Source organism: Rummeliibacillus sp. TYF005, from assembly GCF_003844195.1.
GTDB lineage: Bacteria > Bacillota > Bacilli > Bacillales_A > Planococcaceae > Rummeliibacillus.
Map to the genome: position 1 here is coordinate 1 of NZ_ML122553.1, position 57,671 is coordinate 57,671.

The window sequence follows — 57,671 nt, forward strand, 5'->3', positions numbered from 1 at the left end:
AGTATTTTCTTCAATGATTGGATCTAGTTTGACGGGAACAATCGTTAATTTGTTTGTTGGCATAAGTAAGCACCTCCTTAAATTAATACCTTTATAGTACCGGAGGTGCTGCTTTATTTATATGCGTTGTTTGAATACGGGTTTACGATTTAACGGAAAGTCGCCTGTTTTTTTGAAAACTGACTTATTCATTGTCCTAGCTTGTCCTGGACTTTAGAAAGATTATTTAGATGAGCTTTTGAATTGAGCTAATGCATCTTTTAAATCGTCATCTTTAATTTTTACGTCTGCATCTTTGATCAATTTGGATACTTTTGTTAGTAATTGAGATTGATCAGCTTCTTGAAGTTGTAATTTTTTCTTGATTTGAGCTTTATTGTCTTCGTAAGAACCTTCTACTTTTGCATCTCGTTCATCTTCTAATTTGATGATATGGTAACCGTAAGAAGATTTTACAGGTTCGCTAATTTCACCTTTTTTAAGCGCATATGCAGCTTTTGTGAATTCAGGAACCATTTTATCTGGACCAAACCAACCAAGTTCTCCACCTTGAGCTTGTGAACCTGTATCAGTAGAATATTTTTTAGCTAATTTAGCGAAATCTTCGCCTTTATCTAATTTAGCTTTCACTTCTTTAGCTGTTTTTTCATCAGCAACAAGAATATGACTAGCTTTTACTTCTTTTTTCATTTCTTCATAATAAGCTTTCATGTCAGCTTCAGATACTTTAACACCATCAGCTAATGCAGCTTCTTGTAACAGATTTAGTTTGACGCTACGTTTAAATGATTTTTCAGTCATATTTTGAGCTGCCAGAGCTTGTTTAAAGTCTTGTCCTTGGCTTTCCATTTGTTCTTTTTGCTTTTTGTATTCAGCACTTACTTCTTTATCAGATACTTTATATTTATCGCTTAATACTTTTTCGATGATGATTAATTGTAATGCGGAGTCACCGACTGAATCTTTCATTTCTTTGTAAAGTTGATCTTTTGTTACGTCTCCAACCTTTGAAGTAGCAACTTTTTCGTCACTCGCGTTACCGCAAGCTGACAATGCAAGTACGGATGCTGCAAGTGTTAATGATAAAACTGTTTTTTTCATCTTCCTTATCTCTCCCAACTTAAGTCACTTGAATATATGCAAATGTAACTATACCATAGAACGAAAAAAAATGGAAAAGGTTGCTGCAAAAAGCGCCTAGCAATGCTCTAAACAAATGCATAGGATAGGTAAGAAAGGGGGTGACAGACATGAGTGGAGGTTACCAAAATAACTACGGTTCTAACTCCTTTGCACTTGTGGTGGTACTATTCATCTTGTTGATCATTGTAGGTGCAGCATTTATGGGTTACGGAGGTTACTAATCAATAAAAGACCATTTACTAAATGTAAATGGTCTTTTCTATAGTTTTACAGGGCACGAGAAGCATCATGACCATGCGCAAGCCTATTCTATAAAGTAAACATCATTTCTAAGTAAAATGAAATTAATAAAATGGTAATAAGCACATTAATGGTGCGATAAATTTTAGGTTGCTTTTCCTCGGGAATTTCTTTCTGTGCGCACAAAGCGTACGTCATCCGATTAATTTGGAATAGATAGAACACCGAGAATAGGACGACAATGGCAATGATCAAGTCTTTTCCTCCCCTCTATATATACCCTTTTAGCATATCAAAAAAAAGACAGAAAATACAAGTTTGGTATCATTTAGTTATTTGTAGGCGAAATAAGGATTTCGAAGCCTTTATCTGTCTCTTCTATTAACGCTTGTTTGGGTGAACGTATTAAATGTTTTACATAAAGTAAATCCATTACACATAATCCACAGTGATAAGCTAATAAAATAGCAAAGTAATGTCTAAATGTAGGGAAAATAATTGCCCCAACTATGAGTATACTATTTAATACCATGAAAGGTACTATTAAAGCGACTATATAACGTGATTTCAAAATAGGCTCATGAATGCGCATAGCTAATACAGGAATAATTTTAAAGTGTTTTTCTATAGAAAAGCGTAATCTTGAACGATAACGCATCAATGGCAAAAAATGCAAAAGCTTATGAATAGGGTAGATCATTAAAAACACTAAAATGAATAGTGGAAATAATCGATCAGAGACTGGATTGTCTTTATAAGCCGTTATTGAAATGTAAAAAACAGAAAAGACCATCATAACAAATATTGCTGATATTAAGAAGATACGATGATGTCCATATTGTTTTTGTACATTAATGGTTTTCCAACAATGCAACTTGTAGCATCTCCAATTTTTTTATTTAATAAAATCATCGATACATAACATTAAAGGTTTTTAGAAGGAAAATCAAGCTTAATTTTTTTAAACAAGTTGCTATTTTTAAGAAGATACCATGTTAGATTGGCTTCTAATGCTGATTTGAATGAAATAAGTAGGTAGTTAAAGTTAGTATAAAAAAAACAACATCAAAATTTAAAGGAACCATTCATTGATGTTGGAACGATTATTTAATCTTCTATATTTTTTAAAGAATCTTCAAATATATCCATAAAGTCATCCCCATAAATGTTACGGATAAGGGCGACTAATTCTAAAAATTGCGGGAATTTACCGTACATTCCTTTTAAAGGAAGAGAACCTTCAATAATACTATGTCTAGAATGATTGAAGTTTTCGTATAGCTCTAAAAGCAATGATTGACCTTTTTCGGTGAGCTCAACATATGTATTTCTTTTATCATCATCACGTTTAGAGAATGATAGCAAGCCGCGTTCTTCTAAATTTTTTGAAAAATTAAAAGCTGTCGATACATGCATTACACCGAATTTAGCAATATCAGATATGGAAGCACCTTTCAAATTGTTAGCAATAAGTAACACATGGTGTTCATTAATATTCAAATCATAAGGTTTGATCCATGCTTGCCAATCTTTTTCTACGGCTTTCCAAAGGGCTTTTGATAATTGTGCAACACGTTGTGAGTAGAGCATGGCTTCTTTAGCCGTAAGTAATTCTTCAGACATAGCTATCACCACTTTCGTAATTTCTTAATATTATATCATTCTCTTACAAAAATATACAATAGAATAAAGAAATGTTATGCGAAGAAAATTTATCGTTATAATATTTTGTTTATTATTTAGCTAATTATTACTCTCTTTTTTGGCTTTTCTATTTTGAAACGCATTTATTTGCTGTTGAATTTCTTCAACAGAGCTTTGCAATGAAGAAATTTCTTGTTGAAGATGTTGTTGAATAGGAGCAGTTTCTTCTTGCCATACAGAAATAGATGATTTCGTATCCTCTAAAACAGCTGGAACAGCAACTTTTACTTCACTTTTAATATTATTAATGGAATTTTTGATATTCGTAACATGATGGCTTAAATCTTTTACTTGTTCATTTACAATATTTTTACCCGTTTTTAAAGTAGAGCGTAATTCTTTTCCGGATTGTGGTGTAGTTAGTAATACCGCTGCAGCACTACCCAATAGACCAGTTGTAAGTCCGAATAAAAAAGTTGAGGCTTTCATAAAATTCAGTCTCCTTTTTTCTTATAGTTATTTCCTCTTAATACTATATTAAAACAAGATATTAAAAAAATAAAATGGGGATAACTCGTGAGCTAAGTAAATACTTAAGAGTTATCCCATTTATCATATAAATAGAAGGAGTTGACCTATATAATACTGAAGGTCAACTCCTTCTTTTTGTTAGGCTTGATGTAAAGCTGTTGTAAATTTTGAACGTTTTACGAGATTCATAATAATTGGGTAAATTATTACGAAAGCTACAATATTAATAGCTACAGCGGGTAAGACCACTGTTAAGAATAGTGCTCCAAAAGGAATGTTAGCACCAGTAACTACAATTGCAGAACCTAAAAATACACTACCTGAGATAATTGTACCAATACCGGCAAGAATAGCTGATACAACAATTTTTTGAGCCATTTTTTTCAATAAAACAACAATGACATAAAAGATAAATGCTGTAACAAATTTGTCGATTATATTTGGTACAAATCCACCTGGGAATGTAGAAAATAGTCCTGAAATAATGCCGGTAGTCACAGCAAGAAGAAATACCTCTTTTACTCTAGGGAATAGTAGAATTCCGATGAACATCATTGTTAACATGAAGTCAGGTTTCATCCCACCATTAAACCCAGGAATAACAACATATAATGCTGCTCCCACACCAACGAGTAGTGCCATTAATACTAAATTTTTTGTATTCATTTCTCATCTCTCCTATTCAGTTGCCTAAGCTAAGCTAATGTTCTCCTTCCGTATCCTCTTGATCGAAAGCGAAAACTTATAATGATTTTACAATTTAATTGTTTGAAAGGCAATAGCGTATTCGGGTCATAAAGCAGAAAAAGCACAGAACAATTTCTGTGCTTTTAATACTCTCTATTCAATAGATAGAATTCTATTATTTGTTCAAGTTAGCTTTAATTTCTTCAGCTAGTTTTTGTAGGATTTCAGGAGTATATTCGTCTTCTTTTGTATTCCACGTAGGTTTAAAACCATCAGTTGCATCATATCTTGGTATAAAGTGTAAATGGAAGTGGAATACGCTTTGACCAGCGGGAGCACCATTATTATTTAATAGATTCATGCCAGCTGGCTTGAAAGTATCTTTAATCGCATTTGCGATACGAGGTGCAACCTTGAAAAGATTAGCAGCTGTTTCTTCGGACATTTCAAAAACGTTTGCCACATGCTCTTTTGGAATTAGTAAAGTATGTCCTTTTGTTAATGGACCGATATCCATAAACGCATAGACATACTCATCTTCATAGATTTTAGTACTTGGAATAGACCCATCGATAATTTTGCAAAATAAACAATCGCTCATGTAAAAACACACCTTTCACTATTTTGCTATTCATTTTACCACATAGGAACTGCTAGAAAGAGGAATTTTTGATAAACTGTAAATAAGAATGGGAGTGACTTTGAATGACGGTATTAGAATTACAATCTGTAACAGGTGGTTATACACGAAAACCTGTTATTCATGACTTATCTTTTTCTATTGAACCAGGGGAGCTGGTAGGATTAATCGGCTTAAATGGTGCTGGTAAAAGTACTACGATCAAACATATTATTGGAATAATGACACCACAAAAAGGAGAAATTTTGTTAAACGGTGTATCCATTAAAGACAATATGGATCAATATCGTTCTTCTTTCTCTTATATTCCAGAAACCCCGGTTCTTTACGATGAACTGACATTAAAAGAGCATCTTGAGTTGACTGCTATGGCTTATGGAATTGAATTAGAAACTATGGAAGAAAGAGTAGCACCCTTACTAAAAGAATTTAGAATGGAAAAAAGATTGAATTGGTTTCCTTCTCATTTTTCTAAAGGGATGCGCCAAAAAGTAATGATTATGTGTGCCTTTTTAGTCAATCCTTCTTTATATATTATTGATGAGCCATTTTTAGGTCTAGATCCATTAGCAATCCAATCATTATTAGACCAAATGGATGAAAAGAAAAAAGAAGGGGCATCTATTTTAATGTCAACGCATGTATTGGCTACCGCAGAAAAGCATTGCGATAAAATCCTATTATTGCATAACGGTCGTTTGCGTGCATTTGGTACAATGGATGACTTACGCCAAACATTCAATATGCCGAACGCAACATTAGATGATTTATATATCGCGATGACAAAGGAGCAAGATGATGAATAGCTTGCATGATGTTTGGCGTGCGCGGTTTACCCATTATATGGGGGAAGTTCAAAAGTATTTGCGATTCGTCTTTACTGGTCATTTAGCTATTGTTATTATGTTCGTTCTTGGAGCAGCGGGCTATAAATACAGTGAATGGCTAAAAACAGCATCCAGTGATTTTCCTTCAATATTATTAGCGACAGTAATTCTGGGAATTGTATTGGGAATTAGTAGACCTATTACGTTAATTCGAAAACCAGACGAGGTATATTTACTCCCTCTGGAGACAAAATTACCTCTATATTTTAGCAAGGCTTTAAGATATACATTTGGCTCACAAATTATCCTTGTTGCTCTTCTTTATATTGTGACATGGCCGATGCTTCGACAAGTTGCGGGTCTAGAACCGTTAACGATATTCATCGGATTAGTTGTAGCACTTCTATTGAAGTGGTGGAATATTTATAGTGAGTTCAGTTACAGATGGGCTTATAAGGGTCACAATGTTTGGATGGATCGGATTGTTCGGATGGTGTGCTCATTTGCCATGCTTTTCTCTGTTTTGAACGTTCAATTTATTCCGATGATTGTTCTGATCTTAATCATCGTATCTTATCCGATGTCATGGAAAAAGAAAGTTCAACAAACACCATTCCCATATGAACATTTTGTTAGATTAGAAGAAAATCGTATGATGGGGATTTACCGATTTGCAAATTATTTTACAGATGTACCTAATATACATGGAAGTATAAGACGTCGTGCATGGTTAGATGGAGTTTATAAACTTATACCATATGCAAAACAAAATACGCAGGAATATTTAATATTCCGTTCATTTATACGGACAGATGATCATTTCTTTTTATGGCTTCGTTTAACGGTGATTTCTGCATTAGCTGCAGCCTTTGTTAACATTCCTATTGCCATTGGCGTAGTCGTGGCAGCATTATCATTTGCAACTGCTATTCAGTTGAAACAAGCATTAATAACATCAAATGATTTCAGAATGGACATGTTGTATCCTTTACCAAAGAATGCGCGTGAAAAAGCAGCGGTTAAAATAGTGCGGTATACTATTATTGTACAAGCAATTGTTGTGTTACTTGCAGGATTAGGAATACCATATTTCTATGTACAAGGATTAATCGTACTAGTAGTTGGTGAACTTACACTTCGTTTAAGTAAATAACGAATTATAAAAGGGTGCCCTTAAGGAGTTTTTATTCTTTAAAGAGCATCCTTTTTTATGATTGTTCTCAAATGATATATATTGATTGTGAGAGATTAAAGTTTAACCTCATGAAAGGGGATTGAAATAAGTGACGAAAAAGCAAAAGAAATTAAAGGATATTGAGCTTTCTGTGTTAGATTTAGTATCTGTATTAAAAGATCATGATGCATCATATTCTTTCCAACATAGTTTGGAGTTAGCGCAAAATGTAGAAAAGTTAGGGTACAAACGTTATTGGTTTGCAGAACATCATAATAGTCCGAGTATCGCTAGTTCCGCAACATCATTGTTAATCGGTTATGTTGCACAAGGAACGAAAACAATTCGAGTGGGATCAGGAGGTATAATGCTTCCTAATCATGTCCCTTTAGTAATTGCAGAACAATTCGGTACGTTAGATGCATTATATCCAGACCGCATTGACTTAGGTCTAGGAAGAGCACCAGGTACAGATCCAATAACAGCTCAAGCACTTCGTAGGAATTTGCAAAGTTCGGGTGAAGATTTCCCAGAGAATGTACTAGAATTACAACGTTATTTAAGCAATAATCCAGATGGTCATGTACATGCATATCCTGGTGAAGGTTCAAACGTACCATTATATTTACTAGGATCAAGCCTTTTCAGTGCACGCCTTGCTGGAATGTTAGGATTGCCATATGCATTTGCTAGCCATTTTGCACCGACATATTTAATGGAAGCACTTCGAATGTATAGAGAATCATTCCAACCATCCGAGCAATTAAAAGAACCATACACGATTGCTTGTGTCAATGTAATTGCGGCCGATACAAATGAGGAAGCAAGAAAAATGTCGACGAGTCTATATTTGCATTTTTTGAACATTGTTCGTAATACAAAAAATAAATTACTACCACCAGTAGATGATATGGAAAATTATTGGTCAGAATCCGAAAAGAATATGGTTATGCAGTCATTGTATTATTCATTTATCGGAGACCAAGAAACGATTGAACATGATCTTGGAGCTTTTGTTGAAAGAACAGGCGTGGATGAAATAATGGCTGTTTCACATATTTATGATCCAGCCTCACGTATACGTTCATATGAAATATTAGCTTCGGCAGTAAAAGAGTAGAAATAACAATATCTATGGGTAAGTTGAGAGCCTCCTAACGTGAAGGAGGCTCTTTTCATCCGTATAAAGAGTGATTCAGTAGTGAAAATCAACCACAAATTCGGAGAAGATAAATTCCTTTTAGCCGAGCGAATCACTCAACTTTTAATGATTTATAGCTCCTCTTCATCAGGGCGCTTTGTCACATATATTTTTACATAAGGAGCACTTGTGAAAATATTTCCACGATCTACTCCATTTACATCTTCATGGGTTTCTTTATAGGAACTGGATGCCTTCCATGCTTCAAATGAATGTGGACCAGTCCATTCAGTAAGAGAAATATATGTTTCGTCATGCAAAGGTCTTAGTAAACGAAATGCGATTAAACCGGGTTCGTTTTCAATCGCTTTAATCGTGTCTAAGAAACGATCTTCAAATATTTTTCGACTTTCACTTTTAACAGGAATATGGTTCATAACAAAATAGCCATGTTCGTCTAAGGTATTGATATTACCTATAACTTCATAGCTTCTCGGGGTAGCAAACACACTTTTTTTATCAGATTCATGAAGTAGAACTGTATTTCCTTCACCATATAAAACAATCATATCTTCTTTCGAAAACTTCTTTTTTAGACTTTCCATAAATTCTGGTGTTCCAGAAGTTAAATATAAATACATAGAAATTCCACCTTTGTAAGCTAATTTGAATTCTTGCAACAGTACAAGAAAATTTAATACATTATATTAGAGAAGTATGAACGAGTAATCCTATCAAGAAAAATCAATGTCTATCTCGGAAATCATCCCTCTAAATCGACAAAAAATGGTATAAACATTATGAAAGAAAGTTAATAATAGTATATCCTTTAAATTAGAAAATATCATAAGTAGACACTTTGTCAAAAAGATGTCATCAATTTATACATTTTTTTGACAATCAGCTCGTTGAACTATACAACGCTTGAAGAAACGTCTATTATGAACAATGGATATGAATGTCGAATTAAATAATTACTGAATTGATGAAAGGACGGTTTACTGTTCATGGGAACATTTAATGATACGCTTTTACGCGCAGCACGAGGTGAAAGGACAGCCTATACACCAGTTTGGTACATGCGACAAGCAGGTCGTTCACAACCTGAATATCGCAAGATTAAAGAAAAATATTCACTAGAAGAAATAACGCACCAACCAGAATTATGTGCTTATGTAACGCACTTACCAGTACAAAATTATGATGTGGATGCAGCGATTTTATACAAAGACATCGTTACTCCTTTACCTGGTATGGGAATAGATGTGAAGATTAAAGGCGGAGTAGGCCCTGTTATTTCCAATCCTATTCGCTCGGCGCAAGATGTAAAGAATCTTAGAGAATTTAATCCTGAGGAGCATGTTCCGTTCGTCCTTGATACGATAAAGTTATTGACTAAAGAACAACTTAATGTACCTTTAATCGGCTTTGCCGGAGCACCATTTACATTGGCAAGTTATTTAATAGAAGGCGGTCCCTCTAAAAACTATGCGTTGACAAAATCATTTATGGTGTCACAACCAGAAGCATGGTTCCTTTTGATGGAGAAACTTGGAGATATGGTGATTACAGATTTAAAAGCACAGATTAAAGCAGGTGCTAAAGCATTCCAAATCTTCGACTCATGGGTGGGTGCTTTAAGTCATCGAGACTATAGCATTTTCATCAAACCGGTTATGGAACGTATTTTTAATGAGCTAAAAGGCGAAGGTGTACCGATGATCTTATTTGGTGTAGGTGCAAGTCACTTAGCACTAGATTGGCAAGATCTACCGTTAGATGTAGTTGGATTAGATTGGCGTTTACCTATTAGAGAAGCGCGTGAAATGGGTATTACAAAACCTGTTCAAGGAAATCTTGATCCAACATTATTATTAGCTGATTGGTCAATTCTTGAAGCTCGTACAAAAGAGATTATTGATCAAGGGTTAGAAGTGCCAGGTCATATCTTCAATTTGGGCCATGGAGTATTTCCATCAGTAAATCCAGATGTTTTAAAACGATTAACAACTTTAATACATGAATATAGTGCGCAAAAAATAAAAGCGCATTCATTATAATCTTGAGGTGATTAGAAATGAAAAAACAAATCGGACTATTAGTAATGGCTTATGGAACGCCAAAAAACGATGATGATTTAATTCCTTATTATACACATATTCGCCACGGACACCGTCCTAGTGATGAACATATTGAAGATTTACGCAGCCGTTATAAAGCAATCGGTGGAATTTCACCACTTGCTGAAACAACTGAAAAACAAGGAAAAGCATTAGAAAAACGTTTAAATGAAGTACAAGATGAAGTTGAGTACAAATTATATATTGGCTTAAAACATATTGCGCCTTTTATCGAAGATGCAGTTGAAAAAATGCATAATGATGGTATTACTGAAGCAGTCTCACTAGTTTTAGCACCACATTTTTCTTCATTCTCAACAAAATCATATAATACTCGTGCAACAGATAAAGCAAAGGAACTTGGCAATTTAACTATTTATACTATTGATAGCTGGTATAAAGAAGAAAAATATCTTCAATATTGGACAGAAAAAATCAATGCAGAATTTGCTGCAATGTCTGATGAAGAACGTGAAAAGGCTTGCTTAATCGTTTGTGCTCATTCTCTACCAGAAAAAATTATCGCTATGGGTGATCCATATGCAGATCAACTACATGAAACAGCAGAAATTCTTCAACAACGTACAGGCGTGAAAAACATGGAATTTGGTTGGCAATCTGCCGGTCAAACAAAAGATCCATGGCTTGGACCAGATGTACAAGATTTAACACGTGAGTTATATAACAAGAAAGGCTATCGTTCATTTGTATATACACCAGTTGGTTTTGTAGCTGAGCACTTAGAAGTTCTTTATGATAATGATTATGAATGTAAAACTGTTTGTGAAGAACTAGGAGCAAACTACCATCGTCCAGCAATGCCAAATGACAATCCATTATTTATAGATGCATTAGTTGATGTAGTACAAAAAACATTAGTAGCTCATGCTTAATAGAAAGTGATGATTGATGTGACTGAACAAAAGCGAAGGGTTGCCGTTATCGGAGGGGGGATTACGGGCTTAACAGCTGCGTTCTTTTTGCAACAAGAAGCAAGAAAACAGAAGCTACCGCTTGAGATTGTCCTTATAGAAGCAAGTCACAGATTAGGTGGCAGTATTCAAACAGTAAAAAAGGATGACTTTATCATTGAAAGAGGTCCAGATTCTTTTTTTGCGAAAGATCAAGTAGTTGTAGATTTATCAAAACAGTTAGGGATTGAAGACCAGCTAATCAGTAATTCCCCGGGAAAATCTTATGTAGCTATCAATAATCAACTTTCCCCCATTCCAAAAGGTTCTATTTTAGGAATACCAACTGAAATTTTGCCCTTTGCTAAGTCTGATGCGATTTCTTGGAGTGGAAAGTTAAGGACGGCTTGTGATTTATTATTACCTCCATCTGACATAAGTCAAGATCAATCATTAGGTAAGTTTTTACGTAAACGATTTGGAGAAGAGACTGTTGAAAATTTAATCGAACCTATATTATCGGGAGCGTATTCGGGTGATATCGATTTATTGAGTTTACATGAAACACTTCCGAATTTATCTAATGCTTGTAGAAAACATCGCAGTGTGATTAAAGGTATTCAAAAGGAAACATCTAAACTAAAAGAAGGTGCAAATGGATACTCTTATCTAACGTTAAAGGACGGTTTGGAGAGTTTAATCGATGCTTTAGAGCAAGCGTTAGAAATGGCTATTATTTATAAAAGTGTTCGGGTTCAAAGTATTACAAAATCGAAGGATAAAATAATACTGTCACTAAATAATCAGCATTCTATCTTTGTAGATGGTGTGATTGTTGCGACTTCACATCAAATGGCAACAAAGTTATTTGAGCGAGAAGGTATTTTGAAAAGTTTACTCGATATTCCAGTGAATTCATTTGCGACGGTTTCAATGATTTTTCCACACAACACCATCAAGAAAGCGTTTGATGGATATGGCTTTTTTGTCTCTAGAAGTAGTGAATATTCTATCACTGCATGTTCTCTTACTCATCGCAAATGGCCACACAAAGTCCCTGGAGATTATGAAGTGATTAAGAGCTATGTAGGACGAGCAGGTGATGAATCTATCGTTGAACTGTCTGATTCAGAAATTGAAAAAATTGTCTTACAAGATTTAAAAAGCACCCTTAAAGTTGCTGGAAAACCAATTCATACAGTAGTATCCCGTTTTAAAAAGGCAATGCCGATTTATACAATAGGACATCAAAAAAGAGTTGAACAGGCGAAAAAAGAATTGCATGAGTCATACCCGACTATTCGTCTTGCTGGAAATGCTTATGAAGGCTTCAGTTTAACCGATTGTATTTTACAAGGGGAAAATGCGGCAAAAGAAGTTATAGCATCAATATTCCAAAAAGAACTCTGTCTCTAGTAAGAGATGGAGTTCTTTTGTTTTAATAGTTACATTTAGCTTTGCGAACGTTATTATTTCTTCAAAAAATAGCTAAGAAGACTTCATTTATATTTCACATTTACAAAGTAAAATAGTATATAGAGGTGATGCTTGTGATTTGGAGAAAAATGTGGATTTTATGGATCGTCAGTTTTGCACTAATTCTTAGTGGATGCGGTGAGACTACATACCCTGCAATATCTAAAACAAAAAATTTTGTAGCATCTGTAAATTTACAAGCACCATCAATCAGTTTTATAAACGATAAAGGAAAAGTATTTACAACATGGAAACTAGATGAAGGATATACTGGTGCAACATTAATAGATCATGATTATATTTTGCTGTATGGATATCAGTTAAAAAAAGCAACTGTCTATAACTTGAGCACGGGTAAACAAGAATACACCATTGCTACTGGAATTGGTATAACAAATGCTATTTATGATAAAAAACATCAAAAAGTGTATCTAGCAAACGGGAAAACCAACCGTATTTCGGCATATTTTAGTAATGGAAAATTAGCCAAAACTCAAAAGGTAGGAAATTACCCTATGTCCATGATCATCCATGATCAGCAACTTTATATAGTAAATTACAAAGATACTACTTTATCAATATTGCAGACAAATACTTTAAAACCTTTAAAAGAGTGGACTATTGAGAAGTCATCAAATGGTATGCAGATTGTTAAGAATAAGGAATTATGGATTGGTGGTCATGGTGAGGGGATTAAACCAAACTCAACGGCCGATATTTATGACTTACAAACAGGTGAAAGAATATCACAGATTAAACTACCTTTAATGCCTGTTGGTTTTGCAAAGAGTCAAGATCGCGTCTATGTTATTAGTCATGGTGATAGTGCACTTTCTGAAGTGGATTTCAATGGTAAGGTAATTCGTAAAATGGAAGTTGGGGCGAATCCCTTTACTGTAACAATCTTTAAAGACAACATAGTGGTAGCTGGATATGATGATCATCACGTCTATTTTTTACAAAATGGGAAAATTGCTAAAACAATCAATGTAGGTAAAGGACCTTTCCAATTGCTTGTCAGGGGGAACGAAGAATGACGACAATATTAATTGTAGATGATGAACAAGATATGAGAAATTTAGTTGAAGTAATGTTAAGCCAGTCTGGTTTTCAATCTCTTCAAGCGAATGGAGGACAAGAAGCGTTTAAGCTGCTAAAAGAACATCATATAGACTTAGTTATTTTAGATGTAATGATGCCAGAGATGGACGGCTTTTCTGTTTGTGCTGAAATAAGAAAGGAATCTGATGTCCCCATTATTTTCTTGACAGCAAAGGATGCGAATGAGGATAAAGTAAAAGGACTAACAATTGGTGCTGATGATTATGTAGTAAAACCGTTTTCTGCATCAGAGCTAATAGCTAGGATACAAGCCGTATTAAGAAGAACTGAAGGAGAAGTTGTTGAAGATACCAATCATCTAATTGTTAAGGGAGAAATAGAATTAGATGATGTGTCAAGAAAAGTTAGTGTGAGTGGTAAAGTTGTTCCATTAACATTAAAGGAATTCGAAATCCTGCATTTGTTTATGAATAACGAAAGTGTAGTCTATACACGAGAACAACTTTTAGAAATTATATGGGATGCACATTATAGCGGTGGTACTAGAACGGTTGATACACATATTAAAACATTAAGATTAAAACTAGGAGCAAAGACCGGAAAATATATACAAACTGTATGGGGATTGGGGTATCGATTCGAGGTTGCAAAATGAAAAAATTATCCACGAAAATTTGGACAGTCATTGTAGCTTTTTTAGCCATTACAATATTATTTATGTATGTTCTTACGGATTTCTTATATGAAGGCCTTTATGTAAAAGACGCAGAAGATTCAATGGTTGAAGTTGGAGAAAAATTGTCAACAATCTATAATGGTGGAAAAGTAACTGATGAATTTATCCAAAAGATTGATGAATATAATGATTACTCGAATATAAATGTGTTTGCAGTTCGGAATCCTAGAGAACTAAGTGCATGTGTACCATTTGATATCGATTATGATACTTTAATCGGTGCAGATGAACGACAGCAGCTTCTTGAGGGGAAAACAATCACAAAAAAAGGCTATGAAAAGCGTTTTGATCGCCAAGTAATTTCAGCCATTATTCCATTAACTGATCAAAAACGTTTAGAGGGGATTATCTATATATACTTCCCGCTTGCTAAAATAACAGAAATGGCTTCAAAAGAAGTCTTTATCTTACTTGGCAGTGCAGCTATCTTTATAGTCTTAATTGGATTTGGTGTGTTTAAAGGTATCAAGCATATTATGAAACCATTAAAAGAGTTGCAAAATGCAGCTGAAAAGATGGCCGTGGGTAATTATGAAACTCGAGTTGAAGTAAAATCTAAAGATGAAATAGGAGAACTTGCACAAACCTTCAACAAAATGGCCACATCAATACAACGCGAGGATGAAGCTCAAAAGCAATTTCTAGCAACAGTTTCCCATGAATTGCGGACACCCATTAGTTATGTAAAAGGATATGGAGAAGCATTGCAGAATGGATATATAGAGGAATCACAAAGACAAGAGACGCTTTCTCTTATTGTTCGGGAAGCAAATCGCTTAGAAAAACTGACAAATGAATTATTGCAATTATCAAGAGCTGTTAACCAAACAGAATCCGGACCCTTATATCCTTTGCCGCTGGCGGAAACTTTACGTGAAGTTGTAACAATTACGGAGCAAAAAGCTTACTTAAAATCAATTAGTTTGAGAACAGACATTGATGAAGATATCATTATTAATGCAAACGAGGAAAAAATTAAGCAAATAATGATTAATCTTATAGAAAATGGACTGCGATATTCTAAAGAAGGAACAGAGATTATTCTAAGTTCAAAGAGAAAAGAGAATATGGCAATTATAACTGTACAAGATCATGGTATTGGAATACCTGCTGAAGACTTACCACATATAACTGAACGCTTTTATCGAGTCAATAAAGCACGAAGCAGAAGTGATGGAGGTAGTGGATTAGGTCTTTCTATTGTAGATCAGCTTGTAAAATATCATAAAGGAACTTGGCATATAGATAGTGAATTAGGTAATGGTACAAAAGTGACTATACAAATACCATTAATAAAGGAGATTTAAATGATGAAAAAACTACTAATAAGTTTAGCTGTAATAGCTGGTGTACTTGTTGGCTGTAACAATGCAAATAGTTCAAAGACAGATGATTCTACATCACATAACGAAGGAACAACAGTAGAAGTAAAAGTAGCTATTCAAACACCTGAAAAAGTAAAAGTTGGAAAGGATGTTGAATTAGCCGCTCATGTTACTCAAGGTGGAGAAAATGTAGACGATGCTGATGAAGTGAAATTTGAAGTTTGGGAATCAGGTAATAGAGATAATGGACAAATGCTTGAAGGTAAATTAGATAAAGACGGCATATACAAAGCAACGACAAAATTCGATCATGATGGTGTCTATTATATGTATGCTCACACCACAGCTCGCGGTTTACACACAATGCCTAAACAAAAAATTGTAGCTGGCAATCCTGATATGAGTAAAGTAAAAGAGGATAATGACGATGGAAGTATGAATATGGATATGAATGATTCTTCAAGCGAAGACCATTAATCTATATTCGAGGAAGATTTAGTATTTATTAAAATGTCTTGCAACTAAAAATTAATAAGTGTAAAATTAATGACCAGATGACCGAAAATGTTTTCTGGTCATTTTATGTAAGCAGAAAGTAGGTAAGAAACCATATGGATAGGAGACAAGAGATTCTTGAAGCAGCATCCAAATCCTTTTCACTATTTGGATATAAAGCAACAACCATGGATCAAGTGGCGAAAATTGCGAATGTAGGAAAAGGTACGATTTATACTTTTTTCGAAAATAAAGAAATACTTTTTCAAGAGATTGTAGTAAAACTAATTTTGGAGATGAAATTAGCGGCCGAACAGGAAATTGAAACAAGCCGTCCATTTCAAGAAAATGCACATAATGTTTTAATGAAAATCTTGCAATTTAGAGAAGTACATCAACTATATGCAAAGTTAGTAGAAGAAGAAAAAGAGCTTCGAACTCCAACTGTTCAAACAATGCTAATTCGTATCGAAAAAGAAATTGTCTCCTACATTTCGGAAAAGATAAATATTGCTGTAGATAAAAAAGAATTGTGTCCATGTGATTCGGAACTTGTAGCCTTTCTATTATTTAAATCTTATATTGGTCTAGTCGCAGATTGGGGCGAAACACATGATTCGGAATTATCCGAAGAAAGAATCGCAACATTGTTTCGAGATACTATCTTTAAAGGTCTCTTACCATGAGATTCTTTTTGCAATAAAATGACCAAATGAGAATATTGGTCAGTCAGTTTTAGGAGGAGTAAATTGTGATTAAAGCAGAATGGAGTAAAATTTTTCATTCTAGAAAAGTTTTAGTTGCTATAATTGCTGTTTTATTTGTCCCTGTTCTATATGCTGGTATGTTCTTATGGGCATTTTGGGATCCATATGCAAATTTAGAGGATTTACCAGTTGCTATCGTAAATAATGATGAAGGTGCAACAATTGATGGCAAGACAAAGCATCTAGGAAATGACCTTACAGAAAATTTAATTGATAGTAAAAAGTTTAAGTTCACGGAGACTACCCAAGAACAAGGGAATAAGGGATTAAAAAATCGCGATTATTATATGGAAGTTGTTATTCCAAAAGACTTTTCAAAGAATGCAGGTTCAATCTTAGAGGATGATCCTGAACAAATGAAAATAATATATAAGCCAAATGAAGGCTATAACTTCTTAGGCGGACAAATTGGTAATACGGCTTTAGAATTAGTTCGTAAAGAGGTAAATAAGCAAGTCTCAGCAACTTATGCGAAAACGTTGTTTGCGAATATCAAAAAAATGGGTAACGGTTTCGGAGAAGCTGCAGATGGAGCAGGTAAATTAGAAAATGGAGCGGGCAAATTAAATAAAGGCGCCAACCAATTAAATGATGGGCTTCAAACTGCAAAAGATGGAGCAACTCAGTTAGCCGATGGAGCAAAGTCTGCAGCGAATGGATCGAGTGACTTGAAAAATGGAATTGATTCAGCAGCAAATGGAGCAACCCAATTAAATGATGGAACAAAATCTGCAGCAAAAGGCTCTAATGATTTAAAGAATGGAATTGATTCAGCAGCAAATGGAGCAACCCAATTAAATAATGGGGCAAAATCCGCAGCAAAAGGATCAAATGAATTAAATAATGGTATCACCTCAGCAAAAGATGGATCAGGTCAATTACAAACAGGTTCATCTGATTTGAAAAAAGGAACCGAAACTTTAGTTTCAGGTCTAGAAGGCAATACAGCTAATATCAATGCTTTAAATGATGGAGCACAACAAGTGAATACAGGTATTGGTACATTGAGTACTGGATTAGCTAAATTAGCTCCAGGTGCCAGCAATGTATCAAATGGCGTATCACAGTTAGTGACAGGCTTAGGAGAAATGCCTACACAAGTTGCCTCTTTAAAAACAGGTGTATCAGATTTAAATAGTGGAGCAGCTAATTTAGCAACAGGTACAGCCGAATTAGAAGCAGGTACAGAAAAACTAATCCAACAGATTAATTCTTTAGGCTTAACTGATGAGCAAAAGAACCAATTATTAGCTACAGCAAATACTCTTAAAGCGGGAGCAACTACAGCAAAAACAGGTGCAAGTAATCTAAGTGCAGGAACGACTGCACTAAACGATAAAGTTTCGAAAATGAATGCACCAACTACAGGAGATTTAACTGCATTAAAAGAAGGTGCTGCACAAGTTTCAGCTGGTTTAGACCAGATGAATGAGAAAGTAAGCAAAGAGTTAGCGCCAGGTACAAAACAATTAGCAGCAGGAACAGATAAGCTCGCTTCAAATTGGAGTAGTTCAGTAGAAGGTGCTAAAAAATTAGATGCAGGAGCTGGCCAACTAAATACAGGGATAGCTTCACTTAATAATGGACTTGGTCAATTACAAACAGGCTCAGGAAAACTAACTGCTGGTTTGGGCACATTAAGTAACGGAACACAATCGCTTACTGATGGACTTGGTCAATTACAAACAGGCTCAGGAAAATTAACTGCTGGTTTGGGTACATTAAGTAATGGTACACAATCATTAGTAAATGGAATGGGTCAACTACAAGCCGGCTCAGGTAAATTAGCAAACGGTTTAAATACATTAAGTAATGGAACACAATCTTTAGTAAGTGGTGCAGGAAAACTTTCTGACGGATCGCAACAACTTGCAGATGGTACCACTAAATTAAAAGATGGGGCAGGAACACTACAAGATAAACTTGCTGATGCTCATCAAACTGCTTCAAGTGTTCATGCATCTCAAAAAACATATGATATGGTTGGCGAACCAGTTGATGTAGATAAACAAGAAGTAAATAAAGTTCCAAACTATGGAACAGGTTTTGCCCCTTACTTTATTTCACTAGGATTATTTGTTGGTGCATTACTAATTTCAATTGTTTTCCCATTAGTAGAACCAGCTATCAAACCAAAAAATGGCTTCTCATGGTTTGCTAGTAAAACAGTTATTTTAGCTGTAGTTGGTTTCTTCCAATCTATAATCGTAGTATTAATATCATTATTTGTATTAAAAATTGAAATGGCCAATATTGGTGCGTTTATCTTGTTATCTTTAATAACAAGTTATGTTTTCTTAGCTTTAATACAAATGCTTGTTACTATTTTAGGAGATCCTGGACGATTCTTAGCAATTATTGTCCTTATTCTTCAACTTACAACAAGTGCTGGTACATTCCCGTTAGAATTAGTACCAAAAGCGTTGCATGTATTTAACAAAATCTTACCGATGACATATACAGTTCAAGGCTTCAAGGCGGCTATTTCAACTGGAGATATGGGCTTTTTCGGATTTAATATCGCGATTTTGTTAACATATTTGGTTGCTTTCTTAGCAATTACGTTTGGATTTTTTGCATTATTATTTGCAAAACGCCATTCAAAAGAAGCTACTGCAGAATAGATCAATATAAAAGGCCAGGGAATAGTCCTTGGCCTTTTTAAAATATGAATATATCAAAGATTAATAAAAAAGCGTAAAGAGGGGTTCGGGCTCTTTACGCTTTTTTCGTAAGCGGTTTACTTATAAGTTCATCATCTGCGGTTCAGACAGTGATGAGGAGTGAGCGATTACTAAACGAATCTTGGGAGACGTTTAGTCTAGTAAGTAATATAAACTATTAAAGGTTATTGCAATGTTCACAAGTGTTAGTATAGCACTCGCTTTGTTCTTCAATTTTTTCTCCACATTCTGAACAATGTTTATCAGGTAAGTTTTTGAAAAATTCAACAACATTTTCTAACATTGAAAGTCCCCTCCTTTAAAATTCTGTTATATTACTGTTTCGTTATTAAGTATTGTATTATAACAGAAAGGTAAATGTCAATACAAAATTCCAAATTTAAGTTAAAATAATTTATGAATATATTGAAGGAGTGACGAGCATGTATTTTATCGATAATAAAGGAATCAACGATCCACGTATTAACCTTGCAATAGAAGAATACGCATTAAAGACAATGGATGTAGAAAAGGATTCATTTTTACTGTTTTATATTAACCAACCCTCAATTATTATTGGAAGAAATCAAAATACAATTGAAGAGATTAACACTGATTACGTTGAAGAAAATAATATCATTGTAGTTCGTCGATTATCTGGTGGTGGAGCAGTTTATCATGATCTTGGTAATTTGAATTTTAGCTTCTTAACAAAAGATGACGGAGAATCGTTCCAAAACTTTAAAAAGTTCACTCAGCCAGTTGTAGATGCTATGAAAAAGCTCGGTATTAAATCTGAACTTTCTGGTCGTAATGATATCCTAGCAGAAGGTCGTAAAATCTCAGGAAACGCAATGTTCTCAACAAAGGGCCGTATGTTCAGCCACGGTACATTAATGTACAATACAAATATTGATCATGTTGTATCTGCCTTAAAAGTTAAAAAAGAGAAGATCGAATCGAAAGGTATTAAATCTGTTCGTTCACGCGTCGCTAATATTGCTGATTTTATGGAAAATCCAATAACAATCGAAGAATTTAGAATGGAAATACTAAAATCGATATTCGGTGGAGAAGAAAATATTCAATATTATGAACTAACAAAAGATGATTGGGATAATATTTATAAATTATCAGAAGAGCGTTATCAACAATGGGATTGGAATTATGGGCAATCACCTAAGTTTAATATTCAACGAACTAAGAAATTCCCTTCTGGTTTTATCGATTTACGTTTACAAGTAAAAAAAGGTATTATGGAACAAGTGCATATCTTTGGTGATTTCTTTGGTGTCGGTGAAATGAAAGACATAGAAGAAGTTCTTAATGGTAAAAAGTATGAACCTCATGAGATTTCAAAAGCACTTGAAAATATTGATATACCTAAGTACTTTGGAGGAGTTTCAAAAGAAGAATTTATTAAATTAATCTATTAATTTTATAGATATGAAAAATAAGATGGAGGGGAGAATAATGAGTACACATCGAATTTTAATCGTGGAAGATGATGTGAAAATTGCATCATTATTAGCAGATACATTACGAAAGTATCACTATGATGTAAATGCCGTGGAATCTTTTGATAACATTCTAAATGATTTTAAAGCGTTCAATCCACATCTTGTTTTGCTTGATATTAACTTACCTTCATTTGATGGCTATTACTGGTGTCGCCAGCTTAGACAGTTAACGACCTGCCCAATAATATTCATTTCAGCAAGAGCAGGGGAAATGGATCAAATTTTTGCATTAGAAAATGGTGGAGATGATTTTATCACGAAGCCATTTAACTATGAAATTGTCCTAGCGAAGATTAAAAGTCATTTAAGAAGATCGTATGGAGAATATGCGATGAAGCAAGAGGAAAGAACGATAAAGCTTGGTCAATTACAACTATTTTTGGAACGTATGGAGTTGCATACAAAGAATGCACAAATTCCACTTCAAAAAAAAGAATGTGTCATTTTAGAATTGTTAATGGGACAAGCCCCAAAGGTAGTCTCTAGAGAAAAATTATTAGAAGAATTATGGGATGATCAAGCTTTTGTTGATGAAAATACTTTGAACGTTAATATGACAAGGGTGAGAAAAAAGCTTTCGGATTATCATGTGCTATCTACTATTGAAACAGTGCGTGGTGCAGGTTATCGATTTGTTTTATGTGAAGAGGAGCAATAATCATGGATTCTATAAAACTTTTTCTAAAGGAGCATGTTGGCTATGTCATATTTGATATATTGCTGGTGTTATTTATCCTACTATTATATTGGTTAGATGGTTTTCGTAATATTGATACAGCTATTTATTCTATCATTATCTCGTTAATCTTAACCGTAACTTTTTTATGTACAAGGTATATTATGCGCCGCTCTTTCTATAATAAGATCCTTCAACTACCTCATTCTATGGAAGACGCATTACAAAAAAACGCAAAAACCCCAGCAAATATTGCTGCAGAAGAATATATTCATGAACTATACAAAATTTATGAATTAGAAGCACAAGCTTTATATGCTCAACAAAATCGTCATCTTCAATTTATGAATCAGTGGGTACATCAGATGAAAACACCAATTAGTGTTTTGGAACTACTTTTGCAAGAAGATGGAGAGTTAGATAAGGTTAGTGTTCAAGAGGAAGTAGATAGACTAAAACATGGTCTGGAAACCGTTTTGATGAATGCACGTCTAGATACTTTTGAAGAGGATATGAAAATTGAGCAGGTTGCTCTTCGCCCATTGGTAAGCTCAATCGTAAATGAAAATAAAAGATTATTTATCACAAATCATGTATACCCTAATATTGATATCGCTGAGGATTGTATCGTCCCAACTGATCCGAAATGGATGAAGTTTATCATCGGCCAATTTATCACCAACGCAGTAAAATATACTTTTGAAGATGGAAAAAAGCTGTATTTATCTGCAGAAGTTAATGACACACAAATTATTTTAACCATTAGAGATGAGGGTATTGGAATACCACCTTCAGATTTAAAACGTGTAACGAAAGCATTCTTTACTGGTGAAAATGGTCGGAAAACAGCCGAATCTACGGGGATGGGTCTATATTTGGCAAAAGAGGTTTGTGATAAGTTAGGGCATCAACTAGAAATAGATTCAGAGGTAGGAAGAGGTACAACCATACGTGTTCACTTCCAGCATTCATAATAGAATTGAGGTAAACGTATATGTCAATTTTAAAAATTCAGGATGTAACGAAAGTATATGAAGGTAAAGTTACACATCGCGCGGTCAATCAACTTAGCTTCGAAGTGGAAAATGGTGAATTTCTAGCAGTGATGGGACCATCGGGAAGTGGAAAAACAACGCTTCTAAATATGATTTCTACTATTGATACACCAACATCAGGTGAGATTATCGTCAATGACATAAAACCTCATAAGTTGAAGAAAAATGATTTAGCTTATTTTAGAAGACGCCAACTAGGGTTTGTTTTTCAAGATTTTAATTTACTTCAGATGTTAACCGTAGAAGAAAATATTGTATTACCGTTAACGCTTGATGATCAAAATCTTGAAACAATGGAAACGAGACTTCAATATGTTACAGAACAATTAGGACTTGAAAAGATACTCGAAAAGCGTCCAAATGAAATTTCGGGTGGTCAAGCACAAAAGACAGCTATTGGGAGAGCCATTATTCATAAGCCATCACTTCTATTAGCAGATGAGCCAACAGGAAATTTAGATTCTAAGTCTTCAAAAGATGTATTAGAATTACTTAGACGTATTAACAAGCACGAAAACACAACAATCGTGATGGTGACTCATGATCCTATTGCAGCAAGTTATTGTGACCGGGTTCTTTTTATCAAAGATGGAGAGTATTTTAATGAAATATATAAAGATAACCATCGCCAAACTTTTTTTCAAGCTATTTTAAATGTGTTGAGCTTATTAGGGGGTCATGTCGGTGACTTTTCGACAGTTCGCCTTCCGTAATGTAATAAGAAATCAGCGTGTTTATGCAGCTTTCTTTCTATCAAGTGTTTCATCGGTTATGGTATTTTTTATCTATTCCATGTTAATGTTTCATCCAAAAGTTGAAGATGAATTTCTCCGGGAAATTGCCTTTCAAGGGATGTTCGGTGCAGAAGTTATTTTAGTGCTGTTCACATTGTTTTTCTTGTTTTATTCTATGCGGGCTTTTTTAGAAGCTCGTTCAAAAGAGTTTGGGATATTACTACAATTAGGGATTGAGAAAAGAAAACTCAATAAGCTAATTCTATTTGAAACAATGATTATTGGAATTGCTGCTATCATTGTTGGAATAGTTTTTGGTTATGCTTTTTCTAAATTTTTCTTTATGATTGTCAGAGAAATTTTGCAAATTGATAGTTTACCATTGTATTTTTCTTGGAAGCCCTTTGCGTTAACAATTGGTACATTCACAAGTCTATTTGTGATTATTTCATCTTTTAGTGTTATGTTCATCAAGGATAATAATTTGGTGAATCTTTTGAGAGGATATTGGCGTAATGAACAGATTGCAAAGTATTCCGTTTGGAGAGGGATTGCAGGCTTATTGTTATTAACTATGGCGTATGTAATGGCAGCCAATATTAATAAAGCCTATCTTATTGTATTTGTTTCTTTAACACCTCCCTTTGCAATGATTGGTACATATCTATTCTTTACAGATTCTGTACCTTTTATATTGTCACGAATACGTAGACATCGAAAATGGTATTGGCATAAATATCGGATTATCTCATTGGCCAAAATTTCGTCGATTATGCGAGAAAATTCGAGAATGTTCTTTATCTCATGTATGGTTTCTACACTAGCTTTTTTGGCAGTCGGCTCCTTAAGTTCAATGTCCACATTTACACACCAGTATCATCAATTAAATCCATTGGGAATGGTGTATTCTAGCAAAATAGATAACCCATATGAAAAAACGCATGTATCTGGATTAATCGAGGAATTAGAGGATAAGGGGTTAAGTTATCACCTCAATAAATTCGATGTAAAAAGACAAACATCGTCAAATACTCAAAAGACCGTAAAAATATTGACGCAATCAGATATTAATAGACTAGCTCTTTTATATAGTTATCCGGTCGTTAACTTAAAACCAGGTGAAGCGATGTTCCTACCTTATTCAATGGATTCTATTGATATGTTAAAAAAGAAAAATGTTGAAACAGTTTTACAAGAAAATAGTATTCCTTTAACGATAAATAAGGTGTATCCAAAAGTATTATTCTCACCTACAGAGCTTGGAACAAATGTCATCGTAGTTAGCGATGAAGATTTTCGTTTAATCAAAGAACCAATGGTAGGTGCAAATGCAAACCAATCCACGAATCATATTTTTGTTTTTTCAGTACCTGAATGGACAGAAACAAAAGATATCGGTCAAAACCTAGACGCCTTAATGACAGAAGCATATATGACTAATCATGAAAATGACTTGCCTTTCTATTTTGAAAACTCAGGGTTGGATTATTCTTTTATACGCTCAACGTTTGCGTTATTGTTGTTTATCGGATTATTAGCGGCTACAGTATTTTTCCTAGCATCAGGGAGCTTTATATACTTTAAACTTTATACGGGCTTAGAAGAAGATAAAAAGCAATTTGACGCATTACGTAGAATGGGCATTACCGATAAAGAGTTACGTAAAATAGTAAATAGTCAACTGATTCCACAGTTCTTTATGCCATGGGGATTAGCGATGTTTCATAGCACATTTGCATTTATGGCATTACAAGTATTCTGGAAAGGAATTGCGGATTTATCGATTATAAGAGAGATATTCCTCGTGCTAGCAGGCATCTCATGTATGCAATTATGTTATTTTTATCTAATTCGATGGCGATATTTGTCGCATATAAGAGCTATTTAATTTAGAGAATTCACTCTATATAAGGGCTTTAAGATAAATATGTTAAAAACAAAATAACATCAAAAAATAGAAAAATACTAACAACAGTTAGCGAAAAATAGAATGTCTGTTGTTTTATTTTTTCAACTTCTATATAATAGATATGGATGGGGAATGAATTACCGTTCATTTTATTCTTACAAAGGGGTTGAGAATATGAATTTAGTTTCAGCGGTTTATAAGACATCTATAGAACAAGCAGACAAAGTAGCTTATCATTTTGGGGGAAAAGATACTACTTACTCAGAATTTGAAAATTCTGTTTCAAAAATGGCAACTGCATTAAAAGAATTAGGGGTTGATAAGGGCGATCATGTTGCTTTCTTATTAGGTAATACACCTCATTTTATAATTTCTTTATATGCAACAATGCGAATTGGTGCAACAGCTATTCCGATTAATCCGCTTTATACACCAGATGAAATTACATATATTATTCAAAATGGTGATGTTAAAGCCGTGATTGCCTTAGATGCGTTGTTACCTTTAGTAGAAGCTGGTGTTCAATTATTTCCTAGTGTAAAAGCGTATGTAATATGCGAAACGAAACCAGATATATTCGAGAAAATGGAAACGCTATCACCAATTGTGAAAGAAAAAGTTCATCTTTTTACGCAATTATTAGCTCAATCAGAGCCAGTGGTAAAACCAGTAGAGATTGATGATGATGAGACAGCTATTATATTGTATACTTCAGGTACAACAGGGCATCCAAAAGGAGCTATGTTAACACATAAGAATCTATATTCAAATGCTAGAGATATATCTGATTATTTACAATTCAATGAGAATGATCGTATTATAACTACTTTACCTATTTTTCATGTTTTTGCTTTAACGGTTGTTGTCAATGCGCCTTTATTAACTTCAGCGCAATTAATCATTGTGCCTAAATTTAGTCCAAAAGAAATTTTTAGAATTGGTAGAGAACTTCAACCAACTGTTTTTGCTGGGGTTCCAACGATGTTCAATTTCTTGTATCAATTCCCGGAAGGAAATGCAGATGATTTAAAATCATTACGTTTAGCCATTTCGGGGGGATCTTCCTTGCCAGTTGCTTTACTTCATAATTTTGAGGATAAGTTTAATGTTAGAATATCAGAAGGATATGGTCTATCTGAGGCTTCACCAGTTACTTGTTTTAACCCACTGGACCGTGAACGAAAACCTGGCTCAATTGGTACGAATATTGTAAATGTAGAAAACAAAGTTTTTAATGAGTTAGGTGAAGAAGTACCGGTCGGTGAAGTCGGTGAACTTGTTGTAAGAGGACCTAATGTTATGAAGGGGTATTATAAAATGCCTGAGGAGACAGCTATGGTAATTCGTGGTGGTTGGCTTTATACGGGCGATTTAGCAAGAATGGATGAAGATGGTTATTTCTATATTGTTGATCGAAAAAAGGATTTGATTATTGTAGGTGGCTTCAACGTTTACCCACGAGAGGTAGAAGAAGTCTTTTATAAAAATCCAGGAGTATTAGAAGCGGCTGTTGTTGGTATACCAGATCCAAATCTAGGTGAAGAAGTACTAGCATACGTAGTACTGAAGGACAAATCTATTACAGTTGATGAATTAGATGCATTCTGTAAAGAACATTTAGTAAAATATAAATGTCCAAAAGAAATTATTATATTAGATGAATTACCAAAGAATACTACTGGGAAAATATTACGTCGTAATTTAAAAGACCAAGCTCTTTCTCGCGTTTAGTGAGATTTAAACAGAATATGAGAGTGCTTAAAGAGACACTCTAAATATACAAAAAACTCGTCAATCACTTTTGATTGACGGGTTTTTCATAATACAAATAGACTTATATTTAAGCTTTTTTATATTTTGTATAATAGAAAATAATTAAAAGGAGGATCCAAACTGGACCAACTTCAAGTGCAATTCTTGTATCTGGAAATACGCCCATTAGAACAATAACTAAAAGTAGGAACGCAATAGCGAAGTAAGAGCCAAATGGATACATATATGCTTTATAAGAAAGTTTTGAAACCTGTGTTTTCGATAAAGTTTTACGGAATTTCATTTGACTGATTAAAATAATAATCCAAGTCCAGATAGCACCAAAAGTTGAAATGCTGGTTACCCACATAAATACTTTTTCCGCTACAAAATAATTTAAAATGACACCAATTAAAAGAACAAACGATGAAGCAATAATAGCTGCTGTTGGAAGACCATTATGGCTTACCTTTTTAAGAAAAGCAGGTGCTTGATTTTGTTCAGCAAGGTTAAACAACATTCGTCCAGTGCTAAATATACCACTGTTGCAGCTTGATAATGCAGCTGTTAATACAACAAAGTTAATAATACCTGCTGCATATCTTAGTCCAATTTGATCAAACATTAAAACAAATGGACTATTGTTTGTATTGATTTCATTCCATGGATAAATAGACATTATTACAGTTAAAGCACCAATATAAAATATTAATATCCGCCAAAGTACTGTATCAATTGCATGAGGAATAACCTTTTTAGGATTTTTGGCTTCACCAGCAGTAATACCAATCATTTCAATTCCAAGATATGCGAACATTACAATTGGTAATGACATGAAGATACCCTTTATACCATTTGGCATAAATCCACCATGACTCCATAAATTACTAAAGCCAATAGCTATACCACCATTACCTATCCCGAATAAAATAATCCCTAATCCAACTATAATCATTGCGATTATTGCAAAAACTTTTATGAAGGCAAACCAAAATTCAAATTCGCCAAATGTTTTGACTGCGATTAAATTGACTATTGTCATAATTACAAGTGCAGCAAGTGCCCATATCCATTTAGGTGAACCTGGGAACCATAATTGCATGTAAATCCCGACTGCGGTTATTTCCGCCATACATGTCACAATCCATAAAAACCAATAGTTCCATCCAGTTATAAATCCTGCGAGTGGTCCTAAATAGTCTTTAGCATAGCGACTAAAGGATCCGGCGACAGGGTTTTCAACCGCCATTTCACCAAGTGCACGCATAATAATGAAAATTACGATACCACCAAGGGCATAAGCGATTAAAATTGCAGGACCAGCTAATTGAATAGCGCCTGCAGAACCTAGAAATAATCCGACTCCTATGGCAGCACCGAGCGACATTAGCGTGATATGTCGCGACTCCAAACCTCGTTGGAGCTGTGGTTTCTTGTTCATAGATAAAAACTCCTTCGATGCTATAAAATTAAATTGTAACTTCATTATGGTAACACAAAATAGAGATAATAAAAACGAATTTATGCCACTAAAAATATAAATATTCTGAATGATTAAATCCTAGATTTGGAATATCATTATAAGTTATGTATATGCGGTGGTGTTTGTAAATCTTCCATTTTAGAAAATTAAAAAGAATACAGATTTGTTTTCGAAGAAGGATTACTATTTTTAATGATATGTTCATCTGACTTGTCATAAATTTTGCAACATTCATCTAGCATTTAACGTTACAATTAGAGTGTTACGTATTTATACCGTGACAGAAGATAACATAAACAGTATCATGAATAAGAATATGTATAGAATGTGAGTGGAAGTAATGATAGACCTTATAAAAGGATTATTTGATTTTATCATGCATATTGATGTGCACTTAACTGAAATTGTTTCCCAATATCATGCTTGGGTTTACGGAATTGTCTTCCTTATTGTGTTTATTGAAACAGGCGTCGTTATTATGCCGTTCTTACCTGGTGATTCACTGCTATTCGCAAGTGGAGCACTTGCATCGCTAGGAGCCTTAAACTTATGGGTTTCTTTGCTTGTGTTTTTTGTGGCTGCCGTTTTAGGAGATTCCTTGAATTATGAGATAGGTCATAAATTAGGTAAATCAATTCCTGAAGATAGCTTTTTAGGGCGCATGGTGAATAAAGAACGAATGCAAAAAGCACAAGACTTCTTCAACAAACATGGTGGTAAGACGATCGTCATCGCACGTTTTATGCCGGTGATTCGGACTTTCATCCCGTTTATAGCCGGTGCAAGTAAAATGCGTTATAATTACTTCATTATGTATAATGTCACTGGGGCTTTACTATGGGTATTGGTTGGAGTATTTAGTGGTTACTTCTTCGGTAATATCCCAGTTGTAAAAAATAACTTTTCTACTGTTATTTTAGCCATTGTATTTGTTTCCATTTTACCGGCGATTATTGGAATTTTACGTTCCAAATTTAAAAAGTAATATAAACTCATCTCTTGTTAATATACAAAAATAATTTGATATTAGCAGAGGTGTTTTTTAACGAAAGTATTCTAAAAATTTAAAATAATGATAAAATAAAATTATATGAACATAAAAGGAGTTTTGCCTAATGGAAAAATTGAACGTGGAGAGTTTCAACCTTGATCATACGAAAGTTCAAGCACCTTTTGTACGTCTTGCAGGCATTAAAAAAGGTATCAACGGGGATGAAGTGTATAAATATGACATCCGCTTCAAACAACCAAACAAAGAGCATATGAATATGCCCGCATTACATTCTATTGAACATTTAATGGCTGAAAATATACGTAACCATACAGATCAAGTAGTCGATTTAAGTCCAATGGGATGTCAAACCGGTTTTTACTTATCGCTTATCAATCATACAGATTATGATGAAGTTCTAGATATAATTGAAAAAACATTTAACGATGTTCTTGAGGCAACAGAAGTTCCTGCTTGCAACGAAGTTCAATGTGGTTGGGCTGCAAGTCATAGCTTAGATGGAGCGAAAGAATTGGCAAAAGAAATGCTTGCTAAACGTGATGAGTGGAGCACAATTTTTGCAGAAGAAAAATAATATTGATTCATTTGGGTGTTACAAAGAGAATGTCTTTGTAACACCTTTTTTAAGTTTCAACGCCCTTTAAAATTAGGCTTTCTTTTTTTTGCAAATGCATCCAATGCTTCTAGACGATCTTCTGTTGGAATAGTGATTTCATATGATTTCCGTTCAATTTGAAGACCAGTTTCTAAATCTGTATTCATCCCATTTTTGATAGCAAATTTTGCTTGTTGAATGGCTATCGGTCCGTTTGAAAGTATTTGATGGGCAAAATTTAAAACTTTATCTGATAATTGAGACCGGCTGAAACAATCAGTAAGTAGCCCAATTTGTGTAGCTTCTTGAGACGTTATCCTCTTTGCTGTTAAAATGAGTTCTAATGCTTTTGCTTCTCCTACTATTCTAGGAAGTCTTTGTGTGCCACCCGCTCCAGGGATAATTGCTAGACTTGTTTCGGTTAGTCCCATTTGAATATCATCAGCAGCAAAACGAAAATCACAAGCAAGAGCAAGCTCAGTTCCTCCACCAAAAGCATAACCATTTAGCATAGCGATAGTAGGTTGTGGTAATTTTTCTATAGCTGTAAATAATGCACCAATCTTATTGAGATTTCGTTTGACGTCCCTTTCTGGTAAGTTTCTCCTCTCCTTTAAATCTGCACCCACACTAAAGGACTTATCACCTGCACCTGTGAAAATAACAAGATATAAATCTTCATCTGTACGAATAGATTCCACAACTTCATGTAGCTCAACAAGCAAATCGTAGTTAAATGCGTTCAATGCTTCTGGTCTATTCAATGTGATGGTCGCAATATGATTGGACTTTTCGAAAATTATACTGTTCAATAGTTAGCCCCCTAAATTACTTGATATAAAGTTAATCGTAGTAACTATAGCAATATACTCCAATATACAGTATTTTATAATTCCATTTTTTGTTGAAAGAATGAGTATTTTAGAGTATCTTTCTAGTGGGGCATTTTAGTTATCTAAGTATGAGTTGGGTGTTGATAAATCTGACTAGTTTTATAAAATAAATCATTATTAAGCACTATTTATTTGGAGAAAAATGATACAATATAGGTAAATGTGTATTGAAGGAGAAAGAAAATGGAGATCTTTATTGGAAGACAACCAATCTTTAATACTAATGAACAAGTCTATTCGTATGAATTATTATATAGAAATGGAATTGAAAACAATGCATTTCCTGATATTGATTCGGATATCGCTACGGTTGAGTTAATTATCAATTCCTTTTTATCAATTGGTTTTGAAGAATTATCAAATGGTAAACCTTGCTTTATCAATTTTACTGAAAATCTATTGATGAATGACATTATGGAACAGTTGAATCCATCACAAGTAGTTATTGAGATTCTAGAAGATGTCCCTATAACTAAAGGATTGATAAAGCGTGTAAAGGAACTGAAAGCAAAAGGTTATCGCATTGCTCTCGATGATTTTATAATGCAAGAAGATTCTAGCATTTATAACGATTTATTTCCTTATATAGATATTATAAAAGTTGACTTTATAATATCTTCAGTAGATGAAAGAGAAAAAATTGAGAATCGTATAAAAAAGCTATTTCCTCATATCATTTTACTGGCGGAAAAAGTCGAAACGATGGAACAATATATTGATGCGATTCAAAGAGGGTATAAATTATTTCAAGGTTATTTTTTTACTAAGCCACAGATCATTCGTGCAAATGACATTCCCGCAAACTTATTACAATATTATCGTGTTATCGCTTTACTCCGTGTAGAAGAACCAGATATTGATGAGATTACTGAAGGTATAGAGCATGATATCGCATTATCATATAAACTTATGAAGCTGATCAATTCCTCATCTAAACGGTCAAAATTTAAAATCCGTTCCATTAAGCAAGCAATCTTACATTTAGGACTAGAAGATTTGAAAAGATGGATATACATATTAACATATCGTGAATCTCAAAAATATAATCCTAGTGGCGCATATGATGAGCTTATGAAAACTTCATTGTGTAGAGCCAAAATGTGTGAACTATTAGCGAAATATAATAACAAGAGAAATACATCCGAATACTTTTTAATTGGTATGTTCTCACTAATTGACGCACTTTTACGTAGACCGATAAAAAGCATCTTAATGCAATTACCACTATCTGATGAAATAGTAGAAACAATATCAGGGAGTGATACATCTATGCAACCATACCTTCAATTAACAGTTGCTGTTGAACAAATGGATTTTGAAGTCGTCAATAAAATTGCAAATGATTTAAATATAAATATAGAAGAAGTATTTGAAAGCTTTAAAGCTGCAAATAAATGGACCAATCGAATTTCCTAATAAAATAAAATCAATAGTGTAGTAATTCGTAGGCTGAAGTCAACTAAAAACGCCACGTCCTGTGGCAATGTTGACATAGTATGTAGTATACGTCGGGAAACCCCTACTGTATTAAATGATAAATTACTATCAAAATACTAGATTGAAGGTTTAGAATTTTATAACAATTTACAAATTGGTCTTTTGAAATAGTCTATATGGCGCAAAATGGTCACAAATTTTATGTTTTATTCAGGTTTAATTTATTATTGAATTTGGTATACTTACTACGTAGGTTATTATTAAATTTTATAGGAGGGTCTATCATGCAAAAAGCTCTACTTGCATTGCTACTTGGTTCAGCTTTAGTTTTAGGTGCTTGTGGTAATAACGATAAGGATAACGCAGCATCCGAAGATACTAAAACAACTGATAACGCAGCAAATGATACAACAACAGATGAAAAAGCCACAACTACTAATGCCGATGGTGAAAAGATTGCAAAAGAAAAATGTATTTCTTGCCACGGTAATGATTTAACAGGTGCTATGGGTCCTGATTTAACAAAAATCGGTTCTACTTTATCTGAAAGTGAAATTAAAGATATTTTAAATAAGGGTAAAGGTCAAATGCCTGCAAAACCAGCCAATGGTCTACAAAGTGATGACGAAGTAAACGCTGTTGCTAAATGGCTTTCTGAACAAAAATAATAATTTTTGGACTAGCTTTCATTGAGGGGAAAGCTAGTTTTTTTATAATTAAATTGAAAAATTCTAGACCAGGTAAGGAATGACTTACTTGGTTTTTATTTTTCCTTAAAGCAATATTTACTTAGTTATGAATTGTACACTTAAAGTACATAATGCTTTTCTACTTTTCAGGTTTTTCAAGCATCTTCATACAAAGTTTTATGCTAAAATATGTTCATGTTGTTTATCTTGCATAAAGTGCAGTCAGCCCTATACATACAGACTGAAGTGAAATGCAAGTGAAGAGTAGGAGATTTACTCCGTGTGGCCTAGATTGGTACTTAAACACAGTAGAAACAGGTTCCAAGTATGAAAATCTATTTTATCTTATGGTTATTTGGAAGGTGGTATGAAGATGCCTTTGGATCAAGTTTGCACCAAAGATGTTATGGAAGTTTTAAATCTGAAGCTTATAAGCGGTGAGGAAGGAATCGGTAGACATATTTTAACGAGTGATATTTCACGACCAGGTCTTGAGATGGCAGGTTATTTTACACATTATCCTGCTAAGCGTGTGCAACTTTTAGGAAAAACAGAATTATCCTTTTTTGAAATGTTATCTCGCGAAGTTCAATTTGATCGGATGAATAAGTTGTGTTCTCAAGAAACACCAGCAATTATTATCTCGCATGATATGGAAGTACCTGAAGCTTTAATAGTCGCTTCAGAAGAACATCATGTACCTATTTTAACAACAAAGCTACCAACAACTCGTTTTTCAAGCCTATTGACGAATTACCTTGAAAGTCGTTTAGCACCAACGACAGCCGTGCATGGTGTGTTAATGGATATCTATGGGATAGGTGTTTTGATAACCGGTAAAAGTGGCGTAGGGAAAAGCGAAACGGCACTAGAGCTTGTTAAAAAAGGCCATAGATTAGTCGCGGATGATTGTGTAGAAATTCGTCAGGAAGGTGAAAGTACACTGATCGGTAATGCGCCACCTTTAATCGCTCATTTACTTGAAATACGAGGAATTGGTATTATTGATATTATGACATTATTTGGCGCAAGTGCTGTACGAAAACATAAACGTATCTCAATTGTTATGGATCTAGAAACATGGGATTCAGATAAAACTTATGACCGCTTGGGTTTAGATTCGGAGACGATGAAAATCATTGATACAGAGCTACCAAAGTTAACGATTCCAGTAAGACCAGGACGAAATCTATCTGTTATTATTGAAGTAGCTGCGATGAATCATCGTTTGAAAAATCTAGGCGTTAATGCAGCAGAAGAATTTTCACGTCGCTTAGATAATGTAATTGAAGGAAATGACGAATTCTAGTAGAAGAATTTAAAGATGATAGTAGTGAAGGGAGCTTACTATGGATTCAATTTTAATGGCAATAGACCCAGTAGCATTAAAACTTGGACCAATAACGGTTCGTTGGTATGGAATAATCATTGCTTGTGGGATTATTATTGCTTATTTTATAGGTCAAAGAGAAATGGTGAAAAGAGGTTTTGGTGAAGACCTATTAACAGATTTACTTATTTGGGCGGTACCTATTTCCATTCTTTGTGCCAGAATTTATTATGTTACATTTGAATGGCCATATTATGCGGCACATCCAGGTGAAATTATTCAAATTTGGCATGGTGGTATTGCCATACATGGTGCGCTTATAGGAGCGTTTGTGACAGCGATTATTTTCGCTAAAAAAAGAGGAATCAGTTTTTGGAAATTAGCCGATGTTCTAGCGCCATCGATCATTATTGGACAAATTGTTGGCCGTTGGGGAAATTTCATGAACCAAGAAGCTTATGGCAGTATAGTTGAACGTTCGTTTTTAGAAAGTTTACATCTGCCTAATTGGATCATTGAACAAATGAATGTTCAAGGTTTCTATCATCATCCAACATTTTTATACGAATCCTTTTGGAATTTAGTTGGTTTACTAATACTTTTATTACTTCGAAAAATAAACTTACGCCGAGGAGAAATCTTCTTAACTTATATTATTTGGTACTCATTTGGTCGATTCTTCATCGAAGGATTACGTACCGATAGCTTATTGATTGGTAATTTACGTATGGCGCAAATTGTATCACTAGTTGGACTTGTTGTAGGTGTTGCTTTAATCATCTACCGTAGACTTAAAATAAAACCAATAGTTCATTATAAGGATGAATAGGGTGTTTTTTCACATAGAGTTTTGCATGGGATTTTTGATGAATGATCTTTTTTATACATTACATTATTAGGAAACTCCCTTTTCAGTATTTTTCATAAAAAAGGATATAAAACTATACGCCGATATTACTTTGGTTAAAGAATAGATACCTGTTAAACGGTATTTAGATGCCATTGTAATACGGCGATTCTTTTAATATTGGGAAATTCTTTAATCTATTAACGTGGTAAAATTGAACAAGATGATAAACTGTTTTTATTATTTAAACAAAACTGTCATACAGGAAGTAAAGGAGCAATTTTAGAATGACAACAAATAAATTTAAAGGGTTGCTATTTGACTTTGATGGCACATTATTAGATACAAACGAATTAATAATTCAAACATTTTTGCATGTACTTGAACCTGAATTTCCTGGGAAATTTACAAAGGACGACATGGTTCCTTTTATAGGACCTTCATTAATCGAATCCTTTTCGACAATTGATGCTTCAAAAGCTGAGGAATGGGTGCGTCAATATCGTCTGTGGAACAGTGAACACCATGATGAACTAGCTAGAGAATTTGATGGAGTTAAGTCTACTTTACAAGAACTAAAAAACAAGGGGATTCGATTAGCGATTGTGTCAACAAAGCGATATGATTCTTTGATCAAAGGTATCCGTCTACTAGATATTGAGGATTTAGTAGAAGTTATTATTAGTATGGATGATGTAAAAAATGTTAAACCTGATCCCGAGCCTATCCTTTTAGCTCTTGAGAAGATGCATTTAAGAAAAGAAGATGTAATCATGATTGGGGATAATTCTCACGATATATTAGGTGGCAAAAATGCAGGTGTAAAAACAGCTGGAGTTGCTTGGTCTTTAAAGGGAGAAAAATTTTTAATGCAATTCAAACCAGATTATATGCTGCACGATATGAAAGATTTATTGACTATAGTAGAGGAGCATGCAAATGCGTAGGACGGAAAGATATTCGGTATCTGGTTCGACATCACTTTGGCAAATTTATAAAACAGTTTCTTTCTGGAAAGTAGTGAAATGTTTTGTTGTTATAGAAATTGCACGATATACGCCTTTTCTCTCTGTGAAGAATTGGCTTTATCGTACATTTTTAAAGATGAAAGTTGGGGAGAAAACATCTTTTGCATTGAAAGTAACCCCGGATACGATGTTTCCAGAACGGATTAAAGTAGGGAAAGACACAATTATAGGTTTTAATACAACAATACTTGCGCACGAATATTTAGTAAATGAGTATAGATTAGGAGATGTTGTAATTGGCGATCGTGTAATGATTGGTGCCAATTCAACGATTTTACCTGGTGTTGAAATAGGTGATGATGCGATTATTTCTGCCATGACATTGGTGAACAAAGATGTCCCAGCTGGTGCATTTGCTGGTGGTAATCCGATGAAGATTATTTATACAAAAGAAGAGATGGATAAAAAGAATTCAATTAATTCTAAAGAGTTGTAACATACAAATAAATTTGTCTGGAACTATTGACTTAAAGTGGTTGTTATTATAAAATACTTTCATACATCATCACTCTAACACTCTAGCGAACTAAAGTATATAGATTAGGAAGTGTAATAATGTCACCGATTCGAAAGTTTGAAAAACCATTAGGAATGCGCGATACATTTCCAAAGATATTTGCAAAGAAAGAAGTAATTCGACAAACAGGTATGGAGTTTCTACGTTTAAGAGGTTTTGATTTTATTCAAACACCTACACTCGAATATTACGATACAGTGGGTAAAGCTTCTGCTATAGTTGATTCTTCGCTTTTTAAATTAGTGGATAGTCAAGGAAATACATTAGTTCTTCGACCAGATATGACGACACCTATAGCGCGTGTCGCTACTTCAAAATTATTAAAAGAAAAAATACCACTACGCCTAGCTTATTTTGCGAATGTTTTTCGTGCGCAGCAACTTGAAGGTGGTCGACCAGCAGAATTTGAACAAATGGGAATCGAAATCATTGGAGATTCTTCAGTGTATGCAGATGCAGAAGCTATTTTAACAGCAATACGTTTATTAAAAACATTAGGTATTGAAGAATTTAAAATTACAATTGGAAACGCTGGAATCTTAGAGGCAATTATTAAAAAGAATGTCCAAGATCAACAACAATTTGAGGAATTACATAACTTATTAGTACAAAAAAATATCGTTGGATTTGAGGAAGCTGTAGTTTCCTATAATTTAGCGATTGAAAAAGAACGAACACTATTATCCTTTGTGGAAGATGCAAAAGAGATGAAAAGTATTCGAGAAATTGCAAAATATCTATATGAAAAAGATGCATTTATCTATATGGAACAACTAGCATCTATTTTAGAAATTGCAGATGCCACATCATACATTGCGTTTGACTTTACATTAGCAAGTCATATGAATTATTACACAGGAATGTTATTTGAGGTATTCGCAACTGGTTCTGGTTTCCCAATTGGAAACGGTGGGCGATATGACGGATTGCTTGATGAATTTGGAACTGAAGTCGGTGCGATCGGTTTTGGATTAAGAGTAGACCATTTACTAGAGGTAATACCACAACAATCGGAAGAATCTGATGAAGTGCTTGTTTTGTTTGTAGCACCACAATTAGCAGAAGCACTTAAAACGGCAGAAGAACTTAGAGCACAAGGAAAACGTACTACGCTACAATCGATGGAAGGTTTAGATAATTTAGCAGCATTTGAAAGTCACTTTGCTGAAATTGTACGAATTGGACAAGGAGGTAACGTCCATGAATGAGTTAACAATTGCTATGCCAAAAGGCCGTATTTTCGAAGAAGCTTATGAAATGTTGATAGAAGCAGGTTTTGAATTACCTGAAAATGTTGAAATGTCACGCAAATTGATGATCGAAATCCCACAAGAAAAAATTCGATTTATATTGGCGAAACCTATGGATGTTCCCACTTATGTTGAACATGGGGTAGCAGATATCGGAATTGCAGGAAAAGATGTATTACTCGAACAAAGACGGGAAGTACATGAATTATTAGATCTAAATATAAGTAAATGTCATATAGCTTCTGCAGGATTACCGAATACAACTTTAAACGAAATTGCTCCGCGTATCGCAACAAAATATCCGACAGTCGCTTCGGAATATTACCGCGAAAAAGGTGAACAAGTAGAAATTATCGGACTAAATGGTTCAATTGAATTAGCACCGATGATTGGTCTTGCTGATCGTATCGTTGATATTGTCTCTACTGGTCAAACATTAAAGGAAAATGGTCTTGTAGAATATGAATTTATCACAGATGTGTCATCAAGACTTATTGCTAATCCTGCAAGTTATCGGATGAAAAGTGAACGTATTTTAGATTTAGTAAAACGCCTTAAAAAATGTGTGAAATGAGAGAAGGATTTGCGATGAAGATTAAAGTGTTAACAGATGAAATTTCTTTAAAAAGACCTTTGGAAGGTGGCAATGAGGAACAGCTTAAAACAGTTCGCCAAGTGCTTGCTGATGTTCGAGAAAAAGGCGATGAAGCTGTAAAAGCTTATAGTCGGAAATGGGATGGTTATGCGCCGGAAAACTTACGTGTAACCGAACAAGAAATAGAAGAAGCTGTTAAATCGTTAGATCCTCAATTAGTACAAGATTTAAAAGAAGCAGCATCTAATATTCGCTTATATCACGAACAGCAAAAACGTGAAGGTTACAAACTTCAAATAGCAGATGGCTCTTGGCTAGGCCAACGTATTTTGCCAATATCTTCTGTAGGCTTATATGTTCCAGGTGGTTCTGCTGCTTATCCATCATCTGTTTTAATGAATGTTATTCCTGCTCAAGTTGCGGGTGTTAAGCGAATTGTATTAGCGTCACCAAGTGATAAAAGCGGTAAACTTCCGGCCGCAGTATTAACTGCAGCATCTATCTTAGGTATTGATGAGATTTATAAAATGGGTGGTGCACAAGCAATCGGGGCACTTGCTTTTGGTACAGAAACAATTCAAGGGGTAGATAAAATTACCGGACCAGGTAATATCTTCGTAGCACTTGCAAAACGTGAAGTTTTTGGTGAGGTAGCAATTGATATGATCGCAGGACCAAGTGAAATTGCGATTATTGCGGATGATTCGGCTTATCCAGATGAGATTGCCGCAGACTTACTGTCACAAGCCGAACACGATCCTATGGCATGCCCTATCCTTATTACAACAAGTAAATTGTTAGCTGAAAATGTACAGGTACAAGTAGAAAAACAATTACAAACCCTTCCTAGAGAAGCAATTGCAAGAAAATCAGTAGAAAACTTTGGATGTATATATATTGCTGAATCGATGCAACAAGCTACAAAAGCTATCAATCAATTAGCACCTGAGCATTTAGAAATTGTAACAGAAGATGCACTGAAAGTTAGTGAAGCCATTGACAATGCTGGAGCTATTTTTATCGGACGTTATAGTTCAGAGCCAGTAGGTGACTATTTTGCTGGAACAAATCACGTGTTACCAACAAATAGTACAGCACGTTTTGCTAGTGGATTAAATGTTGATGATTTCTTAAAGAAAACAAATGTTGTCTATTATACAGAAAAAACTTGGTCTGAAAATGCACCTAAAATTGCTCGCTTAGCAAGATTAGAAGGATTAGAAGGGCATGCGAGAGCAGTTGAGTCAAGAGGCTGGAACAAAGGAGAGGAATAATTTGGCGCGTTATTCAAAAATAGAACGTAAGACAAATGAAACGCAAATTGCTGTAGAAATCGATTTGGATGGAGAAGGGAAAGCAACAGTTGATACAGGTGTACCATTTATGGATCATATGCTTGATCTTTTCATGAAGCATGGCCTGTTCAATGGGAAGATTACTGCAAATGGTGACACAGATATCGATGACCATCACACAACAGAAGATTTGGGAATTGTACTCGGTCAAGCGATTAAAGAAGCGCTTGGTGATAAAAAAGGTATTAAACGTTACGGAAATGCGTTTGTCCCAATGGATGATGCACTAGCCCAAGTGGTTATTGACTGTTCAAATCGACCACATCTAGAATTTCGTGCTGAAATCCCGTCCCAAAAAGTCGGAACATTTGATACAGAATTAGTACACGAATTTTTGTGGAAATTTGCATTAGAAGCACGTATGAATGTTCATGTTATTGTTCCTTATGGTCATAATACACACCATATTATAGAAGCCATCTTTAAAGCTTTAGCTAGAGCGATTGATGATGCAGTACAAATTGATCCTCGAATGAAAGGTAAAGTTCCGTCTACGAAAGGGTTGTTAACATGAAAATTGGCGTAATCGATTATGGAATGGGAAATCTCTTTAGTGTTGAACAAGCGATTAAACGTTTAGGTTGTGAAGTGCTAATTTCATCAGATCAAAAAAGTTTGTTAACATGTGATGCTCTAATATTACCTGGTGTCGGTGCATTTGAGGATGCTATGAAAAAACTTAATGATACAGGGCTAGTTACATTTATCGATAAGATTGTAGCGGTTAATAAGCCTCTCTTAGGTATTTGCCTAGGTATGCAACTTCTGTTTGAAGAAAGTGAAGAAAATGGTTATTGGAAAGGTTTGGGAATTTTCAAAGGGGTAGTTAAACAATTTTCGGGTAAGGATCTTTCAGGAAAGTCTTATCGTGTTCCACATATGGGGTGGAATGATTTAATATTTGCTAAATCGCCAACATGGTTAGAACAATTACCAACAGATAATTTTGTCTATTTTGTACACTCTTATTTAGCAACGGATATGGATGAGGAAAATCTTATCGCTTATGCAGAGTATGGTGATATGAAAGTTCCTGGAATTGTACAAAAAGGAAATGTAACAGGTATGCAATTTCATCCCGAAAAATCAGGAGAATGTGGCGTTTATTTACTACAACAGTGGCTGCGTGCAGTTGCGAAAGGAGTTGCTGTTTCATGAGTTCAATTCAAATATTTCCAGCTATCGATATGAGAGGTGGGAAATGTGTTCGTCTATTAAAGGGCGACTATGAAAAGGAAACTGTTTATGCAGATTCTCCATTTGAGATGGTGAAGCGTTTTGCAAAAGCAGGTGCAAGCTATGTACATATGGTCGATTTAGATGGAGCAAAAGATGGAGAACGTAGACATGCGAAGGAAGTTATCCGTGTAGCAAAAGAGTTACCATTGAAAGTTCAAATTGGTGGGGGAATACGTTCCGAAGAAGATGTTCGATTTTATCTAGAAAATGGCGTTGATCGTGTCATCATTGGTAGCCTTGCTATTCGTGAACCACAGTTAGTGAAAAATTTCATCAAGGAATTTGGAGCTGAAAGAATTGTAATAGGATTAGATGCAAAAGATGGAATGGTCGCAACACATGGATGGATTGAAACATCCGATCAATCAGCTATTGAAGTAGGAAAAGATTTTGCAAATGCAGGTGCAAAGTATTTTATCTTTACAGATATTGCAACAGATGGAACATTATCAGGTCCGAATATAGAAGCAAATATTCAATTAGCACAAGCAACTGGAGCGAATATTATTGTTTCAGGTGGTATTAGTGCTTTAGAGGATATCTCAAAAGTTAAAGATGCTGCAAAGAATTCCTCAGTTAGTGGTGTGATTATTGGAAAAGCTTTGTATGCAGAACGGTTTACATTACAAGAGGCATTAAAGGAGGCGGAATAATGTTAACTAAACGAATTATTCCATGTCTAGATGTCAAAGAAGGTCGGGTCGTAAAAGGCGTACAATTTGTATCTCTTCGTGATGCAGGAGATCCGGTTGAATTAGCAAAGTTTTATAACGAACAAGGTGCAGATGAACTCGTTTTTCTTGATATTTCGGCTTCACATGAAGGGCGTGAAACAATGGTTGATGTTGTTCGTAAAACAGCAGCAGCACTAGCTATTCCATTTACAGTTGGCGGTGGCATTCGGACACTAGATGATATGAAACGTCTGTTACGTGCCGGAGCAGATAAAGTGTCGATCAATTCTTCTGCTATTAACCGTCCAGAGTTGATAAAAGAGGGTTCTGATTATTTTGGCGCACAATGTATTGTTGTTGCAATCGACGCAAAGTGGAGTGAAGAAGATCAAACTTGGATGGTATATACCCATGGTGGCCGAAACAAAACAGATAAAAAGGCAGTGGATTGGGCGAAAGAAGCAGTCGCACTTGGTGCCGGAGAATTACTTGTAACAAGTATGGACCAAGATGGTGAGAAGAACGGCTTTGACTTGCCGTTAACAAAAGCTATTCGAGATGCTGTCAATGTACCAATTATTGCAAGTGGTGGCGCAGGTAAAGCGGAGGATTTTTATGAAGTATTACATAATATTGATGCAGATGCAGCATTAGCAGCCTCAATTTTCCATTATAAAGAGACAAGTGTTTCAGAAGTAAAAGCAAGTTTAAAACAACAAGGAGTGCCAATACGATGATTGAAAATCTTAAATTTGATGAAAAAGGTTTAATAACAACAGTTGTTCAAGATGCACAAACAAAAGAAGTGCTAACAGTCGCATATATGAATAAGGAATCTTTAAAGAAAACAATTGAAACAGGTGAAACATGGTTCTTCAGTCGTTCAAGACAAGAGCTTTGGCATAAAGGTGAAACGAGTGGTAATACGCAAAAGGTTGTAGCGATGCGTGCAGATTGCGACCAGGATGCATTAGTAGTGGAAGTGTTGCCAAAAGGACCTGCCTGCCATAAAGGATCTGTTTCATGCTTTACAGAAGTTCTAACAGAGAAAGAAACTTCAATCGGTTCTCTTGATATTTTAGAAACATTGAAAAATGTGATTAAAGGAAGAGAAGAAGAGATGCCTGAAGGTGCTTATACTACATATCTATTTAATGAAGGTGTAGATAAGATTTGTAAAAAGGTTGGAGAAGAGGCAACTGAAGTCGTTATTGCTTCGAAAAATCGTGATCATGAAGAACTAAAATGGGAAGCAGCTGATTTAATTTACCATTTGTTAGTACTTTTGCAAGAACAAAAATTAGATTTATATGAAGTTTTAGGAGTTCTGCAAAAACGTCATGAGCAACACTAATTTATGATATAATATAGGATACGATGCTTAAGGAACGTAAAAATGCGTTCCTTATTATTTTGGAGGAAAACTGTAGGATATGAATAGTGAACAAAATACTCGAGAAAATGTTGTGTCCTTTATTCCAAATGGTGATTTTTATTATAAAAAAGCAGTACAAGCATTAGATCATGATCAAGTTGAAAAAGCGCTAAAATATTTAAGAAGAGCAACTGAGTTAAGTCCAGAGGATTCATTAATATTACTACAGTATGCTATTGTTGAAATGGAAGCCGGACGTATCGATCACGCATTAGAATTATTGAAAAAGGCAAATGAAATAGATCCAGAAGAACCTGAAATTTTATTGTTCCTAGCAGAAGCATGTGCACAAGCAGGATTTACTGATGATGCAAAGTATTATGCTGAGGAATATTTGCGCCTTGATGAAATGGGAGAATATGCTGATGAAGCAATTGATATTATCGATTTTGCTAAATCGATGGAAAAGCATATTGCTCCTGAAACCTCTGTAGATAGAGAAGTAGTATATTTACAAGAAAAGGCAAGAAAGTTCATGGAAGAAGGCAAACTTGAAGAAGCCATTACGCTTTTAGAAGATATCATTACGGATCATCCAGATTATTGGGCAGCATATAATAATTTGTCACTTGCGTATTTTTATAAAGGTGATTCAGAACAAGCTAGAACATTATTATATCAAGTGTTACAAGGAAACTATGGTAATTTACATGCACTCTGTAATTTGACTGTTATGGCCTACTATGAAAAAGAGGAAGAGGAGTTACAAGAGTTAACAGAATTACTTGTAAAACTTTGCCCTTACTCATTTGAACAACGATACAAACTTGGTGCAACCCTTGCATTAATCGGCTGTTACGAAGAAGCGTATAAGTGGTTAAAGAGTCTAAAAAATCATGGCTTTGAAGGAGATTCTGGCTATTATTTTTGGTTATCTCATTCTGCATATTTTTCCGGATTTGAAAAGGAAGCTAGATTGTTTTGGAAACAATTGCTTGAAATCGATCCTGACAAAGTTGGATATGAGCCATGGACATTTGAGCAAGATCAACTTCAGGCCGATTCAATTGAAAGAAATAGAAGTTTTATCATTGAAAAACTAGAAAGTGAGTATAGAAGTGAACGATTGTTAGGCATATTTTTATTGGGGAAATCGCCTTATCAACAAGAAATCGTAGCTCATCCTAATTGGATTAAACTTGAAAATTACACACCACTTGAAAAATTGTATCTAGCTTATTCTTTGGATCATAAATTTCTAGATGATGATCGTACTTTAAAATCATTTTTACATTCAGCAGAGGTTGCTGAGATTTTATATGAAGAAATGAAACCTTTAGATATGAATGATACTTTCTTATTTCAAATGTGGTTTGTTCTATATGAACGTGCTTTTGAAAACGATTATGCGTTTAAAAATCCTAAGGCGCTTGCTGCTGCAACTGAATATATGTATAAATCATCTCGAGTGAAGAATATTACTAAAAAAGAAATAGCTGAATTTTATGGGATTTCCCCAGCCACCCTGACAAAATATGTGAACGAATTGATACAATATTTGCCGCTATTTGACAAATAACGTACTAGTTATAAGCAGATATCTTGTCATACTGAAAGGCAATCCTCTAAGATAAAGAAAAATAGAATAGCCACAACTTAGGAGGAGCAGATATGTCAGAAGAAAAAATTTATGATGTTGTCATTATCGGTGCTGGTCCTGCAGGAATGACTGCAGCAGTTTATACTTCACGAGGAAATCTTTCAACTTTAATGCTAGAAAGAGGAATTCCTGGTGGACAAATGGCTAATACAGAAGAAGTTGAAAATTATCCAGGCTTTGAGTCAATATTAGGCCCTGAATTATCTACAAAAATGTTCGAACATGCGAAAAAATTTGGAGCAGAATATGCTTACGGCGATGTTACTGAAATTGTAGATGGCGAAGAGTATAAAACGATTAAAGCTGGTACAAAAGAATATAAAACACGTGCAATCATTATTAGTACTGGTGCAGAATATAAAAAAATGGGTGTGCCAGGTGAAAAAGAACTTGGTGGCCGAGGCGTAAGCTATTGTGCTGTTTGTGACGGTGCATTCTTTAAAAACAAAAATTTAATCGTTGTTGGTGGAGGAGACTCTGCAGTCGAAGAAGGTATGTACTTAACTCGTTTTGCAGATAAAGTAACAATTGTACACCGTCGCGATAAATTACGTGCTCAAAAAATTATTCAAGACCGTGCTTTTGCAAATGAAAAGATCAATTTTATCTGGAATAATACAGTAAAAGAAATTCATGAAAAAGATGGAAAAGTAGGTAGTGTAACACTTGTTTCTACTGTGGATGGTACTGAACAAGAAGTACAAGCAGACGGAGTATTTATCTACATTGGTTTGTTACCACTTACAAAACCTTTTGAAAATCTAGGCATTTTAAGCGAAACTGGCTATATTAAAACTAATGCAGAAATGGAAACTTCTGTACCTGGTATTTACGCTGCAGGTGATGTTCGCGATAAAACATTGCGTCAAATCGTTACAGCAACTGGTGATGGTAGTATTGCAGCACAAGCTGTTCAACACTATGTTGAAGAACTAAAAGAAAAATTCGCAGTAAAATAACTAGCAATATAAAGGGGTCAATATGACATACTAGTGCCAAATGTTGCAGTAGGATGTGTTTTTACTTTCCAAAACATTGATGGGTAGTTGAACCGATAGGGATTTTACAAGGAGTTGTTATTTCTCAAACTAACTTTTCCACTTAAGTTCTTAGTGCCCTCATTAAAGTTGGATAAATTAATTTTACTTTAATATGGTTGTCATCAAGTTGCAATAATAATTGTGTATAGTATGAATTGTAATAACCCCTTTTATAATATTGAACATTGGTATGGCTGTTTCCTTCGGATCACTTGACCGTATGGAGCAGCCTCTTTTTTATAAAATTTCATGTTAAGTATCAGTGTTATAATCAGTTAATCTATCCATTTCATACAACTGGATAGCTGAATTTCTATATTTTGATTATTCTTTTTTACTCAAGCAGTTGAAAACGGTATAATAATTATTATAAGAATTGTTAGAAATGAGGTGTCGTGTGTGCAAAGAATCGCCAATTTGTTAGTTAAAAAAGACGACCAAGTTCTATTATTAAAAAAGCCACGACGCGGTTGGTATGTTGCGCCCGGAGGAAAAATTGAAAGTGGAGAGTCTATTTTCGAAGCAGCAAGCCGTGAATTCCAAGAAGAAACAGGTGCTAAAGCTGTCAAACCACATCTTAAAGGCGTTTATACAATGGTGATAAGACGTGGAGAAGAAGTGGTCAATGAATGGATGCTCTTTACTTTCTTAGCTGAAGATTTGGAAGGAACACCCTATAAAGAAAATCGCGAAGGTTTACTTGAATGGCATCCAGTAGAAGACTTAAATCTTTTGCCTATGGCAGAAGGTGATCGTACAAATCTGTTATTTGCAGTTGAACAAGAAGGTACTCAATACGGAACTTTTACATATACAGAGGATTTCCAATTGTTAGATGAAAAAATTCAGATGTCTTGTGAAGGGGATGAAAGAAATGCCTAATCCACAGTCAGTAAACGAGTTAATAATTATTACAGGAATGTCTGGAGCAGGTAAAACTTTGGCTATTCAAAGTTTTGAGGATCTGGGGTTTTACTGTATCGATAATTTACCGCCAGCATTGTTGCCAACTTTTTTAAATTTAATGAAACAATCAAAAAAAGAAATTTCTCGTATTGCTGCTGTAATGGACCTTCGTGGAGGAGATTTTTTCTCTTCTTTGATCGATGCATTAGATCGAATTGAAAGAGAAGATCTTGTTGCAACTAAAATTTTATTTTTAGATGCAGATGATGAAACGTTAGTTAGACGCTATAAAGAAACTCGTCGTTCTCATCCGTTAGCAGAAAATGGGTTGCCTTTAATGGGCATTAAGTATGAACGAGAATTATTAGCAGAAGTCAAAGAACGTGCGCAATTTATCTATAATACATCAAGTATGAAACCGAGAGAGTTACGCCAGCGGATTATTGCTCAATTTTCTGATGTGGATTCTCGAACATTTACAGTAAATGTTATGTCGTTCGGATTTAAGCACGGTATGCCTATTGATGCAGATTTGGTATTTGACGTTCGTTTTTTACCAAATCCATATTATGTTGAGTCACTTCGTTCTAAAACTGGATTAGATGAGGATGTTTCGTCATATGTATTAAAGTATGATGAAACGAAAGCATTAATCGAAAAGTTAATGGATTTATTTGAATACATGATTCCGCTTTATCAAAAAGAAGGAAAAACACAGTTGGTGATTGCTTTTGGATGTACTGGGGGTCAACATCGTTCAGTTACTTTAGCAGAGTACTTCGGTAATCATCTTGATCAGTTTGCTCCAACTGTAATTACCCATCGTGATATTGCGAAGAGAAAGGGATAGCTGAATGCCAAAACGTCAATCGCGAATAGTCATTATTGGCGGCGGTACAGGGCTTTCTACTCTATTAAGGGGCTTGAAAAAATGCCCAGTAGATTTGACAGCTATTGTAACCGTTGCCGATGATGGCGGAAGCTCAGGTAGAATCCGTGATGACTTTGCAATTCCACCACCAGGGGATATTCGAAATGTTATTGCGGCACTTTCAGAAGTAGAACCATTAGTAGAAGAAATGTTTCAGTATCGTTTTAAGGGAAAAGAAGAATTGGGAGGTCACTCTCTCGGAAACTTGATGTTAACAGCATTAACAGAAATAACTGGCGATTTTTCACATGCAATACGAGAGATGAGTCGTGTATTAAATGTTCATGGTAAAGTTTTACCTGCTGCCAATCAGCGAATTACATTACTTGCTGAGTTGAAGGATGGCACCATTGTGCAAGGCGAATCAAAAATACCTACATTTGGGACTCGTATTAAACGAGTTTTTCTGTCACCACCAGATGTCAAACCGTTGCAAGAAGCGGTGAATGCTATATTACATGCAGATATTATTATCATTGGCCCGGGAAGTTTATATACTAGTATTTTGCCGAACTTATTAGTAGAAGGTATAAAAGAGGCAGTATTAAAAGCAAAAGGACATAAAATATATATATGCAATTTAATGACGCAAGCTGGCGAAACTTCTGGCTATACTGCTGGGGATCATGTGAGAGCGCTTTATGATCATGTTGGTGAAGATTTTATACAAACAATTTTGATCAATAAAGAAGAGGTACCAAAAGCAATACGAGAAGCATATATCAAAGAATCATCAGAACCTGTCCAATTCGATATTGAGCGTTTAGAAAATATGGGTCTCGAAGTTGTAAAAAAAGATATTGCCACGATCCATAATGGTGTTGTACGTCACGAAACCAATAGCGTTGCTGCATGGATTGTAGAATATGCAACAATCTATCAACAAAAGAAGCAATCATTGTCGAATTAGCGTAAAATAGATAATTGAAAGAGAGGGGGAATCTAAATGTCATTTGCTTCGGAAACTAAAAAAGAGCTTACTCAAGTTGAAGCAGAAGATACTAGTTTAAAAGCAGAACTCTCTGCCATTATCCGAATGAACGGTTCTCTGTCTTTTGCTAATCGTCAGTTAAGTCTTGATGTGCAAACTGAAAACGCAGCCATTGCTCGAAGAATGTACACCATTTTGAAAAAATTCTATAATTACCGTATTGAACTTTTAGTACGGAAAAAAATGAGACTGAAAAAAAACAACGTATATATATGTCGGGTTCGTGATGGAGCAAAAGAATTATTAGAAGAGCTACATATTCTCTCAGGTAATTTTCTATTTAATCATACAATTTCAGAAGAGTTGATTAGATTTGAGGCAGATAAAAGGGCATACTTACGAGGAGCCTTTCTAGCTGGAGGCTCTGTTAACAATCCTGAAACTTCCTCCTATCATTTAGAAATATATTCTTTATATAAAGAACATGGAGAAGCTTTGATGGACCTTATGAACCACTTTGATCTTAACGCTAAGACGATTGAAAGAAAAAAAGGGTTTGTAACGTACCTAAAAGAAGCGGAGAAGATTTCAAATTTCCTTAGTCTTGTTGGTGCACATCAAGCTATGCTAAAATTTGAAGATGTACGAATTGTCCGGGATATGCGAAATAGTGTTAATCGACTAGTAAATTGTGAAACAGCTAATTTAAACAAAACAATTGGTGCTGCTATTCGTCAGGTTGAAAATATCCGCTTTATCGACAACATGATTGGTATCGAGCAACTACCCGAGAAATTGCGTGAAATTGCACGATTAAGGGTAGAATATCAAGAAGTAACCTTAAAGGAACTTGGTGAAATGGTATCAACAGGTGTCGTTAGTAAATCGGGTATTAATCACCGCCTTCGAAAAATCGACGAAATTGCCGATGCCCTTCGAAGAGGCGAAAAATTTAAAGAATAGTATCTAACACATATAAACATAAGATAAAAATCTTTTTTATGTAATTTATCATTCCAAAAAGTATAAGAGTTTTTGACTTTGTACTTATTATTAAAGGGGGAGTAATTGTGGTAGAAAAACAAGTAGAAGTAAAACTAAAATCAGGCTTGCAAGCAAGACAAGCAGCATTATTCGTGCAAGAAGCAAATCGTCACACAGCAGATGTGTTTCTTCAAAAGGAAAATAAAAAAGTAAACGCTAAAAGTATTATGGGTATTATGAGTTTAGCGATTGCTAGAGGTACTACCGTCACTCTAAGTGCAGATGGCAATGACGAAGAACAAGCATTAGAAAAACTTGTGAAAATTATTCAAAACGAAGAATAATCATTAATCCAATGAAAAAGCACTCAGTAGCAACTGTATGATTGTTACTGAGTGCTTTTTATTCGTAATAAAGGAAGCATGAGTTGTGCAAAAGGGGTTTCGAGTTGTGCAAAAGGGACTGAGTTGTGCAAAAGAGAGCTTGAGTTGTGCAAAAGGGGTTTCGAGTTGTGCAAAAGGAGATGAGTTGTGCAAAAGGGACTGAGTTGTGCAAAAGAGAGCTTGAGTTGTGCAAAAGGGAGCATGAGTTGTGCAAAAGATCTTCAATTTGCAATAAAATATCCTCTTTCATNAGCATGAGTTGTGCAAAAGATCTTCAATTTGCAATAAAATATCCTCTTTCATCTGTTTTAATTCCAGCATCTACAAAAAAAGCAAGACTCAATCAAGAGCCTTGCTTTTTACATGGTGCCTACCTAATTATTTTTTAAGGTCATTACGTTCCATGATTTGGTCGATTAAACCATATTCTTTTGCTTGTTCAGCTGTCATGTAGTTATCACGATCTGTGTCACGAGCAATGATGTCGATTGGTTGGCCAGTACGTTCTGAAAGAATACCATTTAATTTTTCGCGTGTTTTTAAGATATGTTTTGCAGCAATTTCAATTTCTGTTGCTTGACCTTGAGCGCCACCAAGAGGTTGGTGAATCATTACTTCACAGTTTGGTAGAGCAGAGCGTTTGCCTTTTGTACCAGCTGTAAGAAGGAATGAACCCATAGATGCACACATACCCATACCAACTGTTTGTACATCTGGTTTGATAAATTGCATCGTATCATAGATGGCCATACCAGCTGTTACACTACCACCAGGCGAGTTGATATAAAGGAAAATATCTTTTTCAGGATCCTCTGCTTCAAGGAATAATAATTGTGACACAACAGCATTGGCAACATTGTCGTCAATGGCACTGCCAAGCATAATGATGCGGTCTTTCAATAAACGTGAGTAAATGTCGTATGCACGTTCGCCACGGTTTGTTTGTTCAATAACTGTAGGTATTAAATTCATGTAAATAGCCTCCTCAGATTAACAAGGTAATTTTCCATATCCGTATGCTGAAAAATTCCTTTGTTTCAGCTTATTCTTATCATACACATGATGGTCAATAAAGGTCAAATGTTATGATTTCTTTTTTTCTTATGGAATTATATGTGCGCGTTTTTCAATTTCTTCTGCCAAAAAGTATCCACCAGTTTGGGCTTATACAAAAATAAATTGATAGAAGTCAACTAACAAAGTAATATCCAAAAATAATAGCGTACATACATTTAATGGGGACAAAATGAACCCCTTTTTATACGAAATAATCACAGCTATTATTCCATATGAATAAGAAAACCTTCTCAACATAAAAAGGAAAAAATCCCCATATATCGAGAAGGTAAGTATAGTGAAAAAAGTCATTACAGCAGGATTACGCTGTGTTGAACGCATATTAGCAAGTAAATGCAAAATATGAGTATAAATAATGCCCCCGGAGGGAATCGAACCCCCAGCCTAAGAACCGGAATCTTATGTTTTATCCATTAAACTACGGAGGCGAATATGTTGCGACCTTATATATTATATAAGTTTTCTCGAAACAATTCAATAAAGATTTCTCATGTCGTTAATTTACAAGGGATTAATAGTTTATATATAGAAAATATTGTATACTTGTAATATTTATTTTAATATAACAAACTGAAAGGAAGGGACCTATGAATGGGAAAAACAATTAGGACAAAGCTTCTAATTTCTTATTTAATATTTGTGCTTATCATTACATTTACTGATGTTTTATCCATTTTTTAGTTTCTAAAGTAAATAATAATGGTAAAGAAATGTACAACAATCGCGTAGTTCCCCTTACAAGCTTAGTAAGTATAGCTGAGAAAGCGGGAAATGTTCGGTTACAAATGGTACAAGCACTTCTTAGAAAAGATAGCTCAATGACCGAGCAAGCAGTAATGAATTTAAAAGAAATCGATAGCATCATCAATAAATATGAAAAGCATAATCTTGGAAAAGAAGAGAGAAAAGTTTTTGAAAGTTTTAGTGCAGATTGGCATATTTTAGCCAAAGGGTACAGAAAAATATGGCGCTAATGAACAGTGGAGACTGGGAAAATGCAGATAAAGGAATTTTACTCGGAAGAACTGAATATAACACTGCAAATGAAGATTTGCAGAAATTAATCAAAATTAATGAAACGGCTTCAAAAGAAATCATTACTCAAAATAATAATAGCTATTCAACTATTATTACAATTTTAATCAGTTCCTTAATCATATCCATAATCTTTGCAATTATTATTTCTATAGTAATTGGAGATAAATTCTCAAACACTATTAAAACAATCTTACATAGAGTAGTGGAAATTTCTAAAGGAAATTTAACTGGTGAAACCCTTTCAATTAAATCAAGAGATGAATTTGGTCGACTAGCAAAAGCGTTTAATCTTATGCTGGACAACTTAAAAGCTTTAATAAGCGACATCAAATCGACTTCTGAGCAGGTCGCTGTATCGTCTGAAGAGCTAATGGCAAGCAGCGAACAGACAACAGAGGCCACCAATCAAGTAGCTATGTCTATACAAGAAGTATCGAATACAATTGAAACTCAAAGTCAAAATACAGAAAAAAGTGCACATTCAATGGGGGAAATCGCTATTGGTGTACAACGAATTGCAAAATTTACATCTTCAGCAGCAGGAAATATAAAAGAAACTGCCAATCAAGCAAAAAAAGGAGACGAATACATTTATAAAGTGGTCGAACAAATGAAACTAATCCATCAAGAAAATATCAAAACCAAAGACGTGATGGAAAGGTTAGAAGATAGGTCCAAAGAAATTGATAAAATTCTTGATGTAATCACAGAGATTGCAGAACAAACCAATTTACTAGCACTAAATGCAGCTATTGAAGCAGCTCGTGCTGGTGAAAATGGAAAAGGGTTTGCAGTAGTAGCTGAAGAAGTTCGTAAATTAGCTGAAGAATCAAGGCAATCTGCTAGTCAAATTGCAGAAATCATCAAACAAATACAAACGGATACGTTGAGCGCTGCTGAAATAACCAAAAATGGAAACGTAGTAACGAAGAAAGGGTTAAATCTTGTAGATGATACGGGAAGAATATTTAAACAAATTTTAGAACGAATTGAAAATGTAAATGCACAAGCACATGAATATCTGCTGTTTCAGAAGAATTGTCTGCAAGCACTCAGGAAGTCAATATATCCATTGAAAAAGTCAGAACGTCAGCAAAAACAATTTCAGCTAATTCAGAAGAAATTGCTTCTGCGTCAGAAGAACAATTGGCTACAATGGAGGAAGTTGCTTCATCTGCTGCTGCATTAGCAAATTTGGCGGATACGTTGAAAAATTCAGCTAAAAAATTCCAAATATAGTTGGGGAATCTTTTTACGAACAAATCAAACGTCTTCAAAATGATACATGAAAATAGATTAAAATAGAACAAAGAACTCCCTCGTTTTTAAAAGAAGGGAGTTCTTTGTTCATTTAAAATTCTCCAACAGGTATACCTTGAAAGACATATAGAAAAATGTCGCCTTTGCCCATAAAAGCTCGATTGGTTCCGCTAAACCCTAAGTGGGGAGAAGAAACCCCACTTAGGGAAGTTTCACAAATAGCTTCTTTCTGAAAAAACTGTGTATAAGGTGCGTATATTCTTTTCTCTTTTTGTCAAAACTCTGTATATCAAAGAAGAGTTAGAAGGTTTTATACGATGAAAAATATGGAATCGATCAGTATTTTGCATGCACTGCTGTTGGTGATGACATTTATAGGACTAAAAAATCATGTCACCATTATTCCTTCTATTTTAAAGGCTGTTGGAAGAGATGGATGGGCATCTGTTTTAGGTGCAACAATCAGTACGTTTTTTTGGTTGTTTCTTTTAGTATATATTCACAATAAAACAAAACAAGGATCGGTTCGAGAGTGGCTACAGCAAAAAATAGGTAAAGTTGGTGCTACCATTGTTTTATATATAATCGCCTATTTTTTAATCATTCTAGCGGCTTTTACGATGCGAGAAACTTTACTATGGATTTCTACTACTTTTTTACCTGAGACCCCTATGCTTTTTTTATTTCTTCTGTATCTTCTTCTAACGGTTTATCTTGCAACAGCAGGATTAACAGCCATTACGATTGCCAATACACTGGTTTTAGCAGGTGTCATTATACTAGGGTTCTTTATTTCAATTGTCAATCAGAAAGTAAAGGATTATGAGTTACTTCTTCCTTTCTTTGAACATGGTATAAATCCTATTCTAAAAGGCATGATTTATCCAGCATCTGGTTTTGTCGAATTATTGATCTTACTCTTTTTACAACATAAAATAAAAAATCAGATGAAGTGGTATCATTTTGCCATTATACTGCTCATACTAACAGGGCTAACATGTGGACCACTTGTCGGTGCGATTACAGAATTTGGTCCCGTTGAGGCCGCAAAACAAAGATATCCTGCCTATGAAGAGTGGGGGTTAGGATCCATTGGTCGATTTATCGAGCATATGGACTTCTTCTCCATTTATCAATGGTTAACAGGTACGTTTATAAGAGTAGGTTTTCTTCTATATATCAGCGCAGAGCTTTTAAATTTAACAGAAAATAAAAAAGAATTTTGGAAGAAGCTAGCGCCGCCATTTGCCATTATTTGCTTATCGCTAGTTCTAATCAAGGATACCACTTTTCTAAAGTTAAACGAATACTATTTGTTAATCGTTACATTTATCTTTTTTGTATCACTATCCATCTTTTTTTCAGTTGTTGCAATGTTTTCGAAAAAATCAACAAATAAAGATCCAACTGGTCAAGAAAGTGGTGAACAACAATCGAAACAAACAGAAGCACGATAACCATTCATACACTACAGCAAATGTTTCAAAAATCTGAAGATATAAAATTTCAGCAGTATCACTTTGACGGGCATACGATTCATATGATTATTTGTGAGGCAATGGTAGATTATCAATTATTAAATGAAATGATTGTGCCACGTGTTGGTTATTATTGTAGCCATTTAACGGATGAGCTATTTGAGCAGCAAACACTTTCCCATTTATATATTCCCCAACTAAAAAAAGTGGAGAATAAGGAAGAAGCCATTTTACTAGCGTATACAGGATTTGTACTAATTCTATTTGAAGAGGAATCAATCCTTTTTTCCAGTAATATTCAAAAAAAACCAAATCGTAATCCGGAAGAAACGCGTACAGAAATAACAGTAAAAGGACCGAGGGATAATTTTATCGAAGATTTATCGGTCAATATTGCTTTAATCAGAAAACGGATGCCCACCAATTCTTTGTGCGTTGAAAAATTTGAAGTAGGAAAACGTACAAAAACTTCAGTCGGCTTGCTGTATCTTGATGATGTTGTCAACAAAGATACTTTAAATGAATTAAAAAACCAAATCAGTAAGATTGATAAAGATATTTTAATTAGTGGTGATGAGTTTATGGATCATATCAATAAAGCCTCACCACTTTTTCCAAGACATGAATATACAGGTAGGGCAGATTACGCCATTCAAGCATTAGCAAGGGGAAGATTTATTCTTTTTGTGGATGGTACAGCTTATGGGGTGATAACACCTGCTAATTTATTTCTGCTACTGAAAACGAGTGAAGATAATGAATACCCGTCTATTTTTGGATCTATTGAGCGAATGATGCGTATTATAGGCATATTAATTAGTATCTTTTTACCTGCATTTTGGTTAGCGTTGACCACATTTCATCAAAACCAAGTGCCTTTTCAATTATTGGCGACTGTGGTACAGGCAAATACTGGGCTTCCATTACCTACTGCCTTGGAAATGTTATTAATGCTGGGGATGTTTGAGCTATTTCGAGAGGCAGGGCTGCGACTACCATTGGTATTGGGAGGAACTATTGGCGTGGTAGGGGGATTAATCATTGGAGATGCCGTGATACAAGCAGGGATGACGAGTCCAGCGATGGTTGTTATTATGGCAACGTCTACGATTGCTTCTTTTACACTTGTCAACCAATCTGTTGTAACTGCTGTCAGTGTCTTAAGAATCTTTGTGATTACACTAACTGCTTTTTTGGGGTTATTCGGTTTCTTTGTATCCTTTTATTTTATCATCGTTTATCTATCAAAAATAAAAATATTTGGAGTGCCATATATGAATTTAGCCATTGATTTGAGTTGGGATAATGTGACGAAAACTTTATTCCGTTTACCGACAAAAGCGTATAATACACGACCAACCATGCTAAAAACAAAAGATAGTACACGAAGTAAAAAAGGAAAGAAAAATGAATAAGAGAATATTACTAATCATCATGCTATGTTCACTCTTGCTTTCTGGATGCTGGGATTCGAATGAAGCTGGGCGAATGTTTTACCTTTTCGGAATCGGTGTTGATTACAAAGATGGAGAATATAAAGTCTATGCGCAATTGGTCGATTTTGCGAGCATTGCAAGGTCTGTGCAACCACCGAATCCTGATATTGTTCAATCAGTAGTAGGTGAAGCAAATGGAAAAACGGTCAATGAAGCATTTAATAATTTGTATAACTCGTTGGATGAGGAGTTATATTGGGGGCATATTACTTATTTAGTTTTTTCAAATGATCTGTTAGAGCAAGGCAAATTGAATCCTGTGATTAATGCTTTTATACAATTTCATGATACACGTTATCAGACGTGGGTTTTTAGTACCAAAGAATCTATTCGGAAAATCATGTTAGCAAAGCCAGTCTTAAACAAAGCCATTTCACTATCCAAATTAGCGTACCCCATTAATTCCTATAAACAGCATTCCTTTATTGAACCTTTAAATTTAAGAAAACTGATCATCAATATGGATGAACCAAGTCATCAGACCAATATTCCTTTAGTATCACTGATCAGTAATTGGGAAACTTATAAAAGCGATGATACAGAAACATTAATAAATGGCGTGAGTGTTGTTACACCTAAAAATGTACTAGGTGAGCTAAAAAATGAGCAAGCTCAAGGATTGCAGTGGTTGTCTGATGAAACGATACGTGCCGGATTATCTGTAGATATAGCTGATGGGCAGGAGGACGATGAGAAAAATAGGATTTCAGTGGTTATTGAGAAAATGAAGGCAAAAGTGATACCTATTATTAGTAGTAGTCAGGTTCGATTTGATATTCATCTTGATATGGTAGCACTCCTTAGTGGATATAGAGGGGATATAAGTGTAGCTGAAATACAAAAAGCGGTGAAAAAGAGAGTGGAACAACAAATCCAGACAACGTATCAAGAAAGCGTGAAATTCGATTCAGATGTTTATCGACTCTCTGAATATCTATAC

59 protein-coding genes and 1 tRNA gene (1 of these 60 running past the window's edge) are annotated in these 57,671 nt (G+C 34.7%); 47 read left to right on the forward strand and 13 right to left on the reverse strand.

Going from position 1 to position 57,671, the window contains the following annotated elements:
- Positions 1-222 precede the first annotated feature (222 nt).
- A complete protein-coding gene (locus CW357_RS08320) occupies positions 223-1,101 on the reverse strand; it encodes a peptidylprolyl isomerase (protein WP_124217785.1) in 879 nt (292 codons plus the stop codon).
- Positions 1,102-1,250: 149 nt separating this feature from the next.
- Between CW357_RS08320 and CW357_RS08325 the strand changes: the two genes are divergently transcribed.
- Positions 1,251-1,364 carry a YjcZ family sporulation protein gene (locus CW357_RS08325; protein WP_119414564.1) on the forward strand — a complete coding sequence of 38 codons (114 nt, stop codon included), beginning with the start codon at positions 1,251-1,253 and terminating at the stop codon, positions 1,362-1,364.
- 88 nt (positions 1,365-1,452) lie between these two features.
- Here the strand turns inward: CW357_RS08325 and CW357_RS18570 are convergent, their stop codons facing one another.
- The 6 genes from CW357_RS18570 to CW357_RS08355 form a co-directional block, all read right to left on the reverse strand.
- Positions 1,453-1,638, reverse strand: coding sequence for a hypothetical protein (locus CW357_RS18570; RefSeq protein WP_119414565.1), 186 nt, complete (start codon positions 1,636-1,638; stop codon positions 1,453-1,455).
- Positions 1,639-1,711: 73 nt separating this feature from the next.
- Positions 1,712-2,257 (reverse strand): DUF3267 domain-containing protein, encoded by a 546-nt coding sequence (locus tag CW357_RS08335; RefSeq protein ID WP_119414566.1) that lies wholly within the window; start codon positions 2,255-2,257, stop codon positions 1,712-1,714.
- Between the two features lie 233 nt (positions 2,258-2,490).
- On the reverse strand, positions 2,491-3,012 hold the full coding sequence (locus CW357_RS08340) for an HTH-type transcriptional regulator Hpr (RefSeq protein WP_119414648.1): 522 nt from the start codon (positions 3,010-3,012) through the stop codon (positions 2,491-2,493).
- A 114-nt stretch (positions 3,013-3,126) separates the two neighbouring features.
- Positions 3,127-3,516 carry a YtxH domain-containing protein gene (locus CW357_RS08345; protein WP_119414567.1) on the reverse strand — a complete coding sequence of 130 codons (390 nt, stop codon included), beginning with the start codon at positions 3,514-3,516 and terminating at the stop codon, positions 3,127-3,129.
- A gap of 180 nt (positions 3,517-3,696) precedes the next feature.
- Complete coding sequence (locus CW357_RS08350; RefSeq protein ID WP_119414568.1) at positions 3,697-4,224, reverse strand: tryptophan transporter; 528 nt, start codon at positions 4,222-4,224, stop codon at positions 3,697-3,699.
- Positions 4,225-4,420: 196 nt separating this feature from the next.
- Positions 4,421-4,846: an HIT family protein gene (locus tag CW357_RS08355; protein WP_119414569.1), complete on the reverse strand. Its 426-nt coding sequence runs from the start codon at positions 4,844-4,846 to the stop codon at positions 4,421-4,423.
- Positions 4,847-4,950: 104 nt separating this feature from the next.
- Between CW357_RS08355 and CW357_RS08360 the strand changes: the two genes are divergently transcribed.
- From CW357_RS08360 to CW357_RS08370, 3 genes are all read left to right on the forward strand, one after another.
- Positions 4,951-5,691: an ABC transporter ATP-binding protein gene (locus tag CW357_RS08360; RefSeq protein ID WP_119414570.1), complete on the forward strand. Its 741-nt coding sequence runs from the start codon at positions 4,951-4,953 to the stop codon at positions 5,689-5,691.
- On the forward strand, positions 5,684-6,865 hold the full coding sequence (locus tag CW357_RS08365; RefSeq protein ID WP_124217786.1) for an ABC transporter permease: 1,182 nt from the start codon (positions 5,684-5,686) through the stop codon (positions 6,863-6,865). The genes CW357_RS08360 and CW357_RS08365 overlap by 8 nt, the downstream gene beginning before the upstream one ends.
- Before the next feature lie 130 nt (positions 6,866-6,995).
- Positions 6,996-8,006, forward strand: coding sequence for an LLM class flavin-dependent oxidoreductase (locus CW357_RS08370; protein ID WP_124217787.1), 1,011 nt, complete (start codon positions 6,996-6,998; stop codon positions 8,004-8,006).
- A 152-nt stretch (positions 8,007-8,158) separates the two neighbouring features.
- Here the strand turns inward: CW357_RS08370 and CW357_RS08375 are convergent, their stop codons facing one another.
- Positions 8,159-8,668, reverse strand: coding sequence for an antibiotic biosynthesis monooxygenase family protein (locus tag CW357_RS08375; RefSeq protein WP_119414573.1), 510 nt, complete (start codon positions 8,666-8,668; stop codon positions 8,159-8,161).
- A gap of 366 nt (positions 8,669-9,034) precedes the next feature.
- Between CW357_RS08375 and hemE the strand changes: the two genes are divergently transcribed.
- From hemE to CW357_RS08420, 9 genes are all read left to right on the forward strand, one after another.
- Positions 9,035-10,087 (forward strand): uroporphyrinogen decarboxylase, encoded by a 1,053-nt coding sequence (gene hemE, locus CW357_RS08380; RefSeq protein ID WP_119414574.1) that lies wholly within the window; start codon positions 9,035-9,037, stop codon positions 10,085-10,087.
- Positions 10,088-10,104: 17 nt separating this feature from the next.
- The gene (gene hemH, locus CW357_RS08385) at positions 10,105-11,040 is read left to right on the forward strand and encodes a ferrochelatase (protein WP_119414575.1); all 936 of its coding nucleotides are present in this window, start codon (positions 10,105-10,107) and stop codon (positions 11,038-11,040) included.
- Positions 11,041-11,049: 9 nt separating this feature from the next.
- On the forward strand, positions 11,050-12,474 hold the full coding sequence (gene hemY, locus CW357_RS08390; RefSeq protein WP_241155062.1) for a protoporphyrinogen oxidase: 1,425 nt from the start codon (positions 11,050-11,052) through the stop codon (positions 12,472-12,474).
- Between the two features lie 134 nt (positions 12,475-12,608).
- Positions 12,609-13,571, forward strand: coding sequence for a YncE family protein (locus tag CW357_RS08395; RefSeq protein ID WP_124217789.1), 963 nt, complete (start codon positions 12,609-12,611; stop codon positions 13,569-13,571).
- Complete coding sequence (locus tag CW357_RS08400; RefSeq protein WP_124217790.1) at positions 13,568-14,251, forward strand: response regulator transcription factor; 684 nt, start codon at positions 13,568-13,570, stop codon at positions 14,249-14,251. The genes CW357_RS08395 and CW357_RS08400 overlap by 4 nt, the downstream gene beginning before the upstream one ends.
- Positions 14,248-15,639: a sensor histidine kinase gene (locus CW357_RS08405; protein ID WP_119414579.1), complete on the forward strand. Its 1,392-nt coding sequence runs from the start codon at positions 14,248-14,250 to the stop codon at positions 15,637-15,639. The genes CW357_RS08400 and CW357_RS08405 overlap by 4 nt, the downstream gene beginning before the upstream one ends.
- A 3-nt stretch (positions 15,640-15,642) precedes the next feature.
- The gene (locus tag CW357_RS08410; protein WP_124217791.1) at positions 15,643-16,134 is read left to right on the forward strand and encodes a FixH family protein; all 492 of its coding nucleotides are present in this window, start codon (positions 15,643-15,645) and stop codon (positions 16,132-16,134) included.
- A gap of 134 nt (positions 16,135-16,268) precedes the next feature.
- Positions 16,269-16,838: a TetR/AcrR family transcriptional regulator gene (locus tag CW357_RS08415; protein ID WP_124217792.1), complete on the forward strand. Its 570-nt coding sequence runs from the start codon at positions 16,269-16,271 to the stop codon at positions 16,836-16,838.
- A 65-nt stretch (positions 16,839-16,903) separates the two neighbouring features.
- Positions 16,904-19,543 (forward strand): YhgE/Pip domain-containing protein, encoded by a 2,640-nt coding sequence (locus CW357_RS08420; RefSeq protein ID WP_124217793.1) that lies wholly within the window; start codon positions 16,904-16,906, stop codon positions 19,541-19,543.
- A gap of 217 nt (positions 19,544-19,760) precedes the next feature.
- On the opposite strand, the gene yhfH is transcribed toward CW357_RS08420, so the two are convergent.
- Entirely contained in the window at positions 19,761-19,886 is a 126-nt protein-coding gene (gene yhfH / locus CW357_RS08425; RefSeq protein WP_124217794.1) for a protein YhfH, read from the reverse strand.
- Between the two features lie 139 nt (positions 19,887-20,025).
- Here yhfH and CW357_RS08430 point away from each other — a divergent pair, with 139 nt between their 5' ends.
- From CW357_RS08430 to CW357_RS08455, 6 genes are all read left to right on the forward strand, one after another.
- Complete coding sequence (locus CW357_RS08430; protein WP_124217795.1) at positions 20,026-21,018, forward strand: lipoate--protein ligase; 993 nt, start codon at positions 20,026-20,028, stop codon at positions 21,016-21,018.
- 37 nt (positions 21,019-21,055) lie between these two features.
- Positions 21,056-21,760 carry a response regulator transcription factor gene (locus CW357_RS08435; protein ID WP_124217796.1) on the forward strand — a complete coding sequence of 235 codons (705 nt, stop codon included), beginning with the start codon at positions 21,056-21,058 and terminating at the stop codon, positions 21,758-21,760.
- Positions 21,761-21,762: 2 nt separating this feature from the next.
- Positions 21,763-22,752 (forward strand): sensor histidine kinase, encoded by a 990-nt coding sequence (locus tag CW357_RS08440; protein WP_119414585.1) that lies wholly within the window; start codon positions 21,763-21,765, stop codon positions 22,750-22,752.
- Between the two features lie 20 nt (positions 22,753-22,772).
- Positions 22,773-23,546: an ABC transporter ATP-binding protein gene (locus CW357_RS08445; RefSeq protein ID WP_119414586.1), complete on the forward strand. Its 774-nt coding sequence runs from the start codon at positions 22,773-22,775 to the stop codon at positions 23,544-23,546.
- The gene (locus CW357_RS08450) at positions 23,518-25,455 is read left to right on the forward strand and encodes an ABC transporter permease (RefSeq protein WP_119414587.1); all 1,938 of its coding nucleotides are present in this window, start codon (positions 23,518-23,520) and stop codon (positions 25,453-25,455) included. The genes CW357_RS08445 and CW357_RS08450 overlap by 29 nt, the downstream gene beginning before the upstream one ends.
- A gap of 195 nt (positions 25,456-25,650) precedes the next feature.
- Entirely contained in the window at positions 25,651-27,207 is a 1,557-nt protein-coding gene (locus CW357_RS08455; RefSeq protein ID WP_124217797.1) for a fatty acid--CoA ligase family protein, read from the forward strand.
- A gap of 109 nt (positions 27,208-27,316) precedes the next feature.
- Here the strand turns inward: CW357_RS08455 and CW357_RS08460 are convergent, their stop codons facing one another.
- Positions 27,317-28,669 carry an amino acid permease gene (locus tag CW357_RS08460; RefSeq protein ID WP_119414589.1) on the reverse strand — a complete coding sequence of 451 codons (1,353 nt, stop codon included), beginning with the start codon at positions 28,667-28,669 and terminating at the stop codon, positions 27,317-27,319.
- A gap of 385 nt (positions 28,670-29,054) precedes the next feature.
- On the opposite strand from CW357_RS08460, the gene CW357_RS08465 reads away from it, so the two are divergent.
- Positions 29,055-29,696 (forward strand): DedA family protein, encoded by a 642-nt coding sequence (locus CW357_RS08465; RefSeq protein WP_241155063.1) that lies wholly within the window; start codon positions 29,055-29,057, stop codon positions 29,694-29,696.
- Positions 29,697-29,826: 130 nt separating this feature from the next.
- A complete protein-coding gene (locus tag CW357_RS08470) occupies positions 29,827-30,297 on the forward strand; it encodes an S-ribosylhomocysteine lyase (RefSeq protein WP_119414591.1) in 471 nt (156 codons plus the stop codon).
- Between the two features lie 56 nt (positions 30,298-30,353).
- Here the strand turns inward: CW357_RS08470 and CW357_RS08475 are convergent, their stop codons facing one another.
- Positions 30,354-31,130, reverse strand: a complete 777-nt coding sequence (locus CW357_RS08475; RefSeq protein WP_124217799.1) for an enoyl-CoA hydratase-related protein — start codon at positions 31,128-31,130, stop codon at positions 30,354-30,356.
- Between the two features lie 264 nt (positions 31,131-31,394).
- Here CW357_RS08475 and CW357_RS08480 point away from each other — a divergent pair, with 264 nt between their 5' ends.
- The 21 genes from CW357_RS08480 to CW357_RS08580 all read left to right on the forward strand — a co-directional run bounded on the left by CW357_RS08480 (position 31,395) and on the right by CW357_RS08580 (position 50,343).
- On the forward strand, positions 31,395-32,627 hold the full coding sequence (locus CW357_RS08480; protein WP_119414593.1) for an EAL and HDOD domain-containing protein: 1,233 nt from the start codon (positions 31,395-31,397) through the stop codon (positions 32,625-32,627).
- A 305-nt stretch (positions 32,628-32,932) separates the two neighbouring features.
- Positions 32,933-33,316: a cytochrome c551 gene (gene cccB / locus CW357_RS08485; RefSeq protein ID WP_119414594.1), complete on the forward strand. Its 384-nt coding sequence runs from the start codon at positions 32,933-32,935 to the stop codon at positions 33,314-33,316.
- 400 nt (positions 33,317-33,716) lie between these two features.
- The gene (gene hprK / locus CW357_RS08490) at positions 33,717-34,646 is read left to right on the forward strand and encodes an HPr(Ser) kinase/phosphatase (RefSeq protein ID WP_119414650.1); all 930 of its coding nucleotides are present in this window, start codon (positions 33,717-33,719) and stop codon (positions 34,644-34,646) included.
- A gap of 40 nt (positions 34,647-34,686) precedes the next feature.
- Positions 34,687-35,496 carry a prolipoprotein diacylglyceryl transferase gene (gene lgt / locus CW357_RS08495; RefSeq protein WP_124217800.1) on the forward strand — a complete coding sequence of 270 codons (810 nt, stop codon included), beginning with the start codon at positions 34,687-34,689 and terminating at the stop codon, positions 35,494-35,496.
- Positions 35,497-35,801: 305 nt separating this feature from the next.
- Positions 35,802-36,461 carry a pyrophosphatase PpaX gene (gene ppaX / locus CW357_RS08500; protein WP_124217801.1) on the forward strand — a complete coding sequence of 220 codons (660 nt, stop codon included), beginning with the start codon at positions 35,802-35,804 and terminating at the stop codon, positions 36,459-36,461.
- The gene (locus CW357_RS08505) at positions 36,454-36,978 is read left to right on the forward strand and encodes an acyltransferase (RefSeq protein ID WP_124217802.1); all 525 of its coding nucleotides are present in this window, start codon (positions 36,454-36,456) and stop codon (positions 36,976-36,978) included. Before ppaX ends, CW357_RS08505 begins: the two co-directional genes overlap by 8 nt.
- 119 nt (positions 36,979-37,097) lie before the next feature.
- A complete protein-coding gene (locus CW357_RS08510; RefSeq protein WP_124217803.1) occupies positions 37,098-38,267 on the forward strand; it encodes an ATP phosphoribosyltransferase regulatory subunit in 1,170 nt (389 codons plus the stop codon).
- Positions 38,260-38,883 (forward strand): ATP phosphoribosyltransferase, encoded by a 624-nt coding sequence (gene hisG / locus CW357_RS08515; RefSeq protein WP_124217804.1) that lies wholly within the window; start codon positions 38,260-38,262, stop codon positions 38,881-38,883. The genes CW357_RS08510 and hisG overlap by 8 nt, the downstream gene beginning before the upstream one ends.
- 14 nt (positions 38,884-38,897) lie before the next feature.
- Positions 38,898-40,178: a histidinol dehydrogenase gene (gene hisD, locus CW357_RS08520; RefSeq protein ID WP_119414600.1), complete on the forward strand. Its 1,281-nt coding sequence runs from the start codon at positions 38,898-38,900 to the stop codon at positions 40,176-40,178.
- Position 40,179: 1 nt separating this feature from the next.
- The gene (gene hisB, locus CW357_RS08525; protein ID WP_119414601.1) at positions 40,180-40,773 is read left to right on the forward strand and encodes an imidazoleglycerol-phosphate dehydratase HisB; all 594 of its coding nucleotides are present in this window, start codon (positions 40,180-40,182) and stop codon (positions 40,771-40,773) included.
- Positions 40,770-41,417: an imidazole glycerol phosphate synthase subunit HisH gene (hisH, locus tag CW357_RS08530; protein WP_119414602.1), complete on the forward strand. Its 648-nt coding sequence runs from the start codon at positions 40,770-40,772 to the stop codon at positions 41,415-41,417. The genes hisB and hisH overlap by 4 nt, the downstream gene beginning before the upstream one ends.
- Positions 41,414-42,151 carry a 1-(5-phosphoribosyl)-5-[(5-phosphoribosylamino)methylideneamino]imidazole-4-carboxamide isomerase gene (gene hisA, locus CW357_RS08535; protein ID WP_124217805.1) on the forward strand — a complete coding sequence of 246 codons (738 nt, stop codon included), beginning with the start codon at positions 41,414-41,416 and terminating at the stop codon, positions 42,149-42,151. Before hisH ends, hisA begins: the two co-directional genes overlap by 4 nt.
- Positions 42,151-42,909: an imidazole glycerol phosphate synthase subunit HisF gene (gene hisF, locus CW357_RS08540; RefSeq protein ID WP_119414604.1), complete on the forward strand. Its 759-nt coding sequence runs from the start codon at positions 42,151-42,153 to the stop codon at positions 42,907-42,909. Before hisA ends, hisF begins: the two co-directional genes overlap by 1 nt.
- Complete coding sequence (hisIE, locus tag CW357_RS08545) at positions 42,906-43,526, forward strand: bifunctional phosphoribosyl-AMP cyclohydrolase/phosphoribosyl-ATP diphosphatase HisIE (protein WP_119414605.1); 621 nt, start codon at positions 42,906-42,908, stop codon at positions 43,524-43,526. The genes hisF and hisIE overlap by 4 nt, the downstream gene beginning before the upstream one ends.
- 79 nt (positions 43,527-43,605) lie before the next feature.
- Positions 43,606-45,126: a tetratricopeptide repeat protein gene (locus CW357_RS08550; RefSeq protein ID WP_124217806.1), complete on the forward strand. Its 1,521-nt coding sequence runs from the start codon at positions 43,606-43,608 to the stop codon at positions 45,124-45,126.
- Positions 45,127-45,218: 92 nt separating this feature from the next.
- Positions 45,219-46,166: a thioredoxin-disulfide reductase gene (gene trxB / locus CW357_RS08555; RefSeq protein WP_124217807.1), complete on the forward strand. Its 948-nt coding sequence runs from the start codon at positions 45,219-45,221 to the stop codon at positions 46,164-46,166.
- A gap of 480 nt (positions 46,167-46,646) precedes the next feature.
- Positions 46,647-47,129: an NUDIX hydrolase gene (locus tag CW357_RS08560; protein ID WP_119414608.1), complete on the forward strand. Its 483-nt coding sequence runs from the start codon at positions 46,647-46,649 to the stop codon at positions 47,127-47,129.
- Positions 47,122-48,003: an RNase adapter RapZ gene (gene rapZ / locus CW357_RS08565; RefSeq protein ID WP_119414609.1), complete on the forward strand. Its 882-nt coding sequence runs from the start codon at positions 47,122-47,124 to the stop codon at positions 48,001-48,003. Before CW357_RS08560 ends, rapZ begins: the two co-directional genes overlap by 8 nt.
- A 4-nt stretch (positions 48,004-48,007) precedes the next feature.
- The gene (gene yvcK, locus CW357_RS08570) at positions 48,008-48,994 is read left to right on the forward strand and encodes a gluconeogenesis factor YvcK family protein (protein WP_124217808.1); all 987 of its coding nucleotides are present in this window, start codon (positions 48,008-48,010) and stop codon (positions 48,992-48,994) included.
- A gap of 36 nt (positions 48,995-49,030) precedes the next feature.
- Positions 49,031-49,978, forward strand: coding sequence for a DNA-binding protein WhiA (whiA, locus tag CW357_RS08575; protein ID WP_119414611.1), 948 nt, complete (start codon positions 49,031-49,033; stop codon positions 49,976-49,978).
- A gap of 107 nt (positions 49,979-50,085) precedes the next feature.
- On the forward strand, positions 50,086-50,343 hold the full coding sequence (locus CW357_RS08580; protein ID WP_119414612.1) for an HPr family phosphocarrier protein: 258 nt from the start codon (positions 50,086-50,088) through the stop codon (positions 50,341-50,343).
- A gap of 417 nt (positions 50,344-50,760) precedes the next feature.
- On the opposite strand, the gene clpP is transcribed toward CW357_RS08580, so the two are convergent.
- A complete protein-coding gene (gene clpP / locus CW357_RS08585; protein WP_119414614.1) occupies positions 50,761-51,354 on the reverse strand; it encodes an ATP-dependent Clp endopeptidase proteolytic subunit ClpP in 594 nt (197 codons plus the stop codon).
- Between the two features lie 461 nt (positions 51,355-51,815).
- Positions 51,816-51,887 (reverse strand) — tRNA-Arg (locus CW357_RS08590).
- 240 nt (positions 51,888-52,127) lie between these two features.
- Here CW357_RS08590 and CW357_RS08595 point away from each other — a divergent pair.
- The 5 genes from CW357_RS08595 to CW357_RS08615 form a co-directional block, all read left to right on the forward strand.
- Positions 52,128-52,433 carry an MCP four helix bundle domain-containing protein gene (locus CW357_RS08595; protein ID WP_255416295.1) on the forward strand — a complete coding sequence of 102 codons (306 nt, stop codon included), beginning with the start codon at positions 52,128-52,130 and terminating at the stop codon, positions 52,431-52,433.
- Positions 52,424-53,686, forward strand: coding sequence for a methyl-accepting chemotaxis protein (locus tag CW357_RS08600; RefSeq protein WP_124217809.1), 1,263 nt, complete (start codon positions 52,424-52,426; stop codon positions 53,684-53,686). The genes CW357_RS08595 and CW357_RS08600 overlap by 10 nt, the downstream gene beginning before the upstream one ends.
- A gap of 388 nt (positions 53,687-54,074) precedes the next feature.
- On the forward strand, positions 54,075-55,214 hold the full coding sequence (locus CW357_RS08605) for a GerAB/ArcD/ProY family transporter (protein WP_119414617.1): 1,140 nt from the start codon (positions 54,075-54,077) through the stop codon (positions 55,212-55,214).
- A 20-nt stretch (positions 55,215-55,234) separates the two neighbouring features.
- Positions 55,235-56,650 (forward strand): spore germination protein, encoded by a 1,416-nt coding sequence (locus CW357_RS08610; protein WP_124217810.1) that lies wholly within the window; start codon positions 55,235-55,237, stop codon positions 56,648-56,650.
- Positions 56,643-57,671, forward strand: partial view of a Ger(x)C family spore germination protein gene (locus CW357_RS08615; RefSeq protein WP_124217811.1) — the 5' portion only. Its footprint extends 138 nt past the window's final position; only the first 1,029 of its 1,167 coding nucleotides appear in the window; it begins with the start codon at positions 56,643-56,645; the stop codon falls past the right edge of the window. Before CW357_RS08610 ends, CW357_RS08615 begins: the two co-directional genes overlap by 8 nt.

What these genes read in the sequence shown, in the direction of transcription:
- CW357_RS08320 (WP_124217785.1), bottom strand. Translation starts at nt 1,101, where the DNA reads ATGAAAAAAACAGTTTTATCATTAACACTTGCAGCATCCGTACTTGCA.
- CW357_RS08325 (WP_119414564.1), top strand. Translation starts at nt 1,251, where the DNA reads ATGAGTGGAGGTTACCAAAATAACTACGGTTCTAACTCCTTTGCACTT.
- CW357_RS08345 (WP_119414567.1), bottom strand. Translation starts at nt 3,516, where the DNA reads ATGAAAGCCTCAACTTTTTTATTCGGACTTACAACTGGTCTATTGGGT.
- CW357_RS08350 (WP_119414568.1), bottom strand. Translation starts at nt 4,224, where the DNA reads ATGAATACAAAAAATTTAGTATTAATGGCACTACTCGTTGGTGTGGGA.
- CW357_RS08355 (WP_119414569.1), bottom strand. Translation starts at nt 4,846, where the DNA reads ATGAGCGATTGTTTATTTTGCAAAATTATCGATGGGTCTATTCCAAGT.
- CW357_RS08360 (WP_119414570.1), top strand. Translation starts at nt 4,951, where the DNA reads ATGACGGTATTAGAATTACAATCTGTAACAGGTGGTTATACACGAAAA.
- CW357_RS08365 (WP_124217786.1), top strand. Translation starts at nt 5,684, where the DNA reads ATGAATAGCTTGCATGATGTTTGGCGTGCGCGGTTTACCCATTATATG.
- CW357_RS08375 (WP_119414573.1), bottom strand. Translation starts at nt 8,668, where the DNA reads ATGTATTTATATTTAACTTCTGGAACACCAGAATTTATGGAAAGTCTA.
- hemE (WP_119414574.1), top strand. Translation starts at nt 9,035, where the DNA reads ATGGGAACATTTAATGATACGCTTTTACGCGCAGCACGAGGTGAAAGG.
- hemH (WP_119414575.1), top strand. Translation starts at nt 10,105, where the DNA reads ATGAAAAAACAAATCGGACTATTAGTAATGGCTTATGGAACGCCAAAA.
- hemY (WP_241155062.1), top strand. Translation starts at nt 11,050, where the DNA reads ATGATTGATGTGACTGAACAAAAGCGAAGGGTTGCCGTTATCGGAGGG.
- CW357_RS08400 (WP_124217790.1), top strand. Translation starts at nt 13,568, where the DNA reads ATGACGACAATATTAATTGTAGATGATGAACAAGATATGAGAAATTTA.
- CW357_RS08405 (WP_119414579.1), top strand. Translation starts at nt 14,248, where the DNA reads ATGAAAAAATTATCCACGAAAATTTGGACAGTCATTGTAGCTTTTTTA.
- CW357_RS08410 (WP_124217791.1), top strand. Translation starts at nt 15,643, where the DNA reads ATGAAAAAACTACTAATAAGTTTAGCTGTAATAGCTGGTGTACTTGTT.
- CW357_RS08415 (WP_124217792.1), top strand. Translation starts at nt 16,269, where the DNA reads ATGGATAGGAGACAAGAGATTCTTGAAGCAGCATCCAAATCCTTTTCA.
- yhfH (WP_124217794.1), bottom strand. Translation starts at nt 19,886, where the DNA reads ATGTTAGAAAATGTTGTTGAATTTTTCAAAAACTTACCTGATAAACAT.
- CW357_RS08430 (WP_124217795.1), top strand. Translation starts at nt 20,026, where the DNA reads ATGTATTTTATCGATAATAAAGGAATCAACGATCCACGTATTAACCTT.
- CW357_RS08435 (WP_124217796.1), top strand. Translation starts at nt 21,056, where the DNA reads ATGAGTACACATCGAATTTTAATCGTGGAAGATGATGTGAAAATTGCA.
- CW357_RS08440 (WP_119414585.1), top strand. Translation starts at nt 21,763, where the DNA reads ATGGATTCTATAAAACTTTTTCTAAAGGAGCATGTTGGCTATGTCATA.
- CW357_RS08445 (WP_119414586.1), top strand. Translation starts at nt 22,773, where the DNA reads ATGTCAATTTTAAAAATTCAGGATGTAACGAAAGTATATGAAGGTAAA.
- CW357_RS08455 (WP_124217797.1), top strand. Translation starts at nt 25,651, where the DNA reads ATGAATTTAGTTTCAGCGGTTTATAAGACATCTATAGAACAAGCAGAC.
- CW357_RS08460 (WP_119414589.1), bottom strand. Translation starts at nt 28,669, where the DNA reads ATGAACAAGAAACCACAGCTCCAACGAGGTTTGGAGTCGCGACATATC.
- CW357_RS08470 (WP_119414591.1), top strand. Translation starts at nt 29,827, where the DNA reads ATGGAAAAATTGAACGTGGAGAGTTTCAACCTTGATCATACGAAAGTT.
- CW357_RS08480 (WP_119414593.1), top strand. Translation starts at nt 31,395, where the DNA reads ATGGAGATCTTTATTGGAAGACAACCAATCTTTAATACTAATGAACAA.
- cccB (WP_119414594.1), top strand. Translation starts at nt 32,933, where the DNA reads ATGCAAAAAGCTCTACTTGCATTGCTACTTGGTTCAGCTTTAGTTTTA.
- lgt (WP_124217800.1), top strand. Translation starts at nt 34,687, where the DNA reads ATGGATTCAATTTTAATGGCAATAGACCCAGTAGCATTAAAACTTGGA.
- ppaX (WP_124217801.1), top strand. Translation starts at nt 35,802, where the DNA reads ATGACAACAAATAAATTTAAAGGGTTGCTATTTGACTTTGATGGCACA.
- CW357_RS08505 (WP_124217802.1), top strand. Translation starts at nt 36,454, where the DNA reads ATGCGTAGGACGGAAAGATATTCGGTATCTGGTTCGACATCACTTTGG.
- CW357_RS08510 (WP_124217803.1), top strand. Translation starts at nt 37,098, where the DNA reads ATGTCACCGATTCGAAAGTTTGAAAAACCATTAGGAATGCGCGATACA.
- hisG (WP_124217804.1), top strand. Translation starts at nt 38,260, where the DNA reads ATGAATGAGTTAACAATTGCTATGCCAAAAGGCCGTATTTTCGAAGAA.
- hisD (WP_119414600.1), top strand. Translation starts at nt 38,898, where the DNA reads ATGAAGATTAAAGTGTTAACAGATGAAATTTCTTTAAAAAGACCTTTG.
- hisH (WP_119414602.1), top strand. Translation starts at nt 40,770, where the DNA reads ATGAAAATTGGCGTAATCGATTATGGAATGGGAAATCTCTTTAGTGTT.
- hisA (WP_124217805.1), top strand. Translation starts at nt 41,414, where the DNA reads ATGAGTTCAATTCAAATATTTCCAGCTATCGATATGAGAGGTGGGAAA.
- hisF (WP_119414604.1), top strand. Translation starts at nt 42,151, where the DNA reads ATGTTAACTAAACGAATTATTCCATGTCTAGATGTCAAAGAAGGTCGG.
- hisIE (WP_119414605.1), top strand. Translation starts at nt 42,906, where the DNA reads ATGATTGAAAATCTTAAATTTGATGAAAAAGGTTTAATAACAACAGTT.
- CW357_RS08550 (WP_124217806.1), top strand. Translation starts at nt 43,606, where the DNA reads ATGAATAGTGAACAAAATACTCGAGAAAATGTTGTGTCCTTTATTCCA.
- trxB (WP_124217807.1), top strand. Translation starts at nt 45,219, where the DNA reads ATGTCAGAAGAAAAAATTTATGATGTTGTCATTATCGGTGCTGGTCCT.
- rapZ (WP_119414609.1), top strand. Translation starts at nt 47,122, where the DNA reads ATGCCTAATCCACAGTCAGTAAACGAGTTAATAATTATTACAGGAATG.
- yvcK (WP_124217808.1), top strand. Translation starts at nt 48,008, where the DNA reads ATGCCAAAACGTCAATCGCGAATAGTCATTATTGGCGGCGGTACAGGG.
- whiA (WP_119414611.1), top strand. Translation starts at nt 49,031, where the DNA reads ATGTCATTTGCTTCGGAAACTAAAAAAGAGCTTACTCAAGTTGAAGCA.
- clpP (WP_119414614.1), bottom strand. Translation starts at nt 51,354, where the DNA reads ATGAATTTAATACCTACAGTTATTGAACAAACAAACCGTGGCGAACGT.
- CW357_RS08600 (WP_124217809.1), top strand. Translation starts at nt 52,424, where the DNA reads ATGGCGCTAATGAACAGTGGAGACTGGGAAAATGCAGATAAAGGAATT.
- CW357_RS08605 (WP_119414617.1), top strand. Translation starts at nt 54,075, where the DNA reads ATGAAAAATATGGAATCGATCAGTATTTTGCATGCACTGCTGTTGGTG.
- CW357_RS08610 (WP_124217810.1), top strand. Translation starts at nt 55,235, where the DNA reads ATGTTTCAAAAATCTGAAGATATAAAATTTCAGCAGTATCACTTTGAC.